The following is a 55,771-nucleotide window of genomic DNA, read 5'->3' on the forward strand; positions in this document are numbered from 1 at the left end:
TGTGGGGGGTGGGGGGGGCGGGGGGCCGCGCCCGCCCGCGGGCGAGGCGCCCCCCCCCCCCCCCCCCCCGCCCGGGCGCGGGGGGGGGGGGGGCGGGGGCGCCCCCCCCCGCCCCCCGCCCCCGCGCCCCGCCCCTTGAGCGGATCGCACACCCCCCTCTCCGTCCCACCATGTCCCCTACGTCCACACCGCCACCCCCACCCACGCCGTCACCACCAGCAGGCACGCGAGCAGTTCCACCAGCACGCTCGTCCCGACCTCCCGCATCACCACCCGGGTGGACGCCCAGGCCTCGCCGTGACCGCGCAGCCGCAGCCGTTCGCAGAGGTAGACGCCGCCCACGAAACCCGGGACCGCCCCCACCACCGGGATCAGCACGAAGCCCAGTACCGCACCGGCGCCCGCGTACGCCGCCGTCCGGGTGGTCGCCCCGGCCACCCCCCGTATCCGGCGCGGGGGCAGCAGCCACTGCACCACCTGGACCACCAGCAGCAGGGCGGTCGCCGAGACCAGCAAGGTCCAGGACGGCGCCGATCGTTCGTGCAGCGCCCACCACACCAGCCCCGCCCACACCAGCCAGGTGCCCGGCACGCCCGGGACCAGGACGCCGACCACCCCGAGCAGCAGCACCAGCCCCACCAGCAGCGCCTGAGGCAGATCCATCTGCCCAGCGTGACCGACCGGCGGCTATCGGGCCACCCAGCCCCGTTCGTACGCGTGCCAGCCGAGCTGGAGCCGGGTCGTGACCCCGCACAGCTCCATCAGCCCCTTGACCCGGCGCTGGACCGTCCGCAGCCCCAGCTCCAGGTGTTTCGCCACGCGCGCGTCCGTCATCCCGGCCAGCAGCAGGGAGAGGATCTCCAGGTCCGTGGCGTCGGGCCCGCCCCCGGCCTGCTCGGGGGCGCCGGTCATGCCCAGGCGCAGCGGCAGCGACTCCCGCCACACCGCCTCGAAGAGGCCCGCCAACGACTCCAGCAGCCCCGACGCGTGCACCACCAGCGCCGCAGGCTCCGCCCCCCGCGCCGTCAGCGGGACCATCGCCAGCGACCGGTCCGCTATCACCAGCTTCGTCGGGACCTGCCGCGTCACCCGGACCCGCTCGCCCCGCGCCAGCGCCGTCGACACCTCCCGGACGCCCCGGGGCAGGGTCAGCACCTCCCGGTCGATCACCACCCGGTAGGCCACCCCCCGGACGGCGGCCCGTTCCTCCGCCTCGTTCGCCGCACCCGTCACCACCTGCGGGCGCCCGGTGACCAGCGCGCACACCTCCTCCACCGCGCCCAGCTGGAGCTGGTGGAAGCGGTGCGCCACCGCGCTCGCGCCCGTCACCACCTCCACCAGGTCGTGCACCGCGGGCTCGGCCGCCTCCACCCGGTACTCCCGCGCCAGCAGCGCCGCCGCCAGCTCCGCCTGCTCCAGCTCGTGCCGCTGCTGGGTGAGCAGGGCCCCGAGCGCGGCACCCGGCGGGGCCGCGACCCACCGGCCCGGCCGGGCCGAGGACTGCGCCGCCAGCCCGTGCCGCTCCAGATGACGCAGCGCCCGTTCGGTCTGGGGCACCGGCAGGGTCAGCCGGTGCGCGAGGTCGGGCACTTCCGCCACCCCCAGCGCCACCAGCGCGCGGTACGCGGACTCCTGCCCCTCGTCCAGGCCGATCGCACCCAGCAACCCGTCCACCCCCACTCTCCGTGCTGTTCCCGGCGGGAAGCGGCCACGGCGCGAACCCGCCCCCGCCATCATCGCCGTACCCGCCGCCTCTCCGCCAAGGCGATGCCACCGCAGTACCGGCAACCGCCTCCCGGCAGCCCTTTGCGCCGTAGCCACGCCGCGTAATGCGGCAGTTGGCGGGGATTGACCCGGGGGGAGTGATGCGCCCGGTATCGGATCTGATGCGAGATCTGATGCGGGTCTGTTGCCGGGTCCGGCGACGCGCACGGCGACGCGCACGGCGGTGGGGGTGGCCACCGAGGCCGGGGAAGGCCCACCGGGTAGCGGCCCGGCGGGCCCTTTTCCCGCGTTCACCACCCTTCGTCCCCCCGGGCGCCCGACAATGGGCGGATGAGTCAGCGGGGCGCGGACGACTGGTGGCAGAAGCTGTACGAGGACCCGGAGACGGGCGCCGGAGCCGACCCCGGGGACACCCTGGACCACCGGTTCCGCTCGGCGGTGGTGCTGGTCAAGGGCGAAGCGGGCACAGGGGAGCCGGTCAGGGGCGAACCAGGCAGGGGCGAGCCGGTCCCGCCGGAGTCGCGCCCGCCGGAGCCGGAGCCGCGCCTGCCGCGCCCCCGGCGCGTCCCGGCCCCCGTGACCGTCCCGCACGACCCGCCCGTACTGCCCGGCGCGCCCCCCGTACGCCGTGACCCCCGTTCGGCGGGGGAGACCGGGTACGCGCTCGGCCGGGTGACGGTGCCGCCCGCCGAACGGCCGGACGGCCCCGGAGCGGCGGACGGCCCCGCGACGGTGGCGGCCGGGCCTCCGCCGGCGCCACCCGGGCCCGCGCCGTCCGTCTCCCCGGCGGCGGACGCCACCCCCGGTACGGAGCCCGGCGGGCGCCCCGAGGTGCGCCACCTCGGCGACCGGGCCCCCACCTACGCCGCCGAGCCCGGCATCCTCCCGCCCGCCGACCCGGACGCCCTCGACGCCCTGACCCCCGACACGGTCCTGGACGGGGCCCGCTACGGGGGCGCGGTCCTGCGGACCGTCTCCTTCCGCGGGGACTCCGCCCGCTTCCGCGGCGAGGCCCGCCGCGACTTCCTGCTCACCGCCCGCTTCGGCACCGGAGCCGAAGCCCTGGTCCTGGTCGCCCTCGGCGGCGGGGACCGGGCCGCGCCCTGGGCCGCGGAGGCCGCCGCCGAGCTGTGCCGTTCGGTCGCGGCGGCCGTCGGGCGCAGCCGGGAGCACCTGGTGGACGACCTGCGCACCGGCCGCCGCGACGCCCTCCGCTCGGGCCTCCAGCGGCTCACCGACCGGGGGTACGGGCTGCTGCGGGCCCGCGCGGCGCAGCGGGGACTCACCGAGGAGGCGTACACGGCCGGGCTGCGCGGGCTGCTGCTCCCGGCCGACCCGAAGTGCCGCACCCGGGTCGGCTTCGGCGCCGGCTCGGGCGGGCTGTTCCGGCTCCGGGCGGGCCGCTGGGAGGACCTGGAGCCGGACGGGCCCGCCGCCCCGGAGCCGCACGGTGGCTTCCGTTTCCGCGCCTGCGTGGCCCGGCCGGGGGACACCCTGCTGCTCTGTTCCGGCGGGCTCGCGGCCCCGATGCGGGAGGAGGGGCTGCTCGCGGCCGAACTCGCGGCGCGCTGGGCGCTGCCGGAGCCGCCGGGCCTCGCCGCTTTCCTCGCGGACGTCCAGCTCCGCCTCAAGGGCTACGCCGACGACCGGACCGCCGCCGCGCTCTGGGAGGCGTAACCGCCGCACACGTGGCTGGATGGGAGGCGGACGCGACGGAGCGAGCGGACCGGCCGACCGGAAGGGGCCCCTCATGGCCAGGCAGAACGTGGCGGAGCAGTTCGTCGACATCCTCGTGCGCGCGGGTGTGCGGCGGATGTACGGGGTCGTCGGTGACAGCCTCAACCCCGTGGTCGACGCGATCCGCCGGACGGGCGGCATCGACTGGGTCCAGGTCCGCCACGAGGAGAGCGCCGCCTTCGCGGCCGGAGCCGAGGCCCAGATCACCGGCCGTCTCGCCGCCTGCGCGGGCTCCTGCGGCCCGGGCAACCTCCACCTGATCAACGGCCTCTACGACGCCCACCGCTCGATGGCCCCGGTCCTCGCCCTCGCCTCGCAGATCCCCTCCGCCGAGATCGGCCTCGGCTACTTCCAGGAGACCCACCCCGACCAGCTCTTCCGCGAGTGCAGCCACTACAGCGAACTCATCTCCCACCCCGCCCAGATGCCCCGGCTGCTCCAGACCGCCGTCCAGCACGCCGTGGGCCTCGGCGGGGTCAGCGTGGTCGCGCTGCCCGGGGACGTCGCCTCCCTGCCCGCCCCGGAGAAGGCCGCCGAATGCGCGCTGGTGACCGCGCGCCCCACCGTGCGGCCCGGCGACGGCGAGATCGAGAAGCTGGTCCGGCTCGTGGACGAGGCCGACAAGGTCACCCTCTTCTGCGGCAGCGGCACCGCCGGGGCGCACGCCGAGGTGATGGAGTTCGCGGGCCGCGTCAAGGCACCCGTCGGCCACGCCCTGCGCGGCAAGGAATTCATCCAGTACGACAACCCGTACGACGTCGGCATGAGCGGACTCCTCGGCTACGGCGCCGCCTACGAGGCCACCCACGAGTGCGACCTGCTGATCCTGCTCGGCACGGACTTCCCGTACAACGCGTTCCTCCCCGACGACGTGAAGATCGTCCAGGTGGACATCCGCCCCGAACGCCTCGGCCGCCGCTCCCAGCTCGAACTGGGGGTCTGGGGAGACGTACGGGAGACCCTGCGCGCCCTGAACACCCGGGTGCGGGCCAAGACGGACCGCCGCTTCCTGGACCGGATGCTGAAGAAGCACGCGGACACGCTGGAGGGGGTGGTGAAGGCGTACACGCGCAAGGTGGACAAGCACACGCCGATCCACCCCGAGTACGTGGCGGCCGTCCTCGACGAACTGGCCGACGAAGACGCCGTCTTCACCGTCGACACCGGGATGTGCAACGTGTGGGCGGCGCGCTACCTTTCCCCGAACGGCAAGCGGCGCATCATCGGCTCGTTCAGCCACGGCTCCATGGCCAACGCCCTCCCGCAGGCCATCGGCGCGCAGTTCACCGACCGGAACCGTCAAGTGGTGTCGATGTCGGGCGACGGCGGTTTCTCCATGCTGATGGGAGATTTCCTCACGCTGGTGCAGTACGACCTGCCCGTCAAAGTGGTGTTGTTCAACAACTCCGCCCTGGGGATGGTGGAGTTGGAGATGATGGTTTCCGGCCTGCCGTCCTACGGGACGACGAACAAGAACCCCGACTTCGCGGCGGTGGCCCGGGCGGCGGGTGCGTACGGGGTGCGGGTGGAGAAGCCCAAGCAGCTCACGGCGGCCCTGCGGGATGCTTTCCGGCACCCGGGTCCGGCCCTGGTGGACGTGGTCACCGACCCCAACGCGCTGTCGATCCCGCCCCGGATCAGTGCGGACATGGTGGCTGGTTTCGCACTGTCGGCGAGCAAGATCGTACTGACGGGCGGGGTCGGCAGAATGATCCAGATGGCCCGCTCCAACCTCCGCAACGTGCCACTTCCCTAGGACTGCTGGGCCTGCCGGCCTCCCCGGGCAAGGGGACGCCCGCTCCCCACGTGGTGGAAGCGGGCGCCCCGACGGCCGGTCGTCAGAGCCGGCCACCCTTGACGGCGTTCAGGAACACGCCCCAGTGGGAGTCGCCGAAGACGAGTGCCGGACCGGCGGGCACCTTGGAGTCACGGACGGGCACGGCGCCGCAGACGCCGTGGGCGACCTCCAGGCAGTTGGTAGCACCCTCGCTGTAGCTGCTCTTCGTCCAGATGAGTCCGGAGGCCGAGGAGTTCGAGATGACGGTCATTTCAGATCCTTCATGAGTGTTGCGATGAGGTCGGCCGATGCGTCGAACGGGAGGGCGTGGGCCCTGAGATGCTCGAAAGCACTCCCGTAGACCGACACATCTGCGGCGTTCTCAACATACAGAGCACTGGCCAGGTGCTCCACGAGCACGACGTCCAGGTCGGCGCTCTCGGGGAACCCCAGCACCGTGAACGGCCCACTCATCCCGGGGTGGGGAGGCGCGTCCAAGGGGAGGATCTGTATGGCGACGCTCGGGATGTCCATCAGGTCGAGCAGGTGGCGGAGCTGATCCCGCATCACCCTCGGGCCCAGTTTCGGATGGAGCGCGGCCTCGTGGAGGATCGCCCAGACCTCCAGCGGCGCGGGACGCGTCAGCACGGCCTGACGTCCCATGCGGACCTGTACGAGGGCCTCCACCTCTTCCGCCGTTGACGTCGGGTTGATGGCGCTCATCGTCGCCCGGGCATACGAGGCGGTCTGGAGCAGTCCGGTGATCAGCTGAGTCTGGTAGGAACGCAGGCTCTTCGCGTCCGCTTCCAGGCTGATCAGCTCCGCGTAGGCGGGCGAGATGATGTCGCGGTACGTCTGCCACCACCCGCGCCGTGCGCCGTCACGCGCCAGCGCGAGGAGGAGGTCCCGCTTGGCGACGTCCTCGACGGAGTAGGCGTCGAGCAGCGCGTTCAAGGCGTCCGGCTTGATGCCGAGTTGTCCCCGCTCCACGCGTGACAGTCGCGGCCCGTCGTAGCCGTGCCCGATCTGACGGGCGATGTCGTCCAGCTTCTGACCGGCCCGCTCCCGGAGGGTGCGAAGCTCCGCACCCAGCCGACGCCGGCGCACTGAGGGTGCGCTCATGGCCTCCCCTTTCCTTGTCGGCCTTCCGATGCCAGGTGGACGCATGTTTCCACAACCAGGGCCGCTCGGAGGCGAATATGCAATTTTGTAGATCTTGCTCAGGCAGTTGCAATGAATGCCCGTGAGTGCCAATCTGATTCCTGCAACCACTGAGCGTAGCAGCGCAGTTGCGGTGAGGAGTGACCCATGTCGTGCGAACCCGGCTCGACCGTCGAGGGCGAGAAGGACGAGGCCCCTACCTCGTTCCCGCCCATACCGCGGCCCGCTCGTGGTTGCGACGTGTGCGGCGCCCTGTTCGCGCAGTGGCTGCGCCTTCGTGATCCCCGCTCGGACGCGTACGACCGCGCCGAGGCGGCGGCGGTGGAACGCGAGATCCAACTCCACCCGCACGCGGGGGAGTAGCCGTGCCGGCCGGCTACCGCTACGACGAGGAGTTCCTCCAGGCACTCGAAGCCGCGATGTCGGCAAGGCGGCGAAAGGCGGAGGAAATCGAATGGCTGGCATCCGCATCGGATGCGGCCAGTACCGCGGCCCAGTGGGTGGGGGCCGCACCGGACTCGTGTGCCGAGTCCTCATAGACCCGCCGTCGGTCTGGTCGACGACGGTGGAGGGGCGGCAGAGCGCGGGTGCCGGTGAGGTCGGCCACCCGCCGCTCTGCCCGTTCCGGGCCGCCGCCCGTCAGGGTGGTGAGGCCGCGGACACCCGCTCCCGGTGGCTCCGGGGGCGGGTGTCCGCACGATGCGAAATCCGACGATCCGACGAGTTCGACGAAACGACAGGAGAACACCATGGCCGAGGGCAAGCACGCCGGAAAGCCGCAGGACAAGCCGTGGACGCCGCCGGAGGACAAGCCCAGCCCCGACACCGCCCGTCCGGTACCGCAGCCGTCCACCCCGTCCGCACCGGGCAAGAAGTGAACCGCGCGGTCTGCCGCACGGCACTGGAGACCATGGGACTGCTCCGGGAGGGATGGATCGCGTCCGCGTTCGACACCGTCGACCGGGAGGCGTTCGTCCCTTCGGCCCTGTGGCTGCCCACGCGGGACACCGAGGGCCTGTGGGAGTTCGTGGACCGTGACGTCGACGCCGAGGGGTGGGGGCGCGCCGTCTGGAACCCGCACCAGTCGGTGGTCACGCAGATGAACGACGGCCGCACGGCCCCGGAGGGCCCGGCGGCCGGCACCTTCACCTCGTCGGTCTCCGCGCCGGAGATCGTGCTGCGCAAGCTCCACCACCTGGGTCTCCAGGAGAACCATCGCGTCCTGGAGATCGGCACCGGCTCGGGGTACAACACGGCGTTGCTGTGCGAGCGGGTGACGCCGGGCCGGGTCACGTCCGTGGAGGTCGACGCGGAACTGGCCGTCCGAGCAGCGGACAACCTCGAATCGGCGGGCTACGCGCCGGAGCTGGTGCACGGTGACGGTCTCCTGGGGGCGCCGGGCAAGGCCCCGTTCGACCGGATCATCAGCACGGCCGCGGTCCGCCGCATCCCCCGCGCGTGGATCACGCAGACCGCACGCGGCGGGACGATCCTCACCCCGTTCGGCACGGCGTACAGCAATGCGGGACTGCTGGACCTGCGGGTGGACGACGGCATCGCGCACGGGCGGTTCGCGGGGGAGTCCTCGTTCATGTGGGTCCGCAGCGAACGGCCCACCGTCGACCTGCGCGTCCCCGAGGAGTCGCTCACGCGTCCGTCGCCGATCGCCCCTGAGCAAGTCCTCGGAGGGGGACACCTCCAGGACTTCGCCATCGGCCTCCAGGTGCCGGACGTCTCGTACTCGCACCGCGGAGAAGGAGAGGAGAGGAAGGTCCAGTTCGTGGACGAGGCCGGTACGTCGGCCACCATCGTCAGCTACGCCGACTGGTGGGCGGCGGAGGCGGTCCGCTCGTGGGGGCCGCGTGACCTCTGGGCGGAGGTGACGGCCGCCTGGACCTGGTACGAGGAACAGGACCGGCCCCACCTCACGCGCTTCGGCATCACGGCCGACGCGAGGGGCCGGCAGTTCTGGCTCGACGGACCGTACAACCCGGTGGGCGCGTAGCGCCCTGCCCGGCCACCGGTGTCAGCCCCGGTCGTCCTCGGCCGGCCGGGGCCCGCGAGGCCGCTCGCGCGTGAGATCCGCCGACCTTGCCCGGCACGGGACTCCCGTAAACGCCGGGGAGATTTCCTCACGCTGGTGCAGTACGGCCTGACCGTCAAAGTGGTGTTGTTCAACAACTCCCCCCTGAAAAGGGTGGAGTGGGAGCCGATGATTTCCGGCCTGCCGCCGTACGGGACGACGGACAGGAATCCCGACGTCGCGGCGGTGGGCCGCCCCGGATCGGTGCGGGGGATGCTGGCTGGTTCCGCACGGTCGGTGAGCGAGTTCGTACGGACGGGCGGTGTTGGCACACTGATCCAGATGGCCCGTTCCGGCCTCCGCGACGTGCCACTTCCGTGAGCCCGCAGGAGTGCGGCCCGGCCCCGGGGGCATGCATCCCGTAGGCCAGTTCGAGCAGGACGGACGCGGGAGGTACATCGCCGTGCGGATGGGGGCGAAGACCGGGAAACAGTGGGGGCGGGGAAGGCCCGACCCGTGCGGGGCGTCCGCCGGGGGCGGCTCCGCCGCTCCCGACGCGCTGCGGATCACCCGCAGCGTGCGCCGGGCGGACCTGAGGGCGGTGGGCGAGGTCCGGGGAGCGCTGCGGGAGCTGATGCGCCCCAGGTGTCGGCCCGACGCCACCGAGGCGGCGGAGCTGCTGGTCACCGAGCTGGTCACCAACGCCCTCGTCCACACCGGCCAGGGCGCGGAGGTGTCCGTGAGCCTCGCCGCGACCCGGCTGCGGGTGGAGGTCCGCGACTACGCCACCCGCCGGCCCCGCCCGTACGTACCGACCGTCGACGACGGTACGCACGGCCGCGGCCTGGTGCTGGTGGAGGCGCTCGCCGACACCTGGGGCGTGGACACCCCGCCGCTGGGCCGCGGCAAGGTGGTGTGGTTCGAACTCGAAGGCAAGGCGGGCGGTTCGTGCGACGCGTACGAGGCCACCTACGGCGGCACCTACGACGTGGGGCCCGCCTGAGGAGAGGCGGGCCCCACGTCGTAGGTCCGGATGTTGGTCCGGCTGGCCGTGCCGGCCGGGAGGGCCGGTCCGGGCTCAGCCGAACTGCTGCTCCAGGTCCTTCAGTTTGCGCTCCAGGGAGTCGAGTCGGGGAAGGGTCTGGGTGTCGTCCTCGGCGGTGAGGTCCACCGTCCGGGTCCCGGCCGCGGCCTCAGCCGGGTCGGTCCCGCCCACGGCCTGCAGGGAGAGCCGGCCGGGGGGAGCGGCCAGCGGTGACCTGGGGTACGGGGGCAGTTGTCCCGTTTCCGGTATGGCGGGCTCCGCGCCGACCGGCGCGGAGCCCGTCCCGGGGGCCAGCCCCGGCAGGTCGACCTGCCGGGCGCGGGCACGTCCGAACGCCCGGTGCTGGCGGCCCAGCGCCTTGATGTGGGCGCGGTCCAGACGGTGCTGCTCCCGCCTGCGGTGCCGGTCCTGTTCCTTCTCCTTCTTGTCCTCGCGCACCTCGTCCACGGCCTCGTCGAGGGTGCGCACCCCCTCCAGCAGCATGAGCGACCACGCGCCGAAGGTCTCCCGGGGCGCCCGCAGCCAGCGGACCATCCTGATCTGCGGCAACGGCCGCGGGATCAGGCCCTGTTCCCGCAGGGCCGCCCGGCGGGTCTGTTTCAGGGCCCGGTCGAAGAGGACCGCGGCCGAGAGCGACATCCCGGCGAAGAACTGCGGAGCGCCGTCGTGTCCCATGCCCCGTGGCGCGTGCACCCAGTTGAACCAGGCGGCGGCGCCCGCGAAGAGCCAGACCAGCAGCCGCGACCCGAGGGCCGCGTCCCCGTGGCTGGCCTCGCGGACGGCGAGCACCGAGCAGAACATGGCCGCGCCGTCGAGGCCGAACGGAACCAGGTACTCCCAGCCCCCGGAGAGGTTCAGGTTCTGCCGGCCGAAGCCGACCAGCCCGTGGAAGGAGAGCGCGGCGGCGACCGCCGCACAGCAGAAGAGCAGGACGTACGAGGCGCTCCCGTAGACGGCCTCCTTGCGGCGCCGCCGCTCCTCGCTGCGCTCCCAGGTGTCCTCGGCCGCTGCCTTCTCGCCTTCCCGCTTGCCCCGGGCCAGTACCGCAACTGCCGCAAGTACGCCCAGGATCAGCAGGCTGCCGGGCAGCAGCCAGTCCAGCGATATGTCGGTCAGTCTCATGCGGATGTCCCTTGCCTCTGCCTCGCGTATGCGGCTTTCCGGGCGTCATAGTGACGCAGCCGGTCCGCTCCGCACGCGGGTTTCGGGGCAAATGGACGCCAATGAGGGGCGGGTCCCGCCGGATAGGGTGTTGTCGCTCGAACTGGCACCCGTACGAGCCGGGTTGTGTTCGAGTGCGGCCACCCGTTCGGGTGGGTTCAGGCGGCGGCGGTGAGGCGCGCGACGCGGTCCGCGTCGCAGGTCCGGGGGCAGGTGACGCAGGTGTCCTCGGGCCGGATCGTGTAGAAGAAGCAGCAACTGGCCCGGTCCCGCGTGGGCAGCTCCCGCCCGCCGGGGCCCGTGAGCGTACGGAAGCCCGCGCCGCCCGTGTAGGGGGCCGCCCCGCCGGGCAGCAGCCCCTCCAGCCCGGCCATGGCCCGGTCCTCCTCGCCGAGCAGCTGCCCGATGTACCAGAGGCTCTCGACGACCTCGTCGGTGACCATGCCCCACAGGGCGCGGCGGCCCCGGCGCAGCCGCGGGCCGAAACCTTCCAGCACGGGCCCGAGGTGCTCGGCCACGGCGGTCCGCACCTCGTCGCGCAGCGCCTCCTCGCCGGGGACGACCCGGGCCCCGGGGAGGGCGGCGGCCGGATCGTCCGGCAGACAGGCGAAGCCCTCGACGCGTACGGACATCCGGCCGGTGGCCCGGTGGAAGGCCACCCCGGCGGCGGGCAGGCGGGGGACCCTGCGGTGCAGGAACCACGGGACGGTGAAGAGCAGGCAGGCGGGCCACGCGTACCGGTGCAGCCCGAAGGAGGCGATCACATCGGGGCGGCCCCGGCTCCCGTAGTCCCGCAGGACCTGGGCGTCGTCCCAGGCGAGGAAGGCGTCCAGGGCCGGTCCGCCGGCCGCCAGTTCGTCCGCTCCGACCCATCCCGCGCCCCGGGGTGCGGGCTCCTCCGGGGTCCGTTCCTCGATCCGCAGCCCGCCGAAGACCTCGGTCAGCCGGGCGTACGCGCCCGCCGTCGCGGAGGCGGGCGGGGCGTGCGGGGCGGGTCGGGGGGACGGCAGGGCGTGAGCGGCTGTGCCGGGCATGACGGACCACCGGATCGCGCGATTGTGGACAGGTAAGCCTTACCTTACCTGATCCCTGTCGATCCGTATCGTCACCGACCGTGCACCGTCAACTATTCTCGGGAGCGGTCGAAACCTGGAGGAGGACCGAGTGCGTGAAGCGGCCCGGACCCGGGTGCCGGCGGAACCGGTGGTCACAGCGGTGCGGTACGTGCCGGGACCACCGCGCAAGGTGTCGCGCCATTCGGTGCGCGGGCAGATCCTCGACGCCCTGCGCGCCGCACTGGTCGACGGGGAACTGGCGCCGGGGCAGATCTACTCGGGCCCGGTGCTGGGGGAGCGGTTCGGGGTCTCCGCGACCCCGGTGCGCGAGGCGATGCAGCAACTGGCCCTGGAGGGGGCGGTGGAGTGCCTCCCCAACCGGGGCTTCCGCGTCCTGTCCCGCACCCCCCGCGAGCTGGCCGAGCTGGCCGAGGTCCGGGCGCTGCTCGAAGTGCCGGTCATGCTCCGGCTGGCGCGGGCCGTCCCCGCGGACATCTGGGAGACCCTGCGCCCGGCGGCCTGCGCCACGGTCACGGCCGCGGCGGCGGGCGACCTGCCGGGCTACGCGGAGGCGGACCGGGCCTTCCACCGGGAGGTCCTCTCCCTGGCCGGCAACGGCCGGCTGGTCCAGGTGGCCGAGGAGCTCCACCGCCGCGCCCAGTGGCCCCTGCCGGGCGCCCCGCGCGTGCGCCGCGCCGACCTGGTCGCCGACGCGGCGGAACACTCGGCCCTGCTGGACGCGCTGATCGCGGGCGACCTCCCGGTGGTGGAGTCCCTCGTCCGCGAACACCTCGCCTGCTGCCCCGCCTGAACCCGGCCGCCTGAACCCGGCCGCCCGAACCCCGGGCCGTCAGGCACCCTCCGGCAGGGGGGCCGGCGCCGGGTGGAGCTGGTCCGCCAGCCAGGTCGGGATGCCGCCCAGCAGGTGGAAGAGGCGCCGCGCCTCCGCGCGCAGCCGGGCCGCCTCCGGTTCGGGCTCGGCCTCGGCCAGCGCGGCCAGCGCCGGGGCCGTGCCGATCAGGAAGCCCAGCTCCTCCCGGATGCGCAGGGACTCCGCGAAGCCCGAGCGGGCCTCGGCCACCTCGCCGTCCCGCAGGGCCAGCGCGGCCAGGTGCCGCCAGGTGAAGGAGAGCAGGAGCGTGTCCCCGTGGGCCAGGGCCCCTTCGTGCGCCCGCCGGTACGCGGGGCGGGCCGACTGCGGGGCGTCGGCCAGGTGTTCCGCGACCAGGCCGCGGCGGAAGTCCAGCAGCGGCCTGGTCCGCGACCCGGGGGCGAGCAGGGCCGCCGCCCGGCCCAGGGCCGAGCGGGCCTCGTCGGCCCGGTCGCGGACGCCGAGCACGGTGGCGGCGTAGGCCAGGTGGCCGCGTTCGCAGGCGGCGGCGCCGCGCTCGTCGTCTTCGCGCGCCACCGCCTCCGCGGTCCGCAGCGCGTCCTCGGCCTCCGCCCAGCCCCGGCCGGTGAACAGGCACCGCTCGCCCAGCAGCGCGGTCCGCTGCACGGCCGCTCCGGCGTTGCCCAGGTGCGGCGTCAGCAGGGCCGCCGCGTCGGTCCAACAGCCGCGTGAGCGCAGCCGCCATATCGCCCGCTGGAGGGGGTCGTCCCCCCCGGTAGTTCCGGCACCGGACATGGCGGTGTCCGCCACATTGCCCTCCCCAAAGCGACCGAGCGGCACATCATTGAGCCCTGGGGCGAAATGAGAGCACGAACAGCGGTGATCGGCCAAGGGGTCGGGTGAACATTTTCACAAAGTCCGGAGGCCTCGTCAGGCGTGGTGGGGCCGGTCCGGCGGGCGGCGGAGCGGATCTTCTCAGCTCATCCGCAGTGCCAGGAAGAAGTCGAGCTTGTCCTCCAGCCGGGACAGGTCCCGTCCCGTCAACTGCTCGATTCGCCCGACCCGGTAGCGCAGGGTGTTGACGTGCAGGTGCAGCCGGGCCGCGCACCGGGTCCACGAGCCGTCGCAGTCCAAGAACGCCTCCAGCGTCGGGATGAGCTCCGCGCGGTGGCGCCGGTCGTACTCCCGCAGCGGGTCCAGCAGCCGTGCGGTGAAGGCGCGGCGCACGTCGTCCGGCACGAACGGCAGCAGCAGCACGTGCGAGGCCAGCTCGTGGTGGCCCGCCGCGCAGACCCGGCCCGGCCGGGCCGCGGCGACCCGGCGGGCGTGCCGGGCCTCCTCCAGCGCCCCGCGCAGCCCCTCCGCGGAGTGCACGGCCGCGCTGACGCCCAGGGTGAGCCGGCCGTCGTCGGCCAGACCGGCCGCCAGGGGGCCCCGTACGGCCGCGAGCAGCTCGTCCGCGTGCAGGGCCGCGCCGGGCTCCTCGCCCTCCCCGGACGGCGCGGGCAGCGGGACGAGGGCGACGGCCTCGTCACCCAGGTGGGCCACCGCGATCCGGTCCGAGGGCTCGGGCCCCGGCAGGGACGGGTCGACGAGGATCTCCTCCAGCAGGGACTGGGCCACCGGGCCGCCGGGCACCGGGCCGTCCTCCCACTCGACCCGGGCCACCACGACCTGCCAGTGCGGGGCGGCGCCCAGCCCGGGCAGCAGCACCGGGGCCGCCACCCGCAGCCGGGCGGCGGTCTCGGCGGGCGCGGCGCCCGTCTGGACCAGCTCCAGCACCTCCTGGGCCAGACGGCGGCGGACGGTACGGGCCGCGTCGCGCCGGTCCCGCTCGACGGCGATCAGCTGGGTGACACCCTGGAGCAGGTCCAGGCGTTCGGCCGGCCAGTCGCCCGCGTCGGCCTCGACCGCCAGCAGCCAGTCGGACAGCACGCTCTCGCGCACGTCGCGCGCGGGCCGGCCGTCCGGTCCGCGGCCGTTCCCGCGGACCGGGAAGAGGGAGTAGGTGACACCCTGGACGGAGACCCGGTGCGGGCCCCTGCGGCCGGTGCGGACCGCCGCGAGGTGCTCGCCGGCCAGCGCCGCGCACACCGGCGGCGCCAGCGGCTCACCGGCCCCGGCGATCTGCCGGCCGGTGGGCGAGAGCACCCAGGCCCGCAGGTCGAGGTCGGTGGTGAGCAGGTCCAGGACGACCTCGGGTCCGCCGCCGGCCGGGCCCGAGGTCATCAGGCGCCGGTGGCGGTCCACGACGGCCGCGAGGTCCCCGGCGCGCTCGCCGGAGACCTGGCGCACCACGTGCTCCGTGATCGTGGCGAACGCGACGTCCTCGTCCACGGCGAAGAGCGGCAGCCGGCCGGCGCGGCAGGCCGCGACGAGATCGTCGGGGATGTCGCCCAGCTCCGCCTCGCCCGCCGCCAGGCCCGCCACCCCGGAGGCCGTGAGGATGCGGACGAACGGTTCGGAGTCGGCCGCGCTCCTGCGCCAGGCCAGGCCGGTCAGGACGAGCTCGCCCCCGGAGAGGTACCGGCTGGGGTCGCGCAGATCGGTCGTCATGACCCCGCGGACCGTCCGGTCGAGCTCGTCCTCGCCGCCCAGCAGCCGCAGCCCCAGGGCCTCGGTTTCCAGCAGTGCGCGAAGCCGCACGATGTCGCCGCCGATCTGTCTCGAATGGTGCCGTCGAAAATCGGGCAGGTTGTCGCATCCTGCCTTTCATACGAATCTACAAGACGGGAGAGGGGGCCAGCCAACTCCTTCATGGTTTCGGTGACTGCACCCGGCGGACGGGGGCTTGTCTACTGGCTCCCCACCGGGCCGGCGTCCCCGGGCCGACCCGACAACATACGACGCACCGGGCACGACGCACCGCACGACCCTCTCGACCGGGCCGACCCGGTCGAGAGGACGAGAAGGACGAGAAGGACGAGAAGAAGAGAGCCGCGCATGGACTTCCTTCGCCCCGCCAGCTGGGGGGAGGCACTCGCCGCCAAGGCGGAGTTCCCCACGGCCGTGCCGATCGCGGGCGGCACCGACGTGATGGTCGAGATCAACTTCGACCACCGCCGGCCGGAGCACCTCCTGGACCTCAACCGCATCGGCCCGCTGGGGGAGTGGGAGGTCGGCGAGGACGTGGTCCGGCTGGGCGCCTGCGTCCCGTACACGCGGATCATCGAGAACCTGCGCACCGAGCTGCCGGGGCTCGCGCTCGCCTCGCACACCGTCGCCTCCCCGCAGATCCGCAACCGCGGCAGCGTCGGCGGCAACCTGGGCTGCGCCTCGCCCGCCGGAGACTGCCACCCCGCGCTCCTCGCGGCCGGGGCCGAGGTCGAGGCGGAATCCGTCCGGGGCTCCCGGCTGATCCCGATCGACGCCTTCTACACCGGGGTCAAACGCAACGCGCTGGCCCCCGACGAGCTGATCAGGGCCGTCCACGTCCACAAGGCGGACGGCCCCCAGCAGTACTCCAAGGTCGGCTCCCGCAACGCGATGGTCATCGCGGTCTGCGCCTTCGGCCTGGCGCTGCACCCGCGGACCCGCACGGTCCGCACCGGCATCGGTTCGGCGGCGCCGACACCCGTCCGGGCGAAGACCGCCGAGGAGTTCCTGAACGCCGCGCTCGAAGAGGGCGGCTTCTGGGAGTCCGGCCGGGTCCTCACCCCCTCGATCGCCACCCGGTTCGGCGACCTCGCCTCCGGCGCGGCCAACCCGATCGACGACGTCCGCGGCACGGCGAAGTACCGCCGGCACGCGATCGCCGTCCTGGCCCGCCGCCAGCTGGTCTGGACGTGGGAGCAGTACCGCGGTACCGGAAACGGCCGCCCGTCCGAAGGGGCTGCGTAACGATGCGCGTCAATTTCACCGTCAACGGCCGGCCGCAGGAGGCCGACGACGTCTGGGAGGGCGAGTCCCTCCTCTACGTGCTGCGGGAGCGGCTGGGCCTGCCGGGCTCCAAGAACGCCTGCGAGCAGGGCGAGTGCGGCTCCTGCACCGTCCGTCTCGACGGCGTCCCGGTCTGCTCCTGCCTGGTCGCCGCCGGACAGGTCGAGGGCCGCGACGTGGTGACCGTCGAGGGCCTCGCCGAGTTCGCCGGGCGGCGCGAGGAGCACGGCCGCGGCGGGGCCGGTGGCCCCGGCGGCGGCCGCGGCACGGAAGGCGTCCCCCTGGACGCGGCCAGGCGCTGGTCGGCCCACGGCCCCGGCGCGGGCGGCCCGCGCCCCGGCGGGGGCGCGGAACTCTCCGCCGTCCAGCAGGCGTTCATCGACGCGGGCGCCGTGCAGTGCGGCTTCTGCACCCCGGGCCTGCTGGTCCAGGCCGACGCGCTGCTGGAGGCCGACCCCGACCCGTCCGACCAGGACATCCGGGAGGCCCTCTCCGGCAACCTCTGCCGCTGCACGGGCTACGAGAAGATCCTCGACGCGGTCCGCCTCGCGGCGGCCCGCCAGGGAAAGGACCGCTGACCATGGCCCAGGAGACGCGCGCGGTCCCGGCGGGCACCCCGACCGGCGTCACGCAGAAGCACCCCAAGGGCGGCATCGGCGAGTCCACGCTCCGCCCGGACGGCATCCTCAAGGTCACCGGCGAGTTCGCGTACTCCTCGGACATGTGGCACGAGGACATGCTCTGGGGCCACACCCTGCGCTCCACCGTCGCCCACGCCGAGATCGTCTCCATGGACCTCTCCGGGGCCCTCGCGCTGCCCGGGGTCCACGCCGTGCTCACCTACGAGGACCTGCCCACCCCGGTGACCCACTACGGCCTGGAGATCCAGGACACCCCGGTCCTCGCCCACGGCCGGGTGCGCCACCACGGCGAGCCGGTCGCCCTCGTGGCCGCCGACCACCCGGAGACCGCCCGCCGCGCCGCCGCCAGGATCAGGATCGACTACCGCGAGCTGCCGCTCGTCACCGACGAGGCGTCCGCCCTCGCCGAGGGCGCGCCGCTGCTCCACGAGGGCCGCGACGACCACCACATCGGCCACGTCCCGCACCCCAACATCGTCCACCGCCAGCCCATCGTCCGCGGCGACGCGGCGGCGGCCCGCGAGCGCGCCGACGTCGTCGTCCGGGGCGAGTACACCTTCGGCATGCAGGACCAGGCCTTCCTCGGCCCCGAGTCCGGCCTCGCCGTGCCGGGCGAGGACGGCGGCGTGGACCTCTACGTCGCCACCCAGTGGCTCCACTCGGACCGCCGGCAGATCGCCCCCGTCCTCGGGCTCCCCGAGGAGAAGGTGCGCATGACGCTCTCCGGCGTCGGCGGCGCCTTCGGCGGCCGTGAGGACCTCTCGATGCAGATCCACGCCTGCCTCCTGGCGCTGCGCACGGGCCGGCCCGTGAAGATGGTCTACAACCGGTTCGAGTCCTTCTTCGGCCATGTCCACCGCCACCCGGCCAAGCTCTCCTACGAGCACGGCGCCACCAGGGACGGCAAGCTCACGCACGTGAAGTGCCGGATCGTGCTCGACGGCGGCGCCTACGCCTCCGCCTCCCCGGCCGTCGTCGGCAACGCCTCCTCCCTCTCCGTCGGCCCCTACGCCGTGGACGACGTCGACATCGAGGCCATCGCCCTCTACACCAACAACCCGCCCTGCGGCGCGATGCGCGGCTTCGGCGCCGTCCAGGCGTGTTTCGCGTACGAGGCCCAGATGGACAAGGTCGCGGCGGAGCTCGGCATGGACCCGGTCGAGTTCCGGCAGCTCAACGCCATGGAGAGGGGCACGGTCATGCCCACCGGCCAGGTCGTGGACTCCCCGGCGCCCGTCGCCGAGCTGCTGCGCCGGGTCAAGGCCCGCCCGCTGCCGCCGGAGCGCCAGTGGGAGAGCGCGGGCGAGGGCCCGGACATCCGCGCGCTGCCCGGCGGCCTCTCCAACACCACCCACGGCGAGGGCGTCGTCCGGGGCGTCGGCTACGCGGTCGGCATCAAGAACGTCGGCTTCTCCGAGGGCTTCGACGACTACTCCACCGCCCGGGTGCGCCTGGAGGTCGTGGGCGGCGAGGCCGTCGCGACGGTCCACACGGCCATGGCGGAGGTCGGCCAGGGCGGGGTCACCGTCCACGCGCAGATCGCCCGTACGGAGCTGGGCGTCACCCAGGTGACCATCCTCCCGGCCGACACCCGGGTCGGCTCCGCCGGGTCCACCTCCGCCTCGCGGCAGACGTACGTGACCGGCGGCGCGGTGAAGCACGCCTGCGAGGCCGTCCGGGAACGGGTCCTGGAGATCGGGCGCCGCAAGAAGGGCTCCTACCACCCGGCGTGGGCCACCGCCGAACTGCTGCTGGAGGACGGCAAGGTCGTCACCGACGGCGGCGAGGTCCTCGCGGAGCTGGCCGAGGTGCTGGAGGACGAGGAGGCGATCGACCTGGAGCTGGAGTGGCGCCCCCGCCGGACCGTCGCGTTCGACCCGGTCACCGGCCAGGGCGGCGGCCACATCCAGTACATCTTCGCCGCCCACCGCGCGGTGGTCGAGGTGGACACCGAACTGGGCCTGGTCAAGGTGGTCGAGCTGGCCACCGCGCAGGACGTCGGCAAGGCGCTGAACATGCTCTCCGTCGTCGGCCAGATCCAGGGCGGCTCCCTCCAGGGCCTCGGCATGGCGATCATGGAAGAGATCATCGTGGACCCGAAGACCGCGAAGGTCCGCAACCCCTCCTTCACGGACTACCTGATCCCCACCGTCCTCGACACCCCGGCCCTCCCGGTCGACGTCCTGGAACTCGCCGACCCGAACGCGCCGTACGGCCTGCGCGGCGTCGGCGAGGCCCCGAGCCTCTCCTCCACCCCGGCCATCCTCGCGGCGATCCGGCAGGCGACCGGTGTGGCGATCGACCGGACCCCGGTCCGCCCGGAGGCGCTCACCGGGACCCTGTAGCTCCTTGAGGACGCCGGGGCCCCCGACCGGCTCCGGGAGGTCCACCGGCTCCGGGGCCCCGCCCGTCCGGCGCGTCCGGTGTCGCCGCAGGTGTGATCTCCTACAAGGCGATCAAGGTCGCACGTACGACCGCGCACCTCCCGCATCCGGGACCCGGCACCGGGACCCGGCACCGCACCCGAACCCCTCCGAGGAGGCCCACCGTGCTGGACATCGCCGAAGAACTGGACCGGTGGGTGGGGCAGGGACGCGACTTCGCCGTCGCCACGGTCGTGGCCGTCGGCGGCAGCGCGCCCCGCCAGCCCGGGGCCGCCCTCGCCGTCGACCGCGAGGGCACGGCCGTCGGATCGGTGTCCGGCGGATGCGTGGAGGGCGCGGTGTACGAGCTGTGCCGGCAGGCGCTGGAGGACGGCGAGAGCGTCCGGGAGAGCTTCGGCTACAGCGACGACGACGCCTTCGCGGTAGGCCTGACCTGCGGTGGAACCATCGACATCCTCGTCACCCCGGTCCCGGTCGGCGCGCCCGCGCGGGAGGTGATCGCCGCCGGCCTGGCCGCCGCCGCGCGGGGGGAGGCGGCGGCCGTCGCCCGGATCGCCGAGGGCCCGGCGCAGCTCAGGGGCGGCGCCCTGCTGGTCCACCCGGACGGCTCGTACGAGGGCACGCTCGGCGGCCACCGGCCGCCGGACGGCTCCGGTCCAGCCCTGGGCGGACACCCCGCGCTGGACCGCGCCGTCGCCGCGGAGGCCCGCGCCATGCTCGACGCGGGCCGTACCGGCGTCCTGGAGCTCGGCGCCGACGGCCGGCTCTGCGGCGAGCCGCTCACGGTGCTCGTCGAGTCCAGCGTCCCGCCCCCGCGCATGATCGTCTTCGGTGCCATCGACTTCGCCGCCGCCCTGGTGCGGATCGGCGTCTTCCTCGGCTACCGGGTGACCGTGTGCGACGCGCGGCCCGTGTTCGCCACGAGGAACCGTTTCCCCGAGGCGCACGAGATCGTCGTCGACTGGCCGCACCGCTACCTGGCGGCCCAGTCCGCGGCGGGCGGCGTGGACGGCCGGACCGTCCTGTGCGTCCTCACCCACGACGCCAAGTTCGACGTCCCGCTCCTCGAACTGGCCCTGCGGCTCCCCGTCGCCTACGTCGGAGCCATGGGCTCCCGCCGCACCCACGAGGACCGCGACGCGCGGCTGCGCGCGGCGGGCGTCGGCGAACTCGAACGGGCCCGGCTCCGCTCCCCGATCGGCCTGGACCTCGGCGCCCGCACCCCGGAGGAGACCGCGCTCTCCATCGCCGCCGAGATCGTCGCCGTCCGGCGCGGCGGCACCGGCGCCGCCCTCACCGGCGCGCGCGTCCCGATCCACCCGGACACCGCGGGCCCGGTGACGGGCCGGATCGGCTCCGTCGCCTGAAGCGGCGGTCCCGCCCTCCGGCGGGCGGGGTCCGCTGCCGGGCGGCCGGAGTTCCCGGTGGCCGGATTTCGCCCAGGAGCACCGGAATCCGCACAAATGAGATGACCGTCCCCGGCCCGCCGATTAGTCTCCGGATCATGGTGGACATCCGTGAGGTACCCGAGGCCGACATCGACCGCGCGGCGGAACTCTCCTACCTGGTCTTCCACGAACGGCCGGAGAAGGAGGAGCGGGAGAAGCACCGCGCGACGCTGGCGCGCTGCGAGCGGATCGGCGCCTACGACGGCGACACCCTGGTCGGCTTCGTGGCCGCGCACGACTTCCGGCTCTCGGTGCCCGGGGCCGACCTGCCCTGCCCCGGCCTCACCTTCGTCTCCGTCGCCCCCACCCACCGCAGACGGGGCGTGCTGACCGCGCTGATGGACGAGGTCCTGCGGCGGACCGGGGCCGCGGGCACCCCCCTCGTCGCGCTCTGGGCCTCCGAGGCCGCCATCTACGGCCGCTTCGGCTTCGGCGCCGCCACCCAGGGCGTCACCGTCGAGATCGACTCCACCCGCCCGCTGGCCCTGCGCGTGGACCCGGACCCGCGCCCGCTGCGGCTGGTCGACCCCGAGGACGCGCCCACCGTGATCGGGCCCTGCCACGAGGCCGCCCGCGCCTCCCGGGCCGGCCGTCCGACCCGCGGCCCCGAACGCTGGCGGGGTGAGTGGCTCAGCGAACAGGACGCGTTCGACGAGGAGCTGAGCCCGCCCCGGATCGCCGTCCTGGGCGACCCGGTCGCCGGATACGTCCTCTACCGGACCAAGCCCGAGGACGACGGCGGCCTTGTCCGCACCCCGGGCCTGGTGCGCGTGGACGAGCTGGAGGCGCGGAGCCCGGCGGTCGCCGCCGCCCTGTGGCAGTACGTGGCCTCCCTCGACCTCACCGGCAAGGTCTCCGCCTGGGGCCGCCCGGCCGACGACCCGCTGCTGCACTTCGCCGCCGACCGGGACCAGGTCCGCGTCACCGCCCAGTTCCCGGCGCTGTGGCTGCGCCTGGCCGACGTACGGGCCGCGCTGACCGCGCGCTCCTGGGCCGCGCCGGTGGAACGGGTCCTGGAGCTGACCGACGTACGGGTCCCCGCCAACGCCGGGCGGTTCCGGCTCAGGGCCGGGCCGGACGGGGCGGCGTACGAACGGACCGGGGACGCCCCCGACCTGGTCCTGGACGTACGGGAGCTGGCCGCCTGCTACCTGGGCGGGACCCGCGCGGCCGAGCTGGCCGCCGCCGGACTGGTGGACGAGCGCACCCCCGGCGCGGCGGAGGAACTGGACGCGGCCCTGCGGACCCCGCTCCTGCCCCACACCGCCGACGAGTTCTGAGCCCTGCGGGTGCGGGCAACGGGCGGACGGCGGCGGGTGCGGGGACGGCGGCGGCGGGTGCGGGACCGGCCTTCGCCGGGCCCCGCACCCGTGGCCCCCACCGCCGTCCCCGGGCGGTGGCGGCCCGCTCAGTGGGGCAGTGAGATCCGGGCCGCCGCCATGGCGAAGTCCGGGGCCCAGACGCCCGTCGAGAGCGCGTCGGGCTGCCGGTGCAGGTCCTCGGGGCGGTAACGGCGGCACTTCTGGTGCCAGTTGAGGATTCCGGCGATCCAGTCCTTGAGCTCGCCCACGTACGCGTCGAGCCCCTGCCTGGCCTCCGGGTCCAGCTTCCAGTCGTCGTAGAGCACCGGAAGCTGGTCGGCGACGATGTGCTCGAACTCCTCGACGCGCCGCGTCATCAGCGTGTGGCAGATGTGCAGCGCCTCCGGGTAGCCGATGTCGAAGAAGTTGCGGGTGACGACGATGTAGTTGTGCACCTCACCCTCGACCTCCACCTCCTTCTGGTACGAGAAGATGTCGTTGATCATGCAGGCGGCGTCGGCCACCGCGTTCTCCAGGGCGCGGATGGTCCCGGAGGCGTAGATCTCTTCGGGGATGCCCCGGCCCGCCAGGCCGAGCCGGCACAGGTACATCGTGAGGTACGTGCCGAAGGTGTTGCGGCGCATCTCCGCGTAGTCCACCGGGTCCGGGATGCGGTTCTGGATCTGGTTCTCCACCTCCCACAGCCAGCTCTCCAGCATGCTGACCAGGGTGGCCCGGAACTCGGTGCGCACCTGCGTGGACATCCCGGCCGAGGTGCGCACCCACAGCTCGCCCAGGGCCCGTTCCATCGCGGTGACCGGCAGCGCCTGCTCGGCGTGGTCGACCGGGATCATCGCGATCAGCCGCGTCGTGGCCGCCTTGGCCGCAGGAAGGTTCTTGGCCTGGGCGAACACCACCGGGTAGTAGTCGTCCCCGTAGGTGCCCCAGGTCAGCCAGCACGCGTTGAGGGTGAGCGCCTCGGGGGTGGCGTCGGGGTCGATCCCGGCCGAGCAGAGCGCGAAGTCGTAGCCGCGCATCTTCTCCTCGGTCCAGATGGCCGAGCCGGGGTCGCCGGGCTGCGGGTCCAGCAGGCCCGTGCGCCGGGCCCAGGCCACCGAGCCCTCGCGGGCGTGGTCCAGGTGCGGGCTGAGCGTGAGCGGGAACGGGACGTAGAGCTCCGGGATCACGGACGGGCCGGTGCGCTCGAAGGGGACGTGGGTGAAGGTCCGGCGGCGCAGGTCCATCGAGCGCCGGGTGAAGACGGAGCCCAGGTCGAGGGCGGTGGTGCCGAGACCGCTGGGCAGGAACGGCAGGGTGAGCGGGGTGGTGGACCGCGCTTCCTTGTTCATGTAGCGGCTGGAGACCATGTGCCACTCGTGGCCGCCGGACTGCCAGTCCTGGAGCCCCTTGGCGTAGGCGAGGACGGCCGCGATCTCCGCCGGGTTCATCGCGTGGTCGGCGAAGAGCTGGGGGAGTTCGACGAGGGCGGTCTGCTCGAACTGCTGGAGCCGCGAGGTGAGCAGGTCGTTGGAGGCGTCGGCGGCCTCCTGGGTGGTGCAGTCGAGGAAGGTCTCCAGGACCAGGATCGCGTTGGAGAGCTCTCCCTCGTCGCTGACCTCGCGCTCGTAGGAGAAGATGTCGTTCCTGATGTGCACGGCGTCGGAGAAGGCGTCCCGCAGCACCCCGAGCGGGCGCGAGTGCGCGACCCGCGCCGGGACCTCCGCCGAGACGTACTCGATCAGACCGGCCGACCAGGGGGCCCCGCCCACCTTGCGGCGCATCTCGATGTATTCGAGCGGGTTGGCCACCCGCCCGATGTGGATGTTGGCCAGCTCCCACATCGACTCGTTCAGCAGGTTCCGGGTGGACACGGAGAACCGTTCCCGCCAGTCGGCGGACATCGCCGGCACGGTCCGCGCCCACAGGTCCGCGAGCCCCGCCTCGACCGGGTTGGTGGGCTCGGGGAAACCGTCGGCCAGGTGCGCCGGCATGAAGGCGGCGAGCTTGTCGAGGTACTCCTTGGCGCCGTCCCGGTCCTGGGAGCGCTTGTACATCTCCAGGAAGTGGTCGTCGAAGAAGAACACCCAGACGTACCAGTCGGTGACCAGGGACAGCGCCTCGCTGTCGCAGTCGGGGTGGGTGTACGCGCAGAGCAGGGCGTAGTCGTGCGAGTCGAGGTCGCTCTCCTCCCAGACGCCGGAACCCTCCAGCATCCCGAGGCCGCGCGCCCACTTCTTGGTGTGGACCCGCGCGTCTTCGAGGTGGGGGTTCAGTCGCGCCGGATAAGGCACATAGAAATCCGGCAGTTGGAACGGCTGCGTCACGGCGGGGTCGGCCTTTCGTCTGTCTTCTCACAGAAGGGCGCGGGGGCCGGGTCACCCCCAGGCCCCCGCACGAGATCAGCACTGCTCCTACCCCTGGTTCGGGTGGGCTAAGGGGGAGTTCACTGGTTCAGGTGACACAAGCATCTTTTTGTGGCGCTGCGGCCCGTGAGGGGCTAAAGGGGTTTCTGGCCCCTTGGGCCGGGGGTTCCCGGATGGCCCGCCCCGGAGTGTCATGGCATGGGGGAAATGTCTGGCAGGGATAGTTTTGCCCGGGTAGGTGGTTCCGGCGTTCCGGGAGGACACTCGTGGCGATCGATCTGGACAAGGTGCTCGACAAGGCGTGGGCCGACAAGCCGTTGGCCGAGGTGCTCGCGGCGCCCGTGGCCGCGCTGAAGGGGGTCTCCGACAAGGACGGTGAGCTCCTGCACGAAGCCTTCGGGGTGAAGACCGTCGGGGACTTCGGTCAGCTCAAGTTCGCGCGGTGGGCGCAGGCGCTCGTCGCGCTGAACGCGACCACCAAGTAGGCGGACCAGGACCCCCGGCCCCCGGCACACCCGGACCGGCCCCCGCGCACCCGGCGCGTCCGCACCTGACGCGCGAAGGCCGCCGCGCCCGTCCCCCACGGGGGACGGGCGCGGCGGCCTTCGGCGCGGGAAAGCCCGGGGCCGGGGCCGGGGCGCGGGCCCCGGCGGGGTCACCCCTGTTCCTGCCCCCGCTCCGCCTCGCCCTCCAGGTTGCCCTCCGTGTCCAGGTACACCTGGCGCAGGGATTCCAGGATCTGCGGGTCCGGCTTCGCCCACATGCCGCGCGACTCCGCCTCCAGCAGCCGCTCCGCGATGCCGTGCAGGGCCCAGGGGTTGGCCTCCTCCAGGAAGGCGCGGTTCTCCGGGTCCAGGACATACGTCTCGGTCAGCTTGTCGTACATCCAGTCCGCGACCACGCCCGTCGTGGCGTCGTAGCCGAACAGGTAGTCCACGGTCGCCGCCAGCTCGAAGGCGCCCTTGTACCCGTGGCGGCGCATCGCCTCGATCCACTTCGGGTTGACCACACGGGCCCGGAAGACGCGCGAGGTCTCCTCGACCAGGGTGCGGGTCTTGACCGTCTCCGGGCGGGTGGAGTCGCCGATGTACGCCTCCGGGGCCGTCCCGCGCAGCGCGCGGACCGTGGCCACCATGCCGCCGTGGTACTGGAAGTAGTCGTCCGAGTCCGCGATGTCGTGCTCACGCGTGTCGGTGTTCTTCGCGGCCACCGTGATCCGCTTGTACGCCGTCTCCATCTCGGCGCGCGCCGGACGCCCCTCCAGGCCACGGCCGTACGCGTACCCGCCCCACACCGTGTAGACCTCCGCCAGGTCGGCGTCCGTACGCCAGTCCCGGGAGTCGATCAGCTGGAGGATGCCGGCCCCGTACGTACCCGGCCGCGAGCCGAAGATACGGGTCGTCGCGCGCCGCTCGTCACCGTGCTCGGCCAGGTCCGCCTGGGCGTGGGCGCGGACGAAGTTGTCCCCGGCCGGTTCGTCGAGGGCGGCCACCAGCCGGACCGCGTCGTCCAGCAGGCCGATGACGTGCGGGAACGCGTCCCGGAAGAAGCCCGAGATGCGCAGCGTCACATCGATGCGCGGGCGGCCCAGCTCACCGAGCGGGATCGCTTCGAGACCGGTGACCCGGCGCGAGGCCTCGTCCCACACCGGGCGCACGCCCAGCAGCGAGAGGGCCTCGGCCACGTCGTCGCCCGAGGTCCGCATCGCGCTCGTGCCCCACAGGGAGAGGCCGACGGAGGGCGGCCAGGCCCCGTTGTCCGCGCGGTAACGGGCCAGCAGGGACTCGGCCAGGGCCTGGCCGGTCTCCCACGCCAGACGGGAGGGGACGGCCTTGGGGTCCACCGAGTAGAAGTTGCGGCCGGTCGGCAGGACGTTGACCAGGCCGCGCAGCGGCGAACCGGACGGGCCGGCCGGGACGAAGGAGCCGTCCAGGGCGCTGACCACATGGGCGATCTCGTCCACCGTGCCCGCCAGCCTCGGCACCACCTCGCGCGCCGCGAACTCCAGCACCGCGGCGACCTGTGCCGGCTGCCCGGCGGCGACCGGGGCGACCGCCTCCGGGGACCAGTGCGCGTCCTCCATCGCCTGGACCAGGGCGCGCGCCCGCTCCTCCACGGCGTCCGCCGAGGTGCGGGTGGCCGCCGACTCGTCCAGGCCGAGCGCCTCGCGCAGACCCGGCAGGGCCGTCGTACCGCCCCAGATCTGACGGGCGCGCAGGATGGCGAGGACCAGGTTGACGCGGGCCGTACCGGTCGGGGCGCCGCCCAGGACGTGCAGGCCGTCGCGGATCTGGGCGTCCTTGACCTCGCACAGCCAGCCGTCGACGTGGAGCAGGAAGTCGTCGAAGCCGTCGTCGTCCGGACGCTCCGCCAGCCCCAGGTCGTGGTCCAGCTTCGCGGCCTGGATCAGGGTCCAGATCTGTGCGCGGATCGCGGGCAGCTTGGCCGGGTCCATCGCGGAGATCTGCGCGTACTCGTCGAGGTGCTGCTCCAGCCGCGCGATGTCGCCGTAGGACTCCGCGCGGGCCATCGGCGGCACCAGGTGGTCGACCAGGGTGGCGTGGACCCGGCGCTTGGCCTGGGTGCCCTCGCCCGGGTCGTTGACCAGGAACGGGTAGATCAGCGGCAGGTCGCCGAGGGCGGCGTCCGGGGCGCAGGACGCCGACAGGCCGGCGTTCTTGCCCGGCAGCCACTCCAGGTTGCCGTGCTTGCCCAGGTGGATCATGGCGTCGGCGCCGAAACCGCCGTCCTCGGCACGCGCCTGTATCCAGCGGTACGCGGCCAGGTAGTGGTGCGAGGGCGGCAGGTCCGGGTCGTGGTAGATCGCGATCGGGTTCTCGCCGAAGCCGCGCGGCGGCTGGATCAGGATCAGCAGGTTGCCCCGGCGCAGGGCGGCCAGCACGATGTCGCCCTCCGGGTTCGCGGACCGGTCGACGAACATCTCGCCCGGCGCCGGACCCCAGTGCTCCTCCACGTCCGCGCGCAGTCCGGCGGGCAGCGCGGCGAACCAGCGCCGGTAGTCGGCGGCCGGAATCCGGACCGGGTTGCGGGCCAGTTGCTCCTCGGTCAGCCACTCCTGGTCGTGGCCGCCCGCCTCGATCAGGGCGCGGATCAGCTCGTCGCCGTCACCGGAGACCAGACCGGGGATCTCCGCGACGGGACCGAAGTCGTACCCGCCGGCGATGAGGGTGCGCAGCAGCTCGACGGCGCTGGCCGGGGTGTCCAGGCCGACCGCGTTGCCGATCCGGGAGTGCTTGGTCGGGTACGCGGACAGGACCAGCGCGATCCGCTTGTCCCGGCGGTCGATGTGCCGCAGCCGGGCGTGGCGTACGGCGATCCCCGCGACCCGGGCGGCCCGCTCCGGGTCGGCCACGTACGCGGGCAGGCCGTCCTCGTCGAACTCCTTGAAGGAGAACGGGACGGTGATCAGACGGCCGTCGAACTCGGGCACGGCGACCTGGGTGGCGGCGTCGAGCGGGGAGAGGCCCTCGTCGCTCTCCTCCCAGGCGGCGCGCGAGCCGGTCAGGCACAGGGCCTGGAGGATCGGCACGCCGAGCGAGGCGAGCGCGCCCGCGTCCCAGGACTCGTCGTCCCCGCCCGCCGAGGCGGTGGCGGGGCGGGTGCCGCCCGCCGCGAGGACGGTGGTGACGATCGCGTCGACGCCCTCCAGCGCGGCCAGCAGCTCCGGCTCGGGCGTGCGCAGGGAGGAGACGTAGAGGGGCAGCGGCCGGGCGCCGTGGGCCTCGACGGCCTCGCAGAGGGTGTGCACGAAAGCGGTGTTGCCGCTCATCTGGTGGGCGCGGTAGTAGAGCACGGCGATCCGCGGGCCGTCCGCCGGGCCGTCCGACCGGGGCACGGTCCGCTCCAGCGGACCCCAGGTGGCGGCGGCGGCCGGCGGCTCGAAGCCGTGACCGGTGAGCAGCACGGTGTCGGAGAGGAACCGGGCGAGCTGGTCCAGGTTGGCGGGGCCGCCGTGCGCGAGGTAGCCGTGCGCCTCGGCCGCGATGCCGATCGGGACGGTGGACGCCTCCATCAGCTGTGCGTCGGGGGCCTGTTCGCCGGTCAGGACGACCACCGGGCGGCTCTGCCCGGCGGCGAGCAGCAGATCGAGCCCGTCCTGCCAGGCGCGCAGGCCGCCGAGGAGGCGCACGACGACCAGGGTGACGCCGTCGAGGAGGCCGGGCAGGTCGTCGAGAGGAAGGCGGGAGGGGTTCGCGAACCGGTACGGAACGGGGCCGTCCGCGGCGCGGGCGCTGAGCAGATCGGTGTCGGACGTCGACAGCAGCAAGATCATGCGGCGGCAGACCTTCCTCGGGGTTTCCGCGCCCCGGGCAGTGAGGACGACGGGAGTTCCTGACTCACCCGGCGGCCGTGAAGGTCTGCCGGGTTCACAGTGGCGGGACCGCGCCGGAATCGCACCGGGCTTCCTCCCATGTCGCCGTCCTCGGCGATGACGGGCCGGGTGGCCTGTCGGAACGTCATCCTAGGCGGCAAGGCCGCCGGGCGGGAGCGGGGTCCCCGGGAAGATCGTCGCGCGGGGCTTTCCCGGGTTGGCGCGGGCCTTTCCGGGAGGCCGGGACGGCAGGCCGGGGCCCCGGGGGCGTGGTGACGGCCACAGGCCCCGGGGCGGCAATCGTGGGTATGCTCGCCGCCATGCCCCAGCCCCCCTCCGCCGCCACGTCGCGGGACGAACCCGTCATACGTGACCGCGGTGACGCCTGCCCCGGCGCACTGCGGCTCCACGCGGCGGACGACGGGTTCCTGGCGCGGGTCCGGATACCCGGCGGGCTGCTCGGCGGCGCGGCGGCCCGGCTGCTGGCCGAGGCCGCGGACCGGCTCGGCGACGGCCACCTCGACCTCACCTCGCGAGGCAACGCGCAACTGCGCGGCCTCGGCGCGGGCTGCGGCGGCGAACTCGCCGCACTGCTGGACCGGGCCGGGCTGCTGCCCGCGCCCACCCACGAACGGGTCCGCAACATCGTCGCCTCGCCCCTGACCGGCCTCGACCGGCGGGAACTGCCCGACGTGGCGCCCTGGGTCCCCGCACTGGACCGGCTGCTCTGCGCGAGCGGGGCCGCCGCCGGGCTGTCGGGGCGCTTCCTGTTCGCCCTCGACGACGGCCGGGGCGACGTCACCTCCCTCGCCGCGGACGTCACCCTGCTCGCCTGGGACGCGGACCGGGCCCTGCTCTGGACGGCCGGCGCACGCGAGGGCCTGCTCGTCCCCGCGCCGCACGCGCCCCGCGCCGCCCTGGTGGCCGCCGGGTACTTCCTCGACGCGGCCCGCGCCGCCGGCACCCGTGCCTGGCGGGTCGGCGAACTCCCGCCCGGACACGCCCTGACGGCGGCGGGGCTGGGCGCCCGGCTGGCCGCCGAAGGGGTCCCCGCGAGCCCGGAGCCCGTACCGGAGCACCCCCGCGCCGCCCCGCCCGGCCCCGGAGTCGTCACCGGACCCGGCCCCACCTCGGCCCTCAGCGTGCTCGCGCCCCTGGGCCGGCTGACCACCGCGCAGTGGCTGCGCCTGGCCGCGCTCACCGGCCGGATGCGCCTGACGCCCTGGCGCGGGGTCGTCGTCCCCGGCCTGCCCGCCCGCACGGCCGCCGCCGCGCTCGCCGGACTCGCGGACGCCGGGCTGGTCACCGCCCCCGACGACCCCTGGCGGTCCGTCACCGCCTGTACCGGGCGGCCGGGTTGCGCCCGCTCCCACGCGGACGTGCGCGCCGACGCGCGGGCCGCCGTCGGCGCGGCCGTCACCGGCGCCGCGCGGGGGCCGCTGGCCGTGCACTGGTCCGGCTGCGAGCGCCGGTGCGGGCACCCGCGCGGCACGGCCTGGGTCGACCTGGTGGCCACCCCCCAGGGGTACGACCTCGCCGCCCCGGGCCGGGACCCGCTCCACGGCGTACCGCCCGACGCGCTCGCCACGGCCCTCGCGGACGCACGCCGCACCCCGCAGAACCCGGCCCCGGCCCCGCGCGTTCCGCAGGCCCCGTACACCCCCTGACACCCCGGAACCACTTCCCCCGTTTCCCCCTTCCCCCTCTCCCGAGTCTCCGAAGCCGCAGTGAAGAAATGAGCGAACAGACCGTGTTCGAGTACGAGAAGGACGGCGCCGCGATCTACCGCCAGTCCTTTGCCACGATCCGCGCCGAGGCGGACCTCGCCGGGCTGCCCGCCTCGGTCGCCCAGGTCGCGGTACGCATGATCCACGCCTGCGGGATGACCGACCTGCCGCAGGACCTGGGATACACGCCCGAGGTGGTGCTGCGCGCCCGCGCAGCCCTGCGCGCCGGGGCGCCGGTCCTGTGCGACGTACAGATGGTCGCCAGCGGTGTCACCCGCAAGCGGCTGCCCGCGGGCAACGACGTGATCTGCACCCTCTCCGACCCGTCCGTGCCGGAGCTGGCCGCGCGCATGGGCACCACGCGCAGCGCCGCCGCGCTCGAAGTCTGGCGGGACCGGGGCCTGCTGGAGGGCTCGGTCATAGCCGTCGGCAACGCGCCGACCGCGCTCTTCCGGCTGCTGGAGATGATCGAGGAGGGCGCCCCGCGCCCGGCCGCCGTCATCGGTGTCCCGGTCGGCTTCATCGGCGCCGCCGAGTCCAAGGAGGCCCTCGCCGGACACGCCTCGGGGCTCGACCACCTGATCGTGCGGGGCAGGCGCGGCGGCAGCGCCATCGCCGCCGCCGCCGTCAACGCGATCGCGAGCGAGGAAGAATGAGCACCGCCCCGCAGACCGCCCCGCAGACCGGCACGGACACCGTCCCGACGCCTGCCCCCGCCCCCGGCCCCGGCCGGCTGTACGGGGTCGGGCTCGGGCCCGGCGACCCCTCGCTGATGACCCTGCGCGCCGTCCAGGTGATCACCGCGGCGGACGTGGTGGCCTACCACAGCGCCCGGCACGGCCGTTCCATCGCCCGCTCGATCGCCGCGGACCACCTGCGTGCCGACCACATCGAGGAGCCGCTGGTCTACCCGGTCACCACCGGGACCACCGACCACCCGGGCGGCTACCAGGGCGCGATGGAGGAGTTCTACGAGGAGTCCGCCGCCCGGCTGGCCGCCCACCTGGACGCCGGCCGGACCGTGGCCGTGCTCGCGGAGGGCGACCCGCTCTTCTACAGCTCGTACATGCACATGCACAAACGGCTCGCACACCGGTACGAGGCCGAGGTGATCCCCGGCGTCACCTCGGTGAGCGCCGCCGCCGCCCGGCTCGGCACCCCGCTGGTGGAGGGCGAGGAAGTACTGACCATCCTGCCCGGCACCCTGCCCGAGGAGGAGCTCACCGCCCGGCTCGCCGCCACCGACTCGGCGGTCGTCATGAAGCTCGGCCGCACCTTCCCCGCCGTGCGCCGGGCCATGGAGAACAGCGGCCGGCTCGCCGAGGCCCGCTACGTCGAGCGCGCCACGATGGCGGGGGAGCGGACCGGCGTCCTCGCGGACACCGACCCCGGGAGCGTGCCGTACTTCGCCGTCGCCGTCGTCCCCAGCCGGATCGGCAACCCGGGCGGGGTGCCGTCCGGGCCGGGCGGGGTCGTGGTCGTCGGCACCGGACCGGCGGGCCCGCTCTGGCTCACCCCCGAGACCCGGCGGGCCCTGGCCGACGCAGAAGTCCTCGTCGGGTACACGACCTACCTGGACCGGGTCCCCGTACGGCCGGGCCAGACGCGGCACGGCTCCGACAACAAGGTGGAGTCCGAGCGCGCCGAGTTCGCCCTCGACCTCGCCCGGCGCGGCCTGCGGGTCGCCGTGGTCTCCGGCGGTGACCCCGGGGTCTTCGCCATGGCCACGGCCGTCCTGGAGGTGGCCGCGCAGAAGGAGTACCAGGACGTGCCCGTACGGGTCCTGCCGGGGGTGACCGCCGCCAACGCGGCGGCGGCCGCGGCCGGGGCCCCGCTCGGCCACGACTACGCCACGATCTCGCTGTCGGACCGGCTCAAGCCCTGGGAGGTCGTCGCGCGGCGGCTGCGCGCCGCCGCCGCGGCCGATCTGGTGCTCGCCCTGTACAACCCCGGCTCGCGCAGCCGCACCTGGCAGGTGGCCAAGGCCCGTGACCTGCTGCTGGAACTGCGCCCGCCGCAGACCCCGGTGGTCGTCGCCCGTGACGTGGGCGGGCCGGAGCAGTCGGTGCGGATCGTCACGCTCGCCGCGCTGGAACCGTCCGAGGTGGACATGCGCACCCTCCTGCTGATCGGCTCCTCGCAGACCCGGGTCACGGACCGCCCCGACGGCTCCCGCCTCACCTGGACGCCCCGCCGCTACCCGTGACGGGCCGTCGACCGCCCGGCCCGTCGACCGCCCGGCCCGGGGAGCGCGGCGACCGGCCGGGCCGTGGGACCGGCAGGGGTCAGCAGGTGCCGGCCGGGCGGTCGCGGACCACCAGGTCGGTGCGGCCGGTGGTGGAGTCGAGCCAGATCACCCGGGTGCCCCGGTCGGCTGCCGCCATGACCTGGCTGCCCCGGTTGCAGGAGAGCCGCTCGGGAGTTCCGCCGGTGAGGGGGAGCTGCCAGAGCTTGGGCAGGACCGCGTTGGACCAGCCCCCGGCGGGATCGGTGTCCCAGACGCTGAAGGTGACCGACCGGTCGGAGGCGGTGATCTCCGCGTTCAGCGGGGCGTACGGCGAGTCTCCCGGCAGCACGTCGGTCACCCCGGAGCCGTTCAGCGCCCCCGACCGGATCGAGCTGCGCTTCGTCCGGTCACCGGGCTTCTCGACCCAGAGCAGCCTGCCTCCCGCGAGCACCGTGGAGGAAGTCTGGTCCCCGCTGCTGCCGTTCGGGTCACCCGCCACGTACTGCGCGGTGACCTTGCCGTCGGCAAGCGAGTAGACGGTCGGCGCGAAGACCTCGCCCGAACCGGCCGTCCAGGACTCGGTCCCGCCGAGCAGCCCGTCCTTGAGGGTGAGGCCGGCCATGTCGTGGCCGTCGGGCAGCGGGAGCTTCCCGGCCGGTGCGCCGTCGCGGAAGAGGAGCACCTGACCCCGGCCGGTGGCGGGGTCGCTCACCCGGAAGGCCACGTCGGGCCCCGAGACCTGGACGTCGGTGGGCCACTGGACCGAGGAGCGGAAGAGACTGCGGACCGGGCCGCCGGACAGGGAACGGGTCAGCACCTCGAACCCCCATACACCCTGGGTGTCGGTGCCTTGCGCCACCCATGCGGCGGACCTGCCGTCGGTGGCCGACCAGCCGTGTGCCCGCTCGTCCTCCGGGCTGAGCCTGGTGGGCGCGGCGGCGCTGGTGGTGGAGCCGGTGTACAGGGGGGTTCCCTGGCCCTTCTCGGCCGGGTCGGTGTTGCCCATCACCCAGCGGCCGTCGGCGACGGCCGGGTTGCCGGGGCTGGCGGCACCCCGCAGCAGCGGGTGACTGTCCACGCCGAGCTTCTGCTGCCAGCCCGCCCGGATTCCGTGCGCGTCGAACGCCGCTGTCACCGACCGGAGCTGGGCGCGGGTGAGCTTCATCGCCCGGCCCGCGGCGAGCACCGCGCCCCGCCCGTCCACGAAGTCGTCCAGCGGGGTGAGGTAGCCGGCGAGCGCCCGGTAGATCAGCCGGTCGGCGACGAGCGGGTCCAGCGTGCGCCGGATGTCCCACAGCGCGCCGCCGAAGATGGTGGAGTTCGCGTGCACCCCGCCGCTGTCGACGTCGTTCCCGGCGCCGAGGTAGTCGTCCACGGTGGTACGGCGGTCGTCCAGGCGGCGCTGCGCGCAGGCCTGCGGGGTCCCGGTGCGGCACAGGTCCTCGCCCAGCAGCGCGGCCTGCGGGTCGTCCATCGCCATGCCCCGGGCGGTCACCTCGACGGCGTTGCCGAAGTAGTCGGCCAGGGCCTCGTTCATCGCGCCGGACTGACCGGCGTTGACCAGACCGGCGGTGTGCTCGACGACGCCGTGGGTCATCTCGTGTCCGGCCACGTCGAGGGCGACGGAGAACGGACGGTAGTTCCCGCCGCCGTTGCCGTAGACCATCTTCTGCCCGTCCCAGTAGGCGTTGGACAGGGGAACGCCGTCCTCGGTCACGTTGACCACCGAGGTGATCGGGCCGGCCTTGCCGTCCAGCCCGTCCCGGCCGAGCCGGTCGCGGTAGAAGTCGTGGACGGCGGCGGCGTTGAGGTGGGCGTCGGTGGCGCCGCTGCTGCCGGTGGCGGCCGGGAACTCCGGGCCCGGGGAGCGGGCCGGGAGGCTGTCGGCGGGTATGCCGCGCCGGTAGTCGTAGTAGGTCCGGCCCGCCGCGTCGTAGGTGGTGATGGTGGCCGGCCGGGTGAGGTCGGTGAGCTGGTAACTCCCGTCCGGGAGACGGCCGATGTTCACCTTGACGGAGCGGCCGGAGGCGTCCGGGGCGGTGCCGGTGGCAGGTTCGACACCGGTCGCGGTGCCGGTCGCGGTGCCGGTCGCGGTACGGGGCGCGGTGCGGGTGCCGCCGTCGGCGACCGCGTACGGGGCGCGGGCGTCGTGGGCGAGGGCGATCATGCCGGTGGTGGCGTCCACGTAGACCTCACGGACCCGTGAGCCACCGGTGGCCGGGGCGGTACCGCGCACCGTGAAGTGCCGGACCAGCCGGCCGGCGCCGCCGGGCATGATCAGCTGGCCGTGGTCCTCGGCCGTGGCCCCGGTCCGGGCCCGCGGGTCCCCCAGCGCACCGAGCGCCAGCTCGCGGAGGGTCGCGTCCGGGACACTGGCGGTGGTCGGTGCGGCGAGACCGGTGAAGTACTTGCCGCCGGCCGACTCGACCCGCTGCCCGGCGCCGTCGCCGGTGAGGTGGACCAGGTACCGCGCGCCGAACACGGGTATGCCGCCGTGGCGTTGCTGGAACCTGACGGTGTGCTGGCCGTCCGCGCCGCGCTCGGACCCGATCTCGGTCAGTTGCCCGGGGTCGATCCGGTACCGGTCCGGGTGAGCCGCGAGATGGGCGCGGGCGGCCTCGGCCGGGCTCCCCGGGGCCGCCTCGGCCAGACCGGTGACGAGCTGCGGGGCAGCGGTGCCCGCCCCTGCCACCAGAGCCGGGACGGGATCGGGGCCGGGGTCGGCGCCGGTGCCGGGTGCGGCCAGGGCGGGCGTGCCGCCCAGGGCCAGGACCAGGGCCGTGGCCGTGGCGACTGCCAGGCCGGGGGGCACGGGCGTGCGGAAGCGATGGTGCACGTGATGGCCTTTCAACGAGTCCGGATGTGCCGGATGTGCCGGATGTGGTGGAAGGAGTTGCGGCGACGACCGTGGGAGCCGGGAGCGCGACCGGATGCCGTCCACCGCTGTCGGCCTGTCGGCCTGTCGGCCTGTCGGCCTGTCGGCCTGTCGGGCCGGGTGCCGGCGTCGGGGAATGCCTCTGGCGCAGGCCGGTTCGCCGCTCGCCGAAACCGGCGCGCATGACAGCGGCAGGGCAGGGCTGGGCGGCGGTCGTCTCGTGGTGCGGCGGGTGTGCGTGTGCCTTGCGCGGCAGGTGCTGCGCGACAAGATGAGGGGACCCGCGACGGCGTCCCGCTGCTCCTCCGAGCGCGCCCGGGTGACGGGGTACGTGCCGTCGGCGCGCCGGTGGTTCCGGGGGCGCGTTCGGCGGTGGCGGCCTCCATGGGCGGTCCGCGGCGGATGGCGGGGGGCGTCACGGAGGCCGCCACGGTTCCTGAACCCTGCTCAGGCGGTGGGGTTCGGGTTGGTGGGTTCAGACGGTGGATTCAGGCGGTGGGGAGGCGGGTTCAGACTGCGGGCAGGCGTGGTGTCCGGCCGATGAACCGGATGGTTGCCGCGGCCAGCAGTGCCGCCAGTACGCCGGTGGCGGCGAAGATCGCGACCATCTCGGCGGCGGCGTAGGCCCCCAGACGGGGGAACAGGACGAGGGTGCCCATCTGTAGTGAGATCGGCAGTACGGCGAGCCCGATCGTGGCGGGAACCATCCGGTCCCACCTGAGGCCGACCAGCAGCAGGAGGCCGAGGGTCACGGTGGTGATGGCGTACACCGGGCCGAGATAGGCCACGTCGAAGTCGAGGTGCAGATGGGGTTCGATCGCGGCCACCGCCAGTACCGCCAGCGGCGCCGCCAGCCGACGGGGCGTACGCCAGGAGACCGCGCCGAGCAGATCGCCGGGGGCGGCGAGCATCAGCAGCAGCCAGAGCACCGGTGGTCCGGCGCTCTGGATCAGGACGGACGGGTGGCTGAGGGCCCCGGACAGGCTGAAATCGAGTTTGGTGAAGGCGTAAGCCTGGACGAGCATGCCGGCCACGGCCGGTACGGCCAGCAGTCGGGCGAGGGTCCAGTTCCCGCGTACGGCCGTCACCGCGACCGTGCCCCAGAGGCCGAGCACGGCCAGGTACAGCGCCAGGTACAGCGTTTTCAGGAGCGTGGAGCCGAGCGGGGAGGGGGCGACGGATGTGATCGTGTCCCAGGACTGGTGGCTCAGGCCCGGACGGTAGACGTACTCGGTCACGGCCAGGTAGTGGCCGAGCGCGGCTGCCACGACCAGTGGCGCGGCGGCCGCGAGGAGCCGTCCGGCGGTGTGGGCGGAGGTGGTGCCGGTACGGAGCCGGAGCCCGTACGCGGCGACGCCGGCGGTCTCACGAGCGGTCGCGAGGCGGCCGGACCGGGCGGTGAGGTCGGCGTGGACGGCCGCGATCTCCGGCCCCCGGTCGGCGCGGTAGGCGGCCGGGTAGAGGAGTAGGGCCAGCGCCAGGGCGCGGGAGCCGGGCGGCGCGCCGGGTCCCTCGGTGGTGCGGTCGGTCATGCGAGGGCCCCCCTGGCCTTGAGTCGGAAGACTGGTCTGATCACGGGCCGGGCGGCCGTCCCGTCCCGGGCGGCTCTGTCGGCCCTGTCGGCCCTGGCCGTGCCGAGGCGCCGGTCGGCTTCGGCGACGACGGCGCGCAGCCGGTCCGCCTCGGCGGCCAGCGTGGCGCTCCCGGCCTCGGTCAGTGCGTAGGTGCGGCGGGCCCGGCCCCCGACGACCTCGTCGCTCTCGACCCGGATCAGTTCCTGCTGGAGCAGGCGGTCCAGCGCGCTGTAGAGGGTGCCGGCCCGCATGGTGACCCGGCCCTGCGAGATCGCGGAGATCTCCTGGATCAGCGCGTAGCCGTGCCGGGGAGCATCGGCCAGCGCGGTGAGCAGAAGCAGCGTGGGCTCCTGCATGGAGCGTTCTGTCATGCGTCTACATATACAGTTGATCGGTATATGCCGTCTAGTGCAGTACCGGGTGGACGGCGAGGGATCAGGGGGAGGGGACGGCGACGGGCGCGAACGCGTCGAGCAGGCCGCGGGCGGCCCGGACGAGGCCGGTGATCTCGTCCGGCCGGGCCTCGTACTCAGGGTGCTCCGCGTACTCGGGTGCGGCGGCCAGCAATCGCGTGAGGTGCCCGCGCATCCGGAGGGCGAGGTCCCGCATCTCCTCCTCGTCCGGCACGGAGTCCGGGCCGAGGACGGCTTCGAGATCCTCGAAGATCGTGTTCAGTGCCGGCGTCCCGATCGGCCTCCGCAGCTCTTCCAGGACGCGCAGTACGGTCGTCTCGCTGGCGTCGTGGACGCGGATTCCGGTCACCGTGGGGTCTCCGGCTGCGGGAGGTTCCGCCGGAGCACGCACCAGACGCACCCGCCGTCCTCCGCGATTCCCCAGGCGTCGGCCAGGGCGTCCACGAGGAGGAGACCCCGCCCGTGCTGGGCGAGCGGGCCGGCGGGGGGCCGGGGGACCCACGGGCCGCCGTCGCGGACCTCGACGCACAGGTGCTCCGGGGTGAGGTACAGCCGCACGCCCACTGTTTCGCCCTCGCCGTGGACGAGCGAATTCGTCACGAGTTCCGACAGCAGGAGACAGGTCGTGTCCACGAGTTCGGGAACCCCCCACCTCCGCAGGTAGGCCCTGCCGATGCGGCGCATCTGCCCCGGTCGCCGCAGGTCCTGCCCGGCGACCGCCCCTCCGGAGGCCCGCTGCGCCCGCCGGAATCTGACCTCGACTCCATCGACGACCGGCCCGGTGGCCGGTAGCCCGGCGGCGGGCCAGTAGTCCCGGGCGAAGCCGGTGCTCGGGTGCTCGGTGGCGTGGTCGTGGTGGGGTTCTGCTGGAGTGCTGTTCTGGTTCTTCCGCATGATCGGCCTCGGCGTATCAAGGGACAGGGGGACGGCTCCGCTGCCAACGGGTGGTTGGGGCAGAGGCCGACGTTCGGGCTGGTCAGACGCCCGGACAGGTACACGGTGCATGTGACGGCACGTGACGAATGGTCATGAACTGATGTGCAGTCATGAATGCCTGCGTTCATCATGCTCCTCCTTGCGGCCACTTCGCAATGTTGCGGAGTTAATCCGCAGGAAGGAGAACGTCTGTTCTCCTCGGCGAGGCCAGCAATGTTGTGCAAGACTCCGTTTATGACGAGTGCTCAGACCACACCGCCGGTAATGCGGCGGCGACTTGGGGGCTTGCTCCGCTCATTCAGGAAAGAAGCGGGACTTACGCTGCCTCAAGCCGCCGCACTGATCGAGTGGGACAACACGCGCCTCTCCCGTGTCGAGACCGGCCAGTATCAGATCAAGGCCAGTGAGGTGAAAGCTCTCCTGCAAGGGTTCGGCGTCGATGACCAGGCTGCGACCAGCGAACTGGCAACCGCGGCCGAGGCCGGCCAGCGGAACTGGTGGGCTGCGTACGCGGACGTCCTCCCGAGGGCATACGCGGATGCCATCGCCTTGGAGTCGACGGTGGTAAGACTGCGTGCGTACTTCCCGCAGTTGATTACCGCCCTCCTCCAGACCCCCGCGTACGCGCATGGCACGATCTTCAGTTCGCCAAGCCCGACGGTCCGCAAGAACGCCGACTCTCTCGTCCAGGTGCGACAGGCCAGGAAGTCGGTGCTGACCCGCCCTGAGAATCCGGTTGTCCTTGACACCGTGATCGACGAGTCCGCGCTGTACCCACGATCCAACGCCCACTCCGACGTCATGCGCGATCAGCTGCTCAGCTTGCTGGCCATGATGGAGCGGGACAACATCACCATCCGGATCATGCCGTTGGATGCGCCTCCCCATCCAGGTCTCACCAGCAACATGACCATCATGGACTTCCGGCACCCCTGGCCTTCCCTGGTCTCCATCGACCACATCCGGGGCGGCGTGTTCCTGGGGGAGCCGGATGATGTGGCCGCCTTCTCGGACGTGTTCGATGTGGTCCTTGAGGCGGCCATGTCCGTCGAAGAATCCCGAGACAAGATCAAAAACTACATGGAAGGGAAAATCAGTGGCTAGCAAGGCAGGTCTGCGCGCCCCCGACCTGGGCCCGGTCGCATGGCAGAAATCCTCGTACTCAGGTGCAGGTGAAGCCCAGTGCGTTGAGGTCGCCGACCTCACCGCGGTCGCTGGCGAAGGCGTTGCCATCCGAGACTCGAAGCGCGCCGACGGGCCCGCTCTGGTCGTTGACCGAAAGTCGTTCTCTCGGTTCGTCGCCAGCATCGGTACCTGAGACGAAAGGCAGAGACATCGTGACCACGATCGGTGTGACCGCCACCGAAGTCGCTCCCGAAGCAGCGTGGTTCAAGTCTTCTTACAGCGGAGCCGAAGGCAACGCGTGCGTTGAAGCCGCCGATCTCCAGTCCGCGGTCGGCGTACGCGACTCCAAGCACAAGAGGGGCCCCGCGCTCGTCTTCGAGTCCTCTGTATGGGACGCCTTCGTCAGCTCTGTCCGCTAGCCGACCGATCGAGGCCCGTGGCAACGGCAGTGTGGTCCTCCCAAGGCATGTGGGGAGCGCTGTCCGTACGGGAGATGATCAAGTACTACATGAAAGGGAAACCGTGACTGAACAGGTCAGCCTGAGTGCTGTCGACCTAGGTGACGTGGAGTGGCGCAAGTCGTCCTACTCCGGGGGCGGAGAGGCCCAGTGCGTCGAGGTCGCCGACCTCTCGGCCATCAGCTATGGCGGGATCGCTGTCCGTGACTCCAAGCGTCCGGGCGGTCCCGCGCTCATGCTGACAGCCGGTGCGTACGCCACGTTCATCGAGATCACCGCTGCCGGCAAGGTGTAAGCGGGATCAAACCTCCCCGGTACCACCGGGGTGGATGCGACGGAGCGCCGCAGGACCCCTGGTTCATGCCGGGGGTCTTGTCGTCATCAGTCCGCGATCACCGTGATGCCCACTGTTCTCGCCGGTAGACCGGTCCGGTCTATCCGGTCCCCGGCCCCCCGAGCCACCGCAAAGCCGCCTCCACCGAGGTGACTTCGTGGACGCCCTGCGGGGTCGGGGGGCGGTGGATCATGAGGACGGGGATGGCGGCCTCGCGGGCCGCGGTGAGTTTGGGGGCGGTGGCCGAGCCGCCGCTGTCCTTGGTGACCAGGACGTCGATCCGGTGGCGGGCGAGCAGCGCCCGCTCGTCGGCCAGGGCGAACGGGCCCCGGTCCAGCAGGACGGTGAGGCGCGGCGGCACGGGCGCGGCCGGGGCGTCCACCGAACGCACCAGGAACCAGACGTCGGTGAGGTGCGCGAAGGTGTGCAGGCCCGTCCGGCCGGTGGTCAGGAAGGCCCGGCGGCCGAGGGAGGGCAGCAGGGCGGCGGCCTCGGCGAGGGAGGCGGCGGAGGTCCAGTCGTCGCCGGGGCCGGGAGTCCAGCCGGGCCGGCGCAGCGCCAGCAGCGGGACGCCCGTGCGGGCCGCGGCCCCGGCGGCGTTGACGCTCATGCGCCCGGCGAACGGGTGGGTGGCGTCCACCAGACGGGTGACCCGGTGGGCGGTGATCCAGGCGGCCAGCCCGTCCGGGCCCCCGAAGCCGCCGATCCGGGTCTCGCCCGGGGGGAGCACGGGGGAGCCGACCCGCCCGGCGAGGGAGGTCGTCACCCGCCCGGGCCACGGAAGGCCGCCCGGCCCCGGAGCCCCCGGCCCCGGAGCCCCCGGCCCCCAGGCACCCGGACCCCGGGCATCCGTCAGCGCCTCCGCCAGGCGGCGGGCCTCCGTCGTGCCGCCCAGGATCAGGACGTGCCCGCCCCCGGTACCGCCGCCCCCGGTGCCGTCGCCACCGGTACCCCTGCCGCCGCCGTGCCCGTCGCCCGCGTCCCGGCCGTGCGCGGGTTCAGCAGGCATGCCGGTCGCGCTCGGGGGAGTACAGGTGGCTGTCCCGGAACTGCTCGGCCCCCAGCGTGCGGCCCACCAGGATGACGGCGGTACGGACCAGCCCCGCCGCCTTCACCTGCGGGGCGATGTCGGCCAGCGTCCCGCGCAGCACCAGCTCGTCGGGGCGGCTGGCCATCGCCACCACCGCCGCCGGGCACTGGGCCCCGTAGTGCGGCAGCAGCTCGGCCACGACCCGGTCCACGTAACGGGTGGCCAGGTGCAGGACCAGTAGCGCGCCGCTGCGGCCCAGGGTGGCCAGGTCCTCGCCGGGCGGCATGGGGGTGGCCTGTTGGGAGATTCGGGTCAGGATCACGGTCTGCCCGACGGTCGGGACGGTCAGCTCCCGCTTCAGCGCCGCCGCCGCCGCGGCGAAGGCCGGGACGCCCGGGACGACCTCGTACGGGATGCCGGCCGCGTCGAGCCGCCGCATCTGCTCCGCGACCGCGCTGAAGAGCGACGGGTCACCGGAGTGCAGCCGCGCCACGTCCTGGCCCGCCGCGTGGGCCCGTACGCACTCCGCGAGGATCTCGTCCAGGTTCAGTCCGGCGGTGTCGACCAGGCGGGCGTCCGGCGGGCACTCGGCCAGCAGTTCGCGCGGGACCAGGCTGCCCGCGTACAGGCAGACCGGGGCGGCGGCCAGGGTCCGGGCGCCGCGCACCGTGATCAGGTCGGCGGCCCCGGGGCCCGCGCCGATGAAGTACACGGTCATCTCTGTCCCACCTTCTCGCCCGCCGCGTCCGGTGCGTCCGGCGCGTACGGCTTCGTCACCGACCACTGGGTGACGGGCATCGCCTGCCGCCACCCTGTGAAACCCCCGACCGGCACGGCGTGCGCGACCGCGAGTTTCACCAGTTCGCCGCCGTGGCGCCGGTAGCGGTCGGTGAGGACCGCCTCCGACTCCAGGGTGACGGTGTTGACCACCAGCCGGCCGCCGGGGGCCAGCGCGTCCCAGGCCGCGTCCAGCAGCCCCGGCGCGGTCAGGCCGCCGCCGATGAAGACGGCGTCGGGCGCCGGGAGACCGGCGAGCGCGGCGGGCGCCGCCCCCGTGACCACGCGCAGGCCCGGCACCCCGAGCGCCGCCGCGTTGCGGCCGATCCGCGCCGCCCGCTCCGCGACGCGCTCCACGGTCACCGCCCGGCAGGACGGGTGCGTGCGCATCCACTCGATGCCGATGGAGCCGGAGCCGCCGCCGATGTCCCAGAGCAGTTCGCCGGGGGCCGGGGCCAGCGCGCACAGGGTCGCCGCCCGGACGTGGCGCTTGGTGAGCTGCCCGTCGTGCTCGTACGCGGTGTCGGGCAGCCCGGGGACCGCGCCGAGGCGCGGGGAGGGCGCGGCCGGGTCCCGGCGGCACTCCACGGCCACCACGTTCAGGGGGTCGCCGGGCGGGTGGTCCCAGCCGTCCGCCCGGCCCGCGTACGTGTGCTCGCGCGCGGCGCCGAGCTGTTCCAGCACCCGCATCCGGCTCGGGCCGAACCCCCGCTCCCGCAGCAGGGCGGCGATCTCGCCCGGGGAGTGCGCGCCCGCGCTCAGGACCAGGACCCGCCGCCCCTCGTGGAGCGCGGCGGCGAGCCGGGCCACCGGGCGGCCGACCACCGTGACCACCTCGGTCTCCTCCACCGGCCAGCCCAGCCGGGCGCAGGCGTGGGAGACGGAGGAGGGGTGCGGGTGGACCCGCAGGGCGCCGGGGCCGAGTTCCTGGGAAAGGGCGCGGCCGATGCCGTAGAACATGGGGTCCCCGCTGGCCAGGACCGCGATCCGGCGGCCCGCGTGCTCCGCCAGCAGCTTCGGCACGGCCGGACGCAGCGGGCTCGGCCAGGCCACCCGCTCACCGGGGCACCGGCCGGGCTCCAGCAGCTCCAGCTGGCGGGCTCCGCCGATCAGCACCTCGGCCGAGGCGAGCGCGGACCGCGCGGCGGCGGTGAGCCCGGCCCAGCCGTCGGCGCCGAGGCCGACGACCGACACGGGTATGAGGGGTGGTGCGGAGCTCACTGCGCGGCCTCGGGGAACGGAGCGGAAAGGGGTGACCCGCAGCCTACTGGCCCGCCCCCACGCCCCTCGGCCGGGCCCCGCCCCCACCGCCCGGCCGGGCCGGGCCCGGCGGACCTTCCCGCGCACAGCACTAGGCTCGGTGTCCCACTCGTCGTGAGGGAGCTGCTGCCATGCCCGGCTGGAACGCCAGGAACATCCCCGACCAGAGCGGCCGGACCGCCGTGGTGACCGGGGCCAACAGCGGGATCGGCTACGTGAGTGCCCGGGAGCTCGCCCGGCGGGGTGCCTCGGTGGTGCTCGCCTGCCGCAGCGCCGCCCGGGGCCACGCGGCGGTCGTCCGGCTGCGGGCCGAAGTGCCGGGCGCGAAGGCCGAGTTCGTCCCGCTGGACCTGGCCGATCTCGCCTCGGTGCGGGAGTTCGCCCAGGAGTACGGCCGCCGCCACCGGCGGCTGGACCTGCTGGTGAACAACGCCGGGGTGATGGCCCTGCCGTACGGGCGCACCGCCGACGGCTTCGAGACGCAGTTCGGGGTCAACCACCTCGGGCACTTCGCCCTGACCGGCCTGTTGCTGCCGCTGCTGCCCGCCGACGTCCCCGGGGCCCGGATCGTCAACCTCTCCAGCGGCTTCCACGTCCTCGGCGACCTCGACCACGCCGATCTGAACAGTGAGCACGGGTACCGCCGCTGGGTGGCCTACGGCCGTTCCAAGACCGCCAACCTGCTCTTCACGCACGAGCTGTCCCGGCGGCTCGCGGCGGCCGGTTCGGCCGTCGTCACGGCCGCCGCGCACCCCGGGTACGCGGCCACCAACCTCCAGGGCGCGGCGCCCCGGCAGGAGGGCCGCAAGGCCGCCGTCCGGCTGGTGGCGGCCGGCAACGCCCTCTTCGCGCAGTCCGCCGCCGCCGGGGCGCTGCCCACCCTGTACGCGGCCACCGCCCCCGGGGTCCGGCCGGACGAGTTCTTCGGGCCGAGGTTCGCGATGTGGGGGGCGCCCGTACGGTCCTGGCGGGCGAAGTGGACCACGGACGATGCCTCCGGGGAGCGGCTCTGGGCCGCCTCCGGGAAGCTCACCGGGGTCACGTACCCGTCCCTCGCCCCCTGAACTCCGGCCGGCCCGGAGGCCGGGCCCGGGTTCAGGGACCGGGGTCCGGTCAGGCGTAGGTGTAGTGCCGGGTGTGGTCGAGCAGGTCGGACGGGGTCACGGTGTTCCAGGGCGGCATGGTCTCGTTCAGGTCCACCGTGCCGGTCGTGTTCCCGCCGGGGAGGTAGTGCGCGCTGCCCGGGTGGAGCCGCTGCCAGTCGGCCCACAGCTTGTCGATGAAGGCGTGGTGCAGCCAGAACACCGGGTCGTTCGGGGAGACGCTCTGCGCCATCTGGCCGCCGATCCAGATGTGCACCCGGTTGTGCATGCTCTGGTAGGCCGTCCCGCCTTCGAGGTGGTTGCGGAAACCCCCCGCCGAGCTTTCGTTCCAGGGCGCGGTGTCGTACTCGGGGATGGCGAGGACGGCATCGGTCTGGGCCCGGGTGGGGAGGGTGGTGACGCGTCCGGCCAGCGAGCGGGCGAGGAACGGGTTGCTGTCGTCCTGGACGGTGATGGGCCAGTTGCCGGCGGAGTGGGCGAAGGGGCCGTCCATCACCTGGTAGTCCAGGTCGCGGCCGGTGCCGCCGAGGAAGTCCGGCGCCCAGAGGGCGGCGGTGACGGTGTTGTCGGTGGTCCAGTCCCAGTAGGGGATCGACACGGACCAGTCGATGGACTGGAGCTCGCGCTCGAAGTCGCGCAGGTACTGGCGGTGCCAGGGCAGGAACGAGGGCGCGAGGTGTCCCACCGGCTGCCCGCTGAACATGTCCATGTTGAACTGGCGGCGGTGGGTGGTGACGAACGCGTCGTAGCGGCCCCTGCGCTTGAGTTCGAGGACGGCGTCGACGAACGCCTTCTTCTCGAAGGACGAGAGGTTCGCCTGGTTCTTCCGTACGGTCATGGCGGCTGCTCCTGGCTCAGGCGAGCGGGTCGAAGGGGACGAGGGAGGCGCCCTTGAGCGAGGTGACCGCGGTGCGGGCCGCGTCACGCGGGGTCGCGAAGGTCTCGTAGTGGTTGATCACGCTGGTCCAGGACTGGCCCGAGCGGCGCATCACGTGCAGCTCCCGGCCGTCGATCAGGACGCGGTAGCCGTCGCCGTGCGCGCCCTGGCCGTGGGCCTGGCCGTGCGCGGAGGAGGGGTCGGCGGGCAGGCCCTGGATGCGGCGGCCCTGGAAGACCTCGTCGAAGGCGGCGGGATCGCCGGCGCGGCCGGGCGCGGCGGCCCTGGCCTTGGCCGGTGAGGTGTCCGCCGACGCGGTGGCCACACCGGCGACGGCTATGCCTGCGGCGGCGCCGGCGATGGCGCCCACGGCCTGACGGCGGGTGAGTTTGGACATGACGAAGAGACCCCCACAACATGGTCGGAGGCGGCCCCACGAGTGCCCGGGCCGCTGTGATCATGCCTACACGGATCTTGAACGGCGACAGAAGCTGGCGGGTTTCGGTTGGGTGGCATACGGCCAGATTGCGGCGGCCGGTTCCCGGCTCCGCCCTGTTGATCTTGTTCCACGCCTTGGACCCGCGCGCCACCGGGTGAAGATTCTGTCGCCCCCGGGTGATTCTTCTGCAAATCCTCCCGGGGTGCGGGGCGGGCGTGTCCACCGCGACAAGAGAAAATATGTCCGGAACTAGAACACCCACTTCCGGATACGCCCTGGCGCCGCCCCGGGCCACCCCGCCGGAGCGGCGGCCCTGAGCACCGGCCGTGCACGGTTCCCGCAGGTCCGACCGCCTGTCAGCGGCCCCCGCCCGGCTGCACGGCCACCGGACCGGGCCGGACCGGTCCGGCGACCGTAGGTGACAGTTCGGTCAGCGCCTGTTCGGCCCCGGCCCCCTCGGCCAGCCCGAGACGCCGGTAGAGCGCGACCGCGTCACGCAGACAGATCAGGGCGCGCTCACGCTTCCCGAGCGCGGTCAGCGCCCTGCCGAGGACGGTCAGCGCCCGCGCCTCGGTCCGGCCCTGCCCGATCTCGTGACTGACGACCACGGCCTCCCCGGCCACCGCGGCGGCCGTCGGGGCGTCGGCGCGCATCAGGAAGGTCTCGGCGATCCGGTGCAGGACGTTGGCCTCCATGAACCGCAGGCCGAGCTCCCGGCTGAGCACCAGGCTCCGGGTGTAACAGGCCATCGCCGTGTCCGTGTCGCCCGACAGCCGCAGCGCGGTGCCCCGGTGGACCAGGATCTGCGCCTCCCCCATCCGGTCGCCGAGCCCGCGGTAGAGCGCCAGCCCGGCCGCACTGGCCTCGACGGCCTCGCCCGGCTCGCCCAGCACCACATGGGCGAAGGTGAGACTGCCCAGCGTGTTCGCCTCCCCGGACGGGTTCCCGGACACGCGCTGCAACTCCCTGGCCTCCCGCAGCGTCCGGACGGTCCCGTTGTCGTGCCCGCCGTGACCGGCCGCGATCAGCGCGCGGACCGTCAACACCTCGGCGAGCACCAGCAGATCGTCGTGGAGCCGGCACAGCCGGGCGGCCTGCTCGATGTGACCGGCCGCCTCGGTGAGCCGGCTGAGCTGCCACAGCGCCCCGCCGAGCATGTAGCGCGCGGTGGCCTCCGCGTGCGGCAGACCCGCCGCGCGCGCCTCGGCCACGACCGTCCGCCCCAGCTCCACGACGTCCTCCCAGGCGTACGTCCGCTCCAGCAGCGGGTCCAGGCCGAGCAGCACGGCCGCCGTCGGCCCCACCAGCTCGGGCGACCGCACGACGGCCTGCCGCAGGACCTGGAGCACGGCGTCGCGTTCCTGGTCGAACCAGTCGTACGCCGCCTGCGCGTCACGGAACTCGATCCCCGCCGTCCCGGGGACGTCGAGCAACCGGGCGATCCGGTGGCCGGGGCGGACCAGCCGGTAGGCGTTGCCGACCGTGGCCAGCAGGAAGCGGAGCAGGCTCGCCAGGGAGGCGGTGACCCGCTCCTCGGGGTCGGTCCGGGCGCAGAGGCCGCGGGCGAACAGCCGCACCAGGTCGTGGTAGCGGTAGCGGCCCGACCGCGTCGACTGCAACAGACCGGTGTGGAGCAGCTCGTCGAGCACCTGCTCGACATCGAACTCGTCGGCTTCGAGGAGCGCGGCGGCGAAGGACGGCGAGACGGTCTCGGAGTCGGGGAGCGCCAGGAGACGGAAGGCACGGGCGGGCCCGGCGGCGAGCTGGTCGTACCCGAGCTGGAAGCACGCCTGCACGTCCAGGTCGCCGGTGCGCAGCTGGTCCAGCCTGCGCCGCTCGTCGGAGAGCCGCCGCAGGCACTCGGCGATGGTGGTGCCGGGCCGGGCCAGCAGCCGGCAGGCGATGACCCGCACGGCGAGCGGCAGGTGCCCACAGGTGGCCAGCAGCTGCCGCGCCGCGGCCGACTCGGCGAGGACCCGGGCGCCGCCCACCACCGCGGCCAGCAGGTCCAGCGACTCGCCGGGCTGGAAGGGCTCCAGATCGACGGTGTGCGCGGACACGGCCGTCAGCCGCGCCCGGCTGGTGACGATCACCGCGCAGCCCGGGTACCCGGGCAGGAGCGGCCTGACCTGTTCGGCGTTGGCGGCGTTGTCCAGGACCACCAGCATCCGCTGCCCGTCCAGCGTCGTGCGGTAGAGCGCGGCCCGCGCGTCCAGGTCCTCCGGAACGCCCGCCTCGGGCACGCCGAGCGACTGCAACAGGTGCCCCAGCACGGTGTGGGGCAGGGCCGGACGGTCGGTCACGCCCGCCAGGTCGACGAAGAGCTGGCCGTCGGGGTAGAGCGCGCGCAGCCGGTGCGCGACGTGCACGGCCAGGGCGGTCTTGCCGGTGCCGCCGATGCCGGAGACCGCGCAGACGCGCACGGCGGGCCCGGCGGCCGGGGTCAGGCGCTCGGTGAGTTCGGCCACGAGCGGGTCCCGGCCGGTGAAGTCGGCCATGTCGGCGGGAAGCTGGGCCGGGGCGGGGGCGGGCTCCGCCGCCGGGTCCGACCCGCTTCCGGTCCCGCTCCTGGTTCCGGTCCGGGCCGGGAGCAGCGCCGGATCGGAGCGCAGGATGCGTTCGTAGAGCTCGGACAGGCGCGGGTCCGGGTCGATGCCCAGTTCCCCGGCGAGCACGGCCCGGGCGTCGCCGAACACCTCCAGGGCGTCGGCCTGGCGTCCGCACTGGTAGAGCGCGCGCATCAGCAGCAGGCGCAGGCTCTCCCGCAACGGGTGTTCGACGACCGCCGCGGTCAGGTCGGTCACCGCCGCTTCGGGATCGCCGAGTTCGAGGTCCAGCTCGACCCTGGTTTCGAGCAGGTTCAGCTGGCCCTGGACGAGCCTGGCCCGCCAGGTGTCGGTGAAGGGCCCGCACAGACCGGCCAGCGGGACGCCCTGGCGGCGGCCGGTGGCCCGGCGCAACAGGATCTGGGCCTGACGCGGATCGCCCGCCCGCCGCGCCTCGGCCGCGGCGGCGGCCTCCTGCTCGGCGAGCGTCACGTCCAGGGAGCCCGAGGGCAGCCGCAGCGCGTACGAGGACCCGGTCGAGACCAGCAGGCCGGGGCCCCCGGCCGTGCGGTGGCCCGGTTGCAGGAGGGTGCGTATCCGGGAGACGTAGGTACGGACCGTGGTCGCGCCCGCCTTGGGGCAGTCCGCGCCCCACAGGCCGTCGACCATCTCCTCCATGGTGACCGGCTGCCCTCCGGCCAGCAGCAGCATCGCCAGTGCCGTGCGCTGCTGGGGGCCCGCCAGGGCGAGTTCCTCGGTTCCCCGCCAACCGCGCACCGTGCCGAGAAGACTGAAGAGGAAGGGACCGTCCTGATTCACGCTTCTACGTCCTTTCCTTGATCCAAGTTACTCAGTCTTGCATGGTTGTTGACCATTTGTTGATGAGAACTTCGGCCGATCATGACTTTGGCGCGGTATCGTCCCCCGCCGGAAAATGGGCCGCTGATTCCCGCCGGGGGCAATCCCTTTTCGCGACCCCGTCCGCAGGGGTGCGGTGGGGCGGGGGAAGTACCTGAAACCGCTGGCCGGGAGCGTTTCGAAGGTGTGTCGGGGGTGGGGCGGAGCGCCGCCGGCGGGTGGTCGTGAACTCCCGGCGGCCGTCCGGATATCGACGGTGGCCGTCTCTTCCGCCGGGTGCGGCCCTTTCGCGGATATGTGCTCCGCCATTGCTTCCGGCACTCGCCGGGAAGGCGGAATTACTCGCTCCGCCCGTGTGTGAACGCGACCGCGTTGACGCGCTGTTGACCGGCCCCGGGCAGTATCGGCGTCGATCCGCTCGGTGATGGCATTCCGTCAGATGTCCGACGGTTTAACGGAGTTGTCGCGGGAAGTCGCAGGCGGGACCGGTGGCGGCTCCACCCGCTCCACCCGCTCCACCTGCTCCACCTGCTCCACCTGCTCCACCTGCTCCATTCGTTCCATCAGCTCCATCCGTTCGTTCGCCGGGTGCCCCGTGGGGTCCGGCGGTGCTCCGCAGGAGGAAAAGTGAAGACCCGTAAGAACATCGGCCGTTGGGCGGCAGGACTGCTCGGGGCGGTGCTGTTCGCCGTGCTCGGCGCGGGGACCGCGTTCGCGGCGATACCCATAGGCCAGATCCGCACCGGCAAGATGACCTACTACAACGACGCGGGCTTCGGTGCCTGCGGGACCCCGATCAACGCCGCCGTCGAGGACCTGGTCGCCGTCTCCCACACCTGGTGGACCTCGGCCAACCCCAACAACGACGAACTCTGCGGGGGCATCTCCGTGGAGGTCAGCTACAACGGCCGGACCATCACCGTGCCCGTCAAGGACAAGTGTCCGTCCTGCGGCCCGGAGCACATCGACCTCAGCCAGACCGCCTTCCAGAAGCTGGCCCCGACCGACCTCGGCGTTGTCAACGGCATCACCTGGAAGTTCGTCCGCAGCGGCGGCAGCGGCAACACCTGCTCCGCCGCGCCCAACTGGGCCGCCGGCACCTGGTACACGGCCGGGACCGTCGTCAAGTACACCGACGGCCGCCACTACATCGCCAAGAACGACAACCCGGGCTACGACCCCATCATCAGCACCTGGTACTGGGCCCCCCACACCTGCACGACCAGTGGCGCGGCCCTGGCCCCCACAGCGTCCCACTGACCGGAGCAGCACGCCCGGCACCGGCCTGACCGAACACCCCGTGACCGGTGCTCCGTGACCGGCACCCCGTGACCCGCTCCGGCCCGGCCCGGCCCGGCCCTCCCCGGCCGGGCCGGAGCGCTGTCGCCGCAGGGCGGCGCGGTCGCCACACCCGGTACGCGCGGGCGCCCCCGGGAGCTTCCGCCCGCCCCCCGGGCGCTTCGGTCAGCCCCCGGACCGGGGCTGACCGGGCGGACGCGCCCGCCGGAGACTCACGTCATGAACGACGATGTGGACAACCACCCAGAAGCCCCCGACCGCCCGGACGCCCACGACCACGCGGTGGTCCTCGGGGCAGGGCTCGCCGGACTCCTGGCGGCGCGCGTGCTCGCCGAACGGTTCGCGCGGGTGACCCTGATGGAGCGGGACGAACTGCCCGTGCCCGGCGCCGAAGTGCTGCTCGGCGGCCGGGAACTGATCGACCGGACGGTGCGGCAACGGGTCTTACGGAACGGGCGCATCCGCGTCCGCTCCGGCTGCCGGGCCACCGGCCCCGTCCCCGGACCGGGCAGCCGCCCGGTGACCGGGGTGGAACTCCACGGCGGCGAACGGCTGACGGCGGGCCTCGTGGTCGACGCCACCGGCCGCACCTCCAAGGCCCCCGCCTGGCTGTCCGCCCTCGGCCCGCCCACCCCCGGAACCACCCGCTACGACTCCCGGCCGGCCTGTTCCAGCCGCTGCTTCGCACCCCCGGCCCACCACGGACCGCCCGCGTACGTGAGGTGAGCCGGGTCCGGGAGGACACGCCTCAGGAGGAGGCGGCGGCGCGTTCGTACAGGGTGCGGGCGCGGTCGCCGAAGTAGCTGCTGTACGAGGTCAGGTCGTCGCCGCCCCCGTCACGGCCGCCGATCACCCCGATCAGGACGTGCTCCTCGGTCAGCACCGGGCCGCCGCTGGTGCCCTCGGGGACGCCCGCGCAGTCCAGGCGCAACTGCGCGGGTCCGGCCGCGCGGGCGGTCGTACGGCACTCCAGCGGCTGCTCGGCGTCGTTCGGGTACCCCACCAGCCGCGCGGGCAGCGGCGCCCGGGGCCCGAAGCGGATCGCCCGCGCCCCGGTGACGTCCTCCAGCCGCTGGCCGGGATGGCCCGGACGCCGCATCCGGAGGAAGGCGAGGTCGTGGTCGGGGTCCTGGTCCTCGCTCCAGCGGGGGTCGACGTCGATCCGCGTGGGCACCCAGATCCCGTACGGCGCCACACCGTCCTGGTATCCCGGGGCGAAGGCGAGGTTGGTGCGGAAGCCGCCCCGGTGGACGCAGTGGGCGGCGGTGACGACGAGGGCGCCGTGGGGCGAGTCGACGACACCGGCCGAGCAGTGGTGGTCGGGGTCGCCGTCGGGGCCGGGGGAGAAGAGCGCGCCGATCGCGGGCTCGGCGGCGGTGGGCCGGGCCTCCAGCGGGTCGGAGGGCTGCCACCCGGCGGAGCGCCAGTTCACCAGCGGGTCGCTGTCGCCGAAGGCGCTGCCGTCCACCGGCGGCTCCGGGACCTCCCGGGCCATCCCGTCGAGCACGGTGGACGCCGTCCGGTCGGCGCGTTCGGGGTCCTGCTGGTAGCTGCCCCGTACGGGATCACCCTCCGCGAGCCGGTCCGCCATGCCGCGCGCGCCCCACAGGTACCCGGCGCCGACGACGAGCAGCGCGCACAGGAGACAGAGGAACAGGGACATCCGCAGGGCCCGTCCGTGGTTCCTGGTGAACATGGTGAGACTCCCCGCCCCGCTGACGCGTCCGACTCTTCGTTCGATGCGGGCGGGTCGCGCCCGGTTCCGCCGCCGTGCTGTGTCCGTGCTCACAGCCGTGTTCGGTCGTGTTCAGTCATGTTCACGGCCCCGCGCCCCGCACCGTCACGCCCCGCCCCGCCGCCCGGGAAAGGGGCCGCCGCACGACGAGTACGCTTGTTGCGAATCGTTCGCAACAAGGATGTCCGTAAGGGTTGAGGGTGCTGTGGTGAGGTCTCCGGTGGTGCTCGGCATCGAGTCGTCCTGCGACGAGACCGGCGCGGGCATCGTGCGCGACGGGAAACTCCTCGCGCACGTGGTCGCGTCGAGCATGGACGAGCACGCCCGCTTCGGCGGGGTCGTCCCCGAGATCGCGGCCCGCGCGCACCTGCACGCCTTCAACCCGGTCGTCCGCCGCGCCCTCGACCAGGCCGGTCTGCGGATGTCCCAGCTCGACGCGGTCGCCGTCACCACCGGCCCCGGCCTCTCCGGCGCACTCCAGGTGGGCCTGGCCGGGGCCAAGACCCTCGCCTACTCCCTGGGCCTGCCGCTCTACGGGGTCCACCACCTGGCCGGCCACGTCGCCGCCGACACCCTGGAGCACGGGCCGCTGCCCGAGCCCTGCATGGTCCTGATCGTCTCCGGCGGACACACCTCGCTGCTGCTCGTCCAGGACCTCGCGCGCGACCCGATCCTGCACCTCGGGGACACCCTGGACGACGCGGCCGGCGAATGCTTCGACAAGGTGGCCCGGGTCCTCGGCCTGCCCTACCCCGGCGGGCCCGCCATCGACCGGGCCGCCCGGGACGGCAACCCGAAGGCCGTCTCCTTCCCCCGCCCGCTGACCGGCGGGCGCGGCGCGGACGACCCGTACGCCTGGTCCTTCTCCTTCTCGGGGCTCAAGACGGCCGCCGCCCGCTGGGCCGAGGGGTACCGGCTGCGCGGCGAGGAGCCGCCCGTCGCCGACGGCGCGGCCTCGCTCCAGGAGGCGGTGGCCGACGTACTGACGCGCAAAGCGGTCGCGGCCTGCACGGCCCACGGGGTGAAGACCCTGGTGGTGGTCGGCGGCGTGGCCGCCAACTCCCGGGTCCGGGCGCTCGCCGAGCGGCGGTGCGCCTCCGCCGGGATCGAGCTGCGGGTGCCGCCGATGACGCTGTGCACCGACAACGGGGCGATGATCGCCGCCATCGGGGACCTGCTGGTGCGCGCGGGCGCCGAACCGGCGCCGCTGGAGATGACGATCGACCCGTCCGCGCCGCTGGAGTACGCCTCGCTCACCCCGGTGGCCCCGCCGTCGCCGCCCCCGCCCCTTCCCGTTCCGGCCGCCTCACGGTCCTAGCAGCGCCGCCGCCTGGCCCGCCGTGAGGCAGGGCAGGGGGGCGAGGACGCGGGCGACCTGCGGGGCGAAATCGGCCGAGGAGGCCAGGACGTCGGCGGCCGGGCCGTCCGTGACGATCAGGCCGTCCGACAGCACGGCCACCCGGTCCGCCGCCCGCGCCGCGAACTCCGCGTCGTGCGTGGAGACGGCCACCGTCCGGCCCGTGGCCGCCAACTCGCCGATCAGGCAGGCGAGTTCGGCCTTGGCCCGGTAGTCCAGGCCGCGCGTCGGCTCGTCCAGCAGCAGCATGCCGGGGGCCTCGGTCAGCCGGACCGCCAGGGCCAGCGAGAGCCGCTGGCCCTCCGACAGCTCCAGTGGACAGGCGCGGTCCGCGATCCCGGGCGCCAGCCGGTCCAGGATCTCCCGGGCCGGGCGGGCCCCCGCGTCCGCCGTCCGGTCGGCCCGGGACAGCTCCTGCCCCACCGAGCCCAGGTACGGGCGGCCCGCCTGCCCCCGCGGGCCCGTACCCGCCAGCCCCCGCAGCAGCGAGGACTTCCCGCAGCCGCTGCGGCCCATCAGCACGGTGACCTCGCCCGCGCGCGGGACCAGGACACCGGTGGTGGTGCCGCCGGTGCTGATACCGGCACCGCCATCGGTCCCGGCAGCGGTCCCGCCATCGGTCGTGGCCGTGCCCGCCGGTGGTGTCCGCCGCGCGGGCGGGGCCGTCCGTCCGGCCAGCCGGGCGCGCAGCGGCGCGGCCGCCCGCCGCGCCTCGCCCACCGACAGGGGCAACGGCTCCCAGCCCACCAGCCGGCCCAGCTCCACCACGGGCGGCGCCACCACCGAGGTGCGCAGCACCTCGGCCGGCCGCCCCGACACCACCGAGCCGTCCCCGGGCAGGTGCAGCATCCGGTCCGCGTACTGCGCCACCCGCTCCAGCCGGTGCTCCGCCAGGAGCACGCTCACCCCGGTGTCGCGGGCCAGCCGGGCCACGGCCGCCATGACCTCCTCGGCCGCCACCGGGTCCAGCGCGGAGGTCGGCTCGTCGAGCACCAGGACCCGGGGGCGCGCGGCCAGCGCCGCGCCGATCGCCACCCGCTGCTGCTCACCGTCGGAGAGCCCGCACAGCGTCCGGTGGCGCAGCCCGGCCAGGCCCAGCAGCTCCAGGACCTCCCCGGCCGCCCTGCCCGCCGGTGCCGGGTCCGCCGCCGACTGCCCCGCCGCGTAGTCCAGTTCGTCCCCGACGGTGTCGGTGACGAAACCGTCGGCCGGGTCCTGGCCCACCACGCCCACCAGCGCGGCCAGTTCCCGCGCCCCGCGCCCCGCGGTGTCCTTGCCGCAGACCGTGACCCGGCCGAACAGCGTGCCGCCGGTGTAGTGCGGGACCAGCCCGTCGACCACGCCCAGCAGGGTCGACTTCCCGGCCCCCGTCACCCCGGACACCAGACAGAACTCCCCCTCCCCGATGGTCAGGTCCACGTTCCGCAGGACCGTCCGGGCGGTGTCGCCGTACCGGACGCTGACGTCGTCGAGTCTGATCAAGGAGAGTCCTCGGTGGGCAGCGGGAAGGGGCCGGCGGACCATGCCCCGCCGCCCCGGGAGCGGCGGGGCGAGGGAGCGGTGGAGTGGGATGGTAGCCGACACCGCCGTACTTAGAACGTCGTCCAGGTGAAGGAGATCTGATCGCCCGTCTTTATCTTGAACTGGCAGCCGCCGACCGGGATCGAGACGCCGTTCACGGAGATGTTCCAGTAGGCGGAGGCGCCGCCGGAGACGTTCTTGACCGTGTCCACGGAGAAGTCGTCGAAGGACGGGTACCAGGTGCCGTCCCAGGTGAAGTGGCGCTGACGGGCCGCGTCGTCGAGGGCGGCCGTCGGGGTGGCGACCGGGGACGGGTACCGGCCGCCGTTGGTGCCGTCGCAGGCGTGGGTGCCACCGGAGGCGGTGGTCACCTCGTGGCCCTTGGTGATCACCAGGCCCTGGAACAGCCTGCCCTCCGGGCCCTGGACGTCGAGC

49 protein-coding genes, 1 pseudogene and 1 riboswitch (1 of these 51 cut by a window edge) are annotated in these 55,771 nt (G+C 73.9%); of the genes and pseudogenes, 25 read left to right on the plus strand and 25 right to left on the minus strand.

Annotation, left to right across the window (positions count from 1 at the left end; all coding sequences use genetic code 11):
- Positions 1–177 precede the first annotated feature (177 nt).
- Both ACIA5F_RS23820 and ACIA5F_RS23825 read right to left on the minus strand, forming a co-directional pair.
- Positions 178–663: a DUF456 domain-containing protein gene (locus tag ACIA5F_RS23820; RefSeq protein WP_399356152.1), complete on the minus strand. Its 486-nt coding sequence runs from the start codon at positions 661–663 to the stop codon at positions 178–180.
- Between the two features lie 24 nt (positions 664–687).
- A complete protein-coding gene (locus tag ACIA5F_RS23825; RefSeq protein WP_399356287.1) occupies positions 688–1,665 on the minus strand; it encodes a helix-turn-helix domain-containing protein in 978 nt (325 codons plus the stop codon).
- A 390-nt stretch (positions 1,666–2,055) separates the two neighbouring features.
- On the opposite strand from ACIA5F_RS23825, the gene ACIA5F_RS23830 reads away from it, so the two are divergent.
- Together ACIA5F_RS23830 and ACIA5F_RS23835 are read left to right on the plus strand one after the other, a co-directional pair.
- Positions 2,056–3,402, plus strand: a complete 1,347-nt coding sequence (locus tag ACIA5F_RS23830) for a protein phosphatase 2C domain-containing protein (protein ID WP_399356154.1) — start codon at positions 2,056–2,058, stop codon at positions 3,400–3,402.
- A gap of 73 nt (positions 3,403–3,475) precedes the next feature.
- On the plus strand, positions 3,476–5,218 hold the full coding sequence (locus ACIA5F_RS23835) for a pyruvate dehydrogenase (RefSeq protein WP_399356155.1): 1,743 nt from the start codon (positions 3,476–3,478) through the stop codon (positions 5,216–5,218).
- Between the two features lie 82 nt (positions 5,219–5,300).
- Here ACIA5F_RS23835 and ACIA5F_RS23840 read toward each other — a convergent pair whose 3' ends face one another.
- Both ACIA5F_RS23840 and ACIA5F_RS23845 read right to left on the minus strand, forming a co-directional pair.
- On the minus strand, positions 5,301–5,510 hold the full coding sequence (locus tag ACIA5F_RS23840; protein ID WP_399356157.1) for a DUF397 domain-containing protein: 210 nt from the start codon (positions 5,508–5,510) through the stop codon (positions 5,301–5,303).
- Entirely contained in the window at positions 5,507–6,361 is an 855-nt protein-coding gene (locus ACIA5F_RS23845; protein WP_399356159.1) for a helix-turn-helix domain-containing protein, read from the minus strand. Before ACIA5F_RS23845 ends, ACIA5F_RS23840 begins: the two co-directional genes overlap by 4 nt.
- A gap of 186 nt (positions 6,362–6,547) precedes the next feature.
- Between ACIA5F_RS23845 and ACIA5F_RS23850 the strand changes: the two genes are divergently transcribed.
- The 5 genes and pseudogenes from ACIA5F_RS23850 (at position 6,548) to ACIA5F_RS23870 (ending at position 9,426) form a co-directional block, all read left to right on the plus strand.
- Positions 6,548–6,763 (plus strand): hypothetical protein, encoded by a 216-nt coding sequence (locus ACIA5F_RS23850; RefSeq protein WP_399356161.1) that lies wholly within the window; start codon positions 6,548–6,550, stop codon positions 6,761–6,763.
- Between the two features lie 386 nt (positions 6,764–7,149).
- The gene (locus ACIA5F_RS23855; RefSeq protein ID WP_399356163.1) at positions 7,150–7,278 is read left to right on the plus strand and encodes a hypothetical protein; all 129 of its coding nucleotides are present in this window, start codon (positions 7,150–7,152) and stop codon (positions 7,276–7,278) included.
- Positions 7,279–7,310: 32 nt separating this feature from the next.
- Positions 7,311–8,405, plus strand: a complete 1,095-nt coding sequence (locus ACIA5F_RS23860) for a methyltransferase domain-containing protein (protein WP_399356165.1) — start codon at positions 7,311–7,313, stop codon at positions 8,403–8,405.
- Positions 8,406–8,522: 117 nt separating this feature from the next.
- Positions 8,523–8,804: pseudogene (locus tag ACIA5F_RS23865) on the plus strand (ubiquinone-dependent pyruvate dehydrogenase); the annotation flags it as partial.
- A 253-nt stretch (positions 8,805–9,057) separates the two neighbouring features.
- Entirely contained in the window at positions 9,058–9,426 is a 369-nt protein-coding gene (locus tag ACIA5F_RS23870; protein ID WP_399356289.1) for an ATP-binding protein, read from the plus strand.
- Positions 9,427–9,501: 75 nt separating this feature from the next.
- Here the strand turns inward: ACIA5F_RS23870 and ACIA5F_RS23875 are convergent, their stop codons facing one another.
- Both ACIA5F_RS23875 and ACIA5F_RS23880 read right to left on the minus strand, forming a co-directional pair.
- Positions 9,502–10,590, minus strand: a complete 1,089-nt coding sequence (locus tag ACIA5F_RS23875) for a DUF2637 domain-containing protein (protein ID WP_399356167.1) — start codon at positions 10,588–10,590, stop codon at positions 9,502–9,504.
- 197 nt (positions 10,591–10,787) lie between these two features.
- On the minus strand, positions 10,788–11,663 hold the full coding sequence (locus tag ACIA5F_RS23880; protein WP_399356169.1) for a (2Fe-2S)-binding protein: 876 nt from the start codon (positions 11,661–11,663) through the stop codon (positions 10,788–10,790).
- 154 nt (positions 11,664–11,817) lie between these two features.
- Here ACIA5F_RS23880 and ACIA5F_RS23885 point away from each other — a divergent pair, with 154 nt between their 5' ends.
- Positions 11,818–12,495, plus strand: a complete 678-nt coding sequence (locus ACIA5F_RS23885) for a GntR family transcriptional regulator (protein ID WP_399356291.1) — start codon at positions 11,818–11,820, stop codon at positions 12,493–12,495.
- Between the two features lie 39 nt (positions 12,496–12,534).
- Here ACIA5F_RS23885 and ACIA5F_RS23890 read toward each other — a convergent pair whose 3' ends face one another.
- The gene (locus ACIA5F_RS23890) at positions 12,535–13,311 is read right to left on the minus strand and encodes a hypothetical protein (protein WP_399356293.1); all 777 of its coding nucleotides are present in this window, start codon (positions 13,309–13,311) and stop codon (positions 12,535–12,537) included.
- A gap of 180 nt (positions 13,312–13,491) precedes the next feature.
- A complete protein-coding gene (locus ACIA5F_RS23895; RefSeq protein WP_399356171.1) occupies positions 13,492–15,162 on the minus strand; it encodes a PucR family transcriptional regulator in 1,671 nt (556 codons plus the stop codon).
- Positions 15,163–15,459: 297 nt separating this feature from the next.
- On the opposite strand from ACIA5F_RS23895, the gene ACIA5F_RS23900 reads away from it, so the two are divergent.
- From ACIA5F_RS23900 to ACIA5F_RS23920, 5 genes are all read left to right on the plus strand, one after another.
- Positions 15,460–16,356, plus strand: coding sequence for an FAD binding domain-containing protein (locus ACIA5F_RS23900; protein WP_399356173.1), 897 nt, complete (start codon positions 15,460–15,462; stop codon positions 16,354–16,356).
- Between the two features lie 2 nt (positions 16,357–16,358).
- Entirely contained in the window at positions 16,359–16,973 is a 615-nt protein-coding gene (locus tag ACIA5F_RS23905) for a (2Fe-2S)-binding protein (RefSeq protein ID WP_399356177.1), read from the plus strand.
- 2 nt (positions 16,974–16,975) lie between these two features.
- Entirely contained in the window at positions 16,976–19,381 is a 2,406-nt protein-coding gene (locus tag ACIA5F_RS23910) for a xanthine dehydrogenase family protein molybdopterin-binding subunit (protein WP_399356179.1), read from the plus strand.
- Between the two features lie 203 nt (positions 19,382–19,584).
- On the plus strand, positions 19,585–20,787 hold the full coding sequence (locus tag ACIA5F_RS23915; RefSeq protein ID WP_399356181.1) for an XdhC family protein: 1,203 nt from the start codon (positions 19,585–19,587) through the stop codon (positions 20,785–20,787).
- A 137-nt stretch (positions 20,788–20,924) separates the two neighbouring features.
- Positions 20,925–22,148 (plus strand): GNAT family N-acetyltransferase, encoded by a 1,224-nt coding sequence (locus ACIA5F_RS23920; protein WP_399356183.1) that lies wholly within the window; start codon positions 20,925–20,927, stop codon positions 22,146–22,148.
- A 128-nt stretch (positions 22,149–22,276) separates the two neighbouring features.
- Here the strand turns inward: ACIA5F_RS23920 and ACIA5F_RS23925 are convergent, their stop codons facing one another.
- Positions 22,277–24,493, minus strand: a complete 2,217-nt coding sequence (locus tag ACIA5F_RS23925; protein WP_399356185.1) for a germacradienol/geosmin synthase — start codon at positions 24,491–24,493, stop codon at positions 22,277–22,279.
- Between the two features lie 305 nt (positions 24,494–24,798).
- Between ACIA5F_RS23925 and ACIA5F_RS23930 the strand changes: the two genes are divergently transcribed.
- Positions 24,799–25,017 (plus strand): hypothetical protein, encoded by a 219-nt coding sequence (locus tag ACIA5F_RS23930; RefSeq protein WP_399356187.1) that lies wholly within the window; start codon positions 24,799–24,801, stop codon positions 25,015–25,017.
- Between the two features lie 170 nt (positions 25,018–25,187).
- Here the strand turns inward: ACIA5F_RS23930 and cobN are convergent, their stop codons facing one another.
- The gene (gene cobN / locus ACIA5F_RS23935) at positions 25,188–28,826 is read right to left on the minus strand and encodes a cobaltochelatase subunit CobN (protein WP_399356189.1); all 3,639 of its coding nucleotides are present in this window, start codon (positions 28,824–28,826) and stop codon (positions 25,188–25,190) included.
- Between the two features lie 53 nt (positions 28,827–28,879).
- A riboswitch (cobalamin riboswitch) is annotated at positions 28,880–28,962 on the minus strand.
- Positions 28,963–29,185: 223 nt separating this feature from the next.
- Here cobN and ACIA5F_RS23940 point away from each other — a divergent pair.
- The 3 genes from ACIA5F_RS23940 to ACIA5F_RS23950 all read left to right on the plus strand — a co-directional run bounded on the left by ACIA5F_RS23940 (position 29,186) and on the right by ACIA5F_RS23950 (position 32,798).
- Positions 29,186–30,532: a cobalamin biosynthesis protein CobG gene (locus tag ACIA5F_RS23940; RefSeq protein WP_399356191.1), complete on the plus strand. Its 1,347-nt coding sequence runs from the start codon at positions 29,186–29,188 to the stop codon at positions 30,530–30,532.
- A 68-nt stretch (positions 30,533–30,600) separates the two neighbouring features.
- Positions 30,601–31,248 (plus strand): precorrin-8X methylmutase, encoded by a 648-nt coding sequence (locus ACIA5F_RS23945; protein WP_399356193.1) that lies wholly within the window; start codon positions 30,601–30,603, stop codon positions 31,246–31,248.
- Complete coding sequence (locus ACIA5F_RS23950) at positions 31,245–32,798, plus strand: precorrin-2 C(20)-methyltransferase (protein WP_399356195.1); 1,554 nt, start codon at positions 31,245–31,247, stop codon at positions 32,796–32,798. The genes ACIA5F_RS23945 and ACIA5F_RS23950 overlap by 4 nt, the downstream gene beginning before the upstream one ends.
- Positions 32,799–32,877: 79 nt before the next feature.
- On the opposite strand, the gene ACIA5F_RS23955 is transcribed toward ACIA5F_RS23950, so the two are convergent.
- From ACIA5F_RS23955 to ACIA5F_RS23975, 5 genes are all read right to left on the minus strand, one after another.
- Positions 32,878–35,655, minus strand: a complete 2,778-nt coding sequence (locus ACIA5F_RS23955; RefSeq protein WP_399356197.1) for a M4 family metallopeptidase — start codon at positions 35,653–35,655, stop codon at positions 32,878–32,880.
- Between the two features lie 548 nt (positions 35,656–36,203).
- Positions 36,204–37,226: a hypothetical protein gene (locus ACIA5F_RS23960; RefSeq protein ID WP_399356199.1), complete on the minus strand. Its 1,023-nt coding sequence runs from the start codon at positions 37,224–37,226 to the stop codon at positions 36,204–36,206.
- Positions 37,223–37,639, minus strand: a complete 417-nt coding sequence (locus ACIA5F_RS23965; protein WP_399356201.1) for a PadR family transcriptional regulator — start codon at positions 37,637–37,639, stop codon at positions 37,223–37,225. Before ACIA5F_RS23965 ends, ACIA5F_RS23960 begins: the two co-directional genes overlap by 4 nt.
- Positions 37,640–37,703: 64 nt before the next feature.
- A complete protein-coding gene (locus tag ACIA5F_RS23970; RefSeq protein WP_399356203.1) occupies positions 37,704–38,030 on the minus strand; it encodes a DUF6415 family natural product biosynthesis protein in 327 nt (108 codons plus the stop codon).
- Positions 38,027–38,575, minus strand: a complete 549-nt coding sequence (locus ACIA5F_RS23975; protein WP_399356205.1) for an ATP-binding protein — start codon at positions 38,573–38,575, stop codon at positions 38,027–38,029. The genes ACIA5F_RS23970 and ACIA5F_RS23975 overlap by 4 nt, the downstream gene beginning before the upstream one ends.
- 276 nt (positions 38,576–38,851) lie before the next feature.
- Here ACIA5F_RS23975 and ACIA5F_RS23980 point away from each other — a divergent pair, with 276 nt between their 5' ends.
- The 4 genes from ACIA5F_RS23980 to ACIA5F_RS23995 all read left to right on the plus strand — a co-directional run bounded on the left by ACIA5F_RS23980 (position 38,852) and on the right by ACIA5F_RS23995 (position 40,495).
- A complete protein-coding gene (locus ACIA5F_RS23980) occupies positions 38,852–39,721 on the plus strand; it encodes a helix-turn-helix domain-containing protein (protein WP_399356207.1) in 870 nt (289 codons plus the stop codon).
- Entirely contained in the window at positions 39,639–39,935 is a 297-nt protein-coding gene (locus ACIA5F_RS23985) for a DUF397 domain-containing protein (protein WP_399356209.1), read from the plus strand. Before ACIA5F_RS23980 ends, ACIA5F_RS23985 begins: the two co-directional genes overlap by 83 nt.
- Before the next feature lie 19 nt (positions 39,936–39,954).
- Positions 39,955–40,161: a DUF397 domain-containing protein gene (locus ACIA5F_RS23990; RefSeq protein ID WP_399356211.1), complete on the plus strand. Its 207-nt coding sequence runs from the start codon at positions 39,955–39,957 to the stop codon at positions 40,159–40,161.
- Positions 40,162–40,264: 103 nt separating this feature from the next.
- Positions 40,265–40,495, plus strand: a complete 231-nt coding sequence (locus ACIA5F_RS23995) for a DUF397 domain-containing protein (RefSeq protein ID WP_399356213.1) — start codon at positions 40,265–40,267, stop codon at positions 40,493–40,495.
- Between the two features lie 139 nt (positions 40,496–40,634).
- Here ACIA5F_RS23995 and ACIA5F_RS24000 read toward each other — a convergent pair whose 3' ends face one another.
- From ACIA5F_RS24000 to cbiE, 3 genes are read right to left on the minus strand one after another with little or no spacing between them, the layout of a single operon-like run.
- The gene (locus tag ACIA5F_RS24000) at positions 40,635–41,543 is read right to left on the minus strand and encodes a cobalt-precorrin-6A reductase (RefSeq protein WP_399356215.1); all 909 of its coding nucleotides are present in this window, start codon (positions 41,541–41,543) and stop codon (positions 40,635–40,637) included.
- Positions 41,533–42,282 (minus strand): precorrin-4 C(11)-methyltransferase, encoded by a 750-nt coding sequence (gene cobM, locus ACIA5F_RS24005; protein WP_399356217.1) that lies wholly within the window; start codon positions 42,280–42,282, stop codon positions 41,533–41,535. The genes ACIA5F_RS24000 and cobM overlap by 11 nt, the downstream gene beginning before the upstream one ends.
- The gene (cbiE, locus tag ACIA5F_RS24010) at positions 42,279–43,562 is read right to left on the minus strand and encodes a precorrin-6y C5,15-methyltransferase (decarboxylating) subunit CbiE (RefSeq protein WP_399356218.1); all 1,284 of its coding nucleotides are present in this window, start codon (positions 43,560–43,562) and stop codon (positions 42,279–42,281) included. The genes cobM and cbiE overlap by 4 nt, the downstream gene beginning before the upstream one ends.
- Positions 43,563–43,732: 170 nt before the next feature.
- Between cbiE and ACIA5F_RS24015 the strand changes: the two genes are divergently transcribed.
- Complete coding sequence (locus ACIA5F_RS24015) at positions 43,733–44,665, plus strand: oxidoreductase (protein ID WP_399356220.1); 933 nt, start codon at positions 43,733–43,735, stop codon at positions 44,663–44,665.
- A 49-nt stretch (positions 44,666–44,714) separates the two neighbouring features.
- Here ACIA5F_RS24015 and ACIA5F_RS24020 read toward each other — a convergent pair whose 3' ends face one another.
- From ACIA5F_RS24020 to ACIA5F_RS24035, 4 genes are all read right to left on the minus strand, one after another.
- Positions 44,715–45,542 (minus strand): tyrosinase family protein, encoded by an 828-nt coding sequence (locus ACIA5F_RS24020; protein WP_399356222.1) that lies wholly within the window; start codon positions 45,540–45,542, stop codon positions 44,715–44,717.
- Positions 45,543–45,558: 16 nt separating this feature from the next.
- A complete protein-coding gene (locus ACIA5F_RS24025; RefSeq protein ID WP_399356224.1) occupies positions 45,559–45,978 on the minus strand; it encodes a tyrosinase cofactor in 420 nt (139 codons plus the stop codon).
- A gap of 398 nt (positions 45,979–46,376) precedes the next feature.
- Positions 46,377–49,385 carry an AfsR/SARP family transcriptional regulator gene (locus ACIA5F_RS24030; RefSeq protein WP_399356226.1) on the minus strand — a complete coding sequence of 1,003 codons (3,009 nt, stop codon included), beginning with the start codon at positions 49,383–49,385 and terminating at the stop codon, positions 46,377–46,379.
- A 474-nt stretch (positions 49,386–49,859) separates the two neighbouring features.
- Positions 49,860–49,988 carry a hypothetical protein gene (locus ACIA5F_RS24035; RefSeq protein WP_399356228.1) on the minus strand — a complete coding sequence of 43 codons (129 nt, stop codon included), beginning with the start codon at positions 49,986–49,988 and terminating at the stop codon, positions 49,860–49,862.
- Positions 49,989–50,051: 63 nt separating this feature from the next.
- On the opposite strand from ACIA5F_RS24035, the gene ACIA5F_RS24040 reads away from it, so the two are divergent.
- The gene (locus tag ACIA5F_RS24040) at positions 50,052–50,684 is read left to right on the plus strand and encodes a cysteine/serine endopeptidase inhibitor (protein WP_399356230.1); all 633 of its coding nucleotides are present in this window, start codon (positions 50,052–50,054) and stop codon (positions 50,682–50,684) included.
- Between the two features lie 258 nt (positions 50,685–50,942).
- A complete protein-coding gene (locus ACIA5F_RS24045; RefSeq protein WP_399356232.1) occupies positions 50,943–51,449 on the plus strand; it encodes a hypothetical protein in 507 nt (168 codons plus the stop codon).
- 22 nt (positions 51,450–51,471) lie between these two features.
- Here the strand turns inward: ACIA5F_RS24045 and ACIA5F_RS24050 are convergent, their stop codons facing one another.
- Positions 51,472–52,419, minus strand: a complete 948-nt coding sequence (locus ACIA5F_RS24050; RefSeq protein ID WP_399356234.1) for a trypsin-like serine peptidase — start codon at positions 52,417–52,419, stop codon at positions 51,472–51,474.
- 247 nt (positions 52,420–52,666) lie between these two features.
- On the opposite strand from ACIA5F_RS24050, the gene tsaD reads away from it, so the two are divergent.
- A complete protein-coding gene (gene tsaD / locus ACIA5F_RS24055) occupies positions 52,667–53,776 on the plus strand; it encodes a tRNA (adenosine(37)-N6)-threonylcarbamoyltransferase complex transferase subunit TsaD (protein ID WP_399356236.1) in 1,110 nt (369 codons plus the stop codon).
- Here tsaD and ACIA5F_RS24060 read toward each other — a convergent pair.
- Positions 53,765–55,297 carry an ATP-binding cassette domain-containing protein gene (locus ACIA5F_RS24060; protein WP_399356238.1) on the minus strand — a complete coding sequence of 511 codons (1,533 nt, stop codon included), beginning with the start codon at positions 55,295–55,297 and terminating at the stop codon, positions 53,765–53,767. The two genes, tsaD and ACIA5F_RS24060, sit on opposite strands and share 12 nt — an antisense overlap.
- 110 nt (positions 55,298–55,407) lie before the next feature.
- A protein-coding gene (locus ACIA5F_RS24065) for a DUF4430 domain-containing protein (RefSeq protein WP_399356240.1) crosses the window boundary here: on the minus strand, positions 55,408–55,771 show its 3' portion. Its footprint extends 125 nt past the window's final position; only the last 364 of its 489 coding nucleotides appear in the window; the start codon falls outside the window, past its right edge — the gene reads right to left on this strand; the stop codon is at positions 55,408–55,410.

The sequence above is a fragment of the Streptomyces sp. NPDC051567 genome (genome assembly GCF_044454165.1).
GTDB lineage: Bacteria > Actinomycetota > Actinomycetes > Streptomycetales > Streptomycetaceae > Streptomyces.

Bases quoted from the DNA above. Each gene is read 5' to 3' on its own strand.
- ACIA5F_RS23875 (WP_399356167.1), bottom strand. From the start codon at position 10,590: ATGAGACTGACCGACATATCGCTGGACTGGCTGCTGCCCGGCAGCCTG.
- ACIA5F_RS23920 (WP_399356183.1), top strand. From the start codon at position 20,925: ATGGTGGACATCCGTGAGGTACCCGAGGCCGACATCGACCGCGCGGCG.
- ACIA5F_RS24025 (WP_399356224.1), bottom strand. From the start codon at position 45,978: ATGTCCAAACTCACCCGCCGTCAGGCCGTGGGCGCCATCGCCGGCGCC.
- ACIA5F_RS23980 (WP_399356207.1), top strand. From the start codon at position 38,852: ATGACGAGTGCTCAGACCACACCGCCGGTAATGCGGCGGCGACTTGGG.
- ACIA5F_RS23820 (WP_399356152.1), bottom strand. From the start codon at position 663: ATGGATCTGCCTCAGGCGCTGCTGGTGGGGCTGGTGCTGCTGCTCGGG.
- ACIA5F_RS23890 (WP_399356293.1), bottom strand. From the start codon at position 13,311: ATGTCCGGTGCCGGAACTACCGGGGGGGACGACCCCCTCCAGCGGGCG.
- ACIA5F_RS23880 (WP_399356169.1), bottom strand. From the start codon at position 11,663: ATGCCCGGCACAGCCGCTCACGCCCTGCCGTCCCCCCGACCCGCCCCG.
- ACIA5F_RS23860 (WP_399356165.1), top strand. From the start codon at position 7,311: ATGGGACTGCTCCGGGAGGGATGGATCGCGTCCGCGTTCGACACCGTC.
- cobM (WP_399356217.1), bottom strand. From the start codon at position 42,282: ATGACCGTGTACTTCATCGGCGCGGGCCCCGGGGCCGCCGACCTGATC.
- ACIA5F_RS23945 (WP_399356193.1), top strand. From the start codon at position 30,601: ATGAGCGAACAGACCGTGTTCGAGTACGAGAAGGACGGCGCCGCGATC.
- ACIA5F_RS24035 (WP_399356228.1), bottom strand. From the start codon at position 49,988: ATGGAACGAATGGAGCAGGTGGAGCAGGTGGAGCAGGTGGAGCAGGTG.
- ACIA5F_RS23850 (WP_399356161.1), top strand. From the start codon at position 6,548: ATGTCGTGCGAACCCGGCTCGACCGTCGAGGGCGAGAAGGACGAGGCC.
- ACIA5F_RS24045 (WP_399356232.1), top strand. From the start codon at position 50,943: ATGAACGACGATGTGGACAACCACCCAGAAGCCCCCGACCGCCCGGAC.
- ACIA5F_RS24050 (WP_399356234.1), bottom strand. From the start codon at position 52,419: ATGTTCACCAGGAACCACGGACGGGCCCTGCGGATGTCCCTGTTCCTC.
- ACIA5F_RS23840 (WP_399356157.1), bottom strand. From the start codon at position 5,510: ATGACCGTCATCTCGAACTCCTCGGCCTCCGGACTCATCTGGACGAAG.
- ACIA5F_RS23830 (WP_399356154.1), top strand. From the start codon at position 2,056: ATGAGTCAGCGGGGCGCGGACGACTGGTGGCAGAAGCTGTACGAGGAC.
- cobN (WP_399356189.1), bottom strand. From the start codon at position 28,826: ATGATCTTGCTGCTGTCGACGTCCGACACCGATCTGCTCAGCGCCCGC.
- ACIA5F_RS24020 (WP_399356222.1), bottom strand. From the start codon at position 45,542: ATGACCGTACGGAAGAACCAGGCGAACCTCTCGTCCTTCGAGAAGAAG.
- ACIA5F_RS23975 (WP_399356205.1), bottom strand. From the start codon at position 38,575: ATGCGGAAGAACCAGAACAGCACTCCAGCAGAACCCCACCACGACCAC.
- ACIA5F_RS23845 (WP_399356159.1), bottom strand. From the start codon at position 6,361: ATGAGCGCACCCTCAGTGCGCCGGCGTCGGCTGGGTGCGGAGCTTCGC.
- ACIA5F_RS23985 (WP_399356209.1), top strand. From the start codon at position 39,639: ATGTGGTCCTTGAGGCGGCCATGTCCGTCGAAGAATCCCGAGACAAGA.
- ACIA5F_RS23905 (WP_399356177.1), top strand. From the start codon at position 16,359: ATGCGCGTCAATTTCACCGTCAACGGCCGGCCGCAGGAGGCCGACGAC.
- ACIA5F_RS23835 (WP_399356155.1), top strand. From the start codon at position 3,476: ATGGCCAGGCAGAACGTGGCGGAGCAGTTCGTCGACATCCTCGTGCGC.
- ACIA5F_RS23950 (WP_399356195.1), top strand. From the start codon at position 31,245: ATGAGCACCGCCCCGCAGACCGCCCCGCAGACCGGCACGGACACCGTC.
- ACIA5F_RS23960 (WP_399356199.1), bottom strand. From the start codon at position 37,226: ATGACCGACCGCACCACCGAGGGACCCGGCGCGCCGCCCGGCTCCCGC.
- ACIA5F_RS23855 (WP_399356163.1), top strand. From the start codon at position 7,150: ATGGCCGAGGGCAAGCACGCCGGAAAGCCGCAGGACAAGCCGTGGACG.
- ACIA5F_RS24000 (WP_399356215.1), bottom strand. From the start codon at position 41,543: ATGCCTGCTGAACCCGCGCACGGCCGGGACGCGGGCGACGGGCACGGC.
- ACIA5F_RS23965 (WP_399356201.1), bottom strand. From the start codon at position 37,639: ATGACAGAACGCTCCATGCAGGAGCCCACGCTGCTTCTGCTCACCGCG.
- ACIA5F_RS23870 (WP_399356289.1), top strand. From the start codon at position 9,058: ATGCGCCCCAGGTGTCGGCCCGACGCCACCGAGGCGGCGGAGCTGCTG.
- ACIA5F_RS23900 (WP_399356173.1), top strand. From the start codon at position 15,460: ATGGACTTCCTTCGCCCCGCCAGCTGGGGGGAGGCACTCGCCGCCAAG.
- ACIA5F_RS23940 (WP_399356191.1), top strand. From the start codon at position 29,186: ATGCCCCAGCCCCCCTCCGCCGCCACGTCGCGGGACGAACCCGTCATA.
- ACIA5F_RS24015 (WP_399356220.1), top strand. From the start codon at position 43,733: ATGCCCGGCTGGAACGCCAGGAACATCCCCGACCAGAGCGGCCGGACC.
- ACIA5F_RS23910 (WP_399356179.1), top strand. From the start codon at position 16,976: ATGGCCCAGGAGACGCGCGCGGTCCCGGCGGGCACCCCGACCGGCGTC.